This window comes from [Muricauda] lutisoli (nom. illeg.) (assembly GCF_017313105.1).
GTDB classification, from domain to species: Bacteria; Bacteroidota; Bacteroidia; order Flavobacteriales; family Flavobacteriaceae; genus Flagellimonas; species Flagellimonas lutisoli.
Genome location: NZ_JAFLND010000001.1, coordinates 632,193 through 689,863 on the forward strand (window position 1 = coordinate 632,193; position 57,671 = coordinate 689,863).

The window sequence follows — 57,671 nt, forward strand, 5'->3', positions numbered from 1 at the left end:
TGAGTTCTATTCCCGATTTGAAATCTGTTTTTTCTTCGGCGCCTTCAATGTTTTTGATCGGGTTTTCGGATTCGAGTATCTCCAATACACGTTCGGCCGCAGCATTTCCTTTTTTAACTCCATAAGATGCTTTACTGATAGCCTTGGCTGGGGTTAAAATATTGAATGCCAATCCCATATAAGAAATAAAAGAGGCAGCATCAAGGGTTCCTTCCAATAATACCATTCGTCCTCCAAACCATAACAGCACACCAAAAACAACAATTCCAAGGAATTCACTGGTCGGGGATGATAGGTTTTGACGGTTCAGCAAGGAGTTGGAGAACTTAAAAAATCTTGATGTAGAACTTTTGAACGTATTGTAGAATTTGGATTCTGAATTAAACGCTTTGATGACCCGGAGTCCCCCCAACGTTTCTTCCACAATGGATAGAAATTCCCCTTGTTCTTTTTGTACCCTGTCAGATTTTTTCTTTAGGGATTTACCGATTCTAGAAATGATCATTCCGGCAATGGGAATAAAAATGAATACGAATATGGTCAGTTTTACACTGATCAAAAACATCACAATAATCGTAAAGAGTATGGTAAGCGGTTCTCGAACGATCAATTCCAAAATGGAAAGAAAAGAGTGTTGTATTTCCAATACATCCGACGTGATTCGAGCGATTACGTCACCTTTCTTTTTCTCGGAGAAGTAGGAGATGGGCAAATCCATGATTTTCTCGTACATCTTGTTTCGGATATCCTTCAGTACTCCATTCCTTAAAAAAGTAATGAAATACATGGCCAAATAGTTGAAGATATTCTTAAAAAGGAATAAAAACAAGATGAGTCCGACCGCTAATAGAAGCCCTTTCATGGGATCATCACCGGAATATTGGGTCACTTGATAATTCATGTAGTCCATGAAATAATCCTTAAGCTTACCAATACTTTCCAATTTTGGCGGCTCGTTGACCTGCTTGGTCTTATCGAACAGGACATTGAGCATTGGAATAAGTGCAGCATAGGACAATGCACTAAACAATGCATAGAGAATATTGAAAAAAATATTCAGAAAACCGTATTTACGGTATGGAACCGCAAATCGGAGAATCTTTTTAAAGTAGTTCATTCACTATAAATTCAGCTCGGAAAGGATACCTTCAATTTTGGTTTCCAACTGCGAATTTACGGATTTATAATCGGCGGCCTTGTCCAATTTTGTATTTGTACTGATGTAGAACTTTACTTTTGGTTCTGTTCCACTGGGGCGAGCGGCAATTCGGGTGCCATCCTCTGTTTCATAAATCAATACATTGGACTTGGGCAAATGGAGGGTAAACTCTTCATTTGTCTGTACATTTTTAACGATGGATGTGTTGTAATCTTCAATGTACAACAGTTTTGAGCCTTGCACGGTATCTACGGGATTTTCTTTGAAATCCTTTAGCATTTGCTTGATTTCCTCTGCACCGCTCATTCCTTTTTTGGTGATGGAGATCAATTTTTCCTTGTAAAAACCGAACTCCACGTAGGCATCTATCAAATCTTTATAAAAAGAGCTTCCATTGGCCTTGGCATTGGCTGCAATCTCACAGGCCAATAGGGTGGAGGTGACCGCGTCTTTGTCCCTTACAAAATCACCGACCATATATCCAAAGCTCTCTTCACCGCCACCTATGAATTGGGAGCTTGGAAAGTCCTTTATCATTTTACCGATCCATTTAAATCCTGTCAAAGCTGTTTTGAACTCCACACCGTATGATTTGGCCATTTGTTGCATCATTGGGGTGGAAACTATGGTCGTGGCAATAAACTCGTTGCCCTTAAATCCTTTTTTCTTGTATTGGTCCAAAAGGAACTTGGTCATGAGCACCATGGTTTGGTTCCCGTTCAACAGTTCCATTTTGCCCTCGAGGTTGCGAACGGCAATACCCAAACGGTCGCTGTCCGGGTCGGTGCCCACCACCATATCCGCACCTATTTCCTCTGCCTTGGCGATTGCCATGGACAGTGCTTCGGGCTCTTCCGGATTTGGTGATTCCACTGTTGGAAAATCGCCATTGGGCTCGGCCTGTTCCTCGATTATGGTAACGTTTTTATAACCTGCTCGTTTCAATACCTCTGGAATAGCGGTAATTGAGGTTCCGTGCAAGGAAGTGAAAACGATTTTAAAATCATCTTTTCCCTTTGCATCAAAACTACCGTTACTTACGGAAGCTTCAAAAAAGGCCTCGTCAACTTCTTTATCAATCAGGTGAATCAAGCTTTCATTCTTGTCGAACTTGATGTCCTCGAAAGAAAGGGCATTGATTTCGGCAATAATTTCGCCATCCTGAGGAGGTACAATCTGTCCGCCATCGGCCCAATATACTTTGTATCCGTTGTATTCTGGTGGGTTATGGGAGGCCGTAAGCACGATTCCTGCATGGCACCCCAAATACCTTACTGCAAAAGACAGCTCAGGTGTAGTTCTTAAATCTGAAAATAAATGAACCCTAATTCCATTGGCCGAGAATACCTCTGCTACGGTCTTTGCCAAGGATTGTGAGTTATGTCTGCAATCGTAAGCGATTACGACTTTTAGGTCGTCGTCAGTGTACGATTTTTTAAGATAATTACTGAGTCCTTGGGTGTTTTTCCCCAAAGTGTATTTATTGATTCTATTGGTGCCAACACCCATTACACCACGCATTCCTCCCGTACCAAACTCTAAATCCTTATAAAAACGTTCCTTAAGTTCTTCGGTATCGTTGTCTATCAGGTGTTTGACTTCCTTTTTTGTGTCATCATCAAAAAAATCGGTTAACCAAGATTGTGCTGTCTCTGTAATGGGATCCATAGTGTCTGTCGTTTGTTTAGAGATTTAAAAATACAAAGTTTGTAGGGTTTAAGAATGGCCTAGAGGTTAATTTTGTCGGAGATATTGTATCGTGTGTCGTTTTTTCTAGATCGTACCATAATCTCTCCAATAAAGCCTGCCAAAAACAATTGCGTTCCTATAATCATGGCAGTCAGTGCTATATAAAATTGAGGTCGCTGTGTAATCAGTCTCCCGGTTGGGTTTAAAAATAGTTTGTCGATTCCTAAATAAAGCGAAAACCCAAAGCCAACAAAGAACATGAGTACGCCCCACGCTCCAAACAAATGCATGGGCCTGCGTCCAAATTTGGAGACAAACCAAATGGTGATCAAATCCAAGAATCCATTGATAAAGCGTTCTGCGCCGAATTTGGTGGAACCATATTTCCGGGCCTGGTGCTGGACCACTTTTTCTGTAATATCTGAAAACCCGGCATTTTTGGCCAAAACAGGGATATATCGGTGCATTTCCCCAGAAACTTCAATGGTTTTTACCACTTTTTGATTGAAGGCCTTGAGGCCACAGTTAAAGTCGTGGAGTTTTACCCCGGAGGTTTTACGTGCTGCCCAATTGAATAGTTTGGAAGGTATGTTTTTGGTGATGACAGAGTCGTACCGCTTCTTTTTCCAGCCCGATACCACATGATGTCCCTCTTGGGTAATCATCCGGTACATTTCTGGGATTTCTTCGGGATTGTCCTGTAAGTCGGCGTCCATGGTAATGACCACCTCGCCTTCTGCAGCCTTAAAACCTGCATGAAGAGCCTGCGATTTGCCAAAATTCTTAAGGAATCGGATCGCTTTTACGTTTTCATCAGCTTTGGAAAGTTCTGAAATAATCTCCCAAGACCCATCGGTGCTACCATCATCGATAAAGATGACTTCATAAGAAAAATGATTGGATTGCATTACTTGTACAATCCAATCATGTAGTTCTTTTAGAGACTCACGCTCGTTAAGTAAAGGAATTACAATGGAAATCTGCATTGTTCGATTCTGGAATTCCCTTCAAAAGTAGCATTTTTTGTTTTAGTAATCCGCTTTGGACTTTTTCAAGATCAAGCCTGTGATCAGACCTATGATCAGACCCAGCACGGAGTTCATGATCAAGAGAACGGGATACTGGATCCAAGCAAAGCTTTTCTGCATTTCAACGCCTTGTTCCCATTGTTCTTCCGTCATGTTGGGGTTTTGGGCCATTGCTTTTGGTTTGGCAAGTTCCATGGCCTTGTCCATAAAGTCGGGTTCAATAAAATTGGTCAGTATAAACTGATAGATTAAAGAAATTATGGCACCTACCAAGGCAACCCCCACAGCGACTTTTAAAGCTTCGGAAATGGATAAATAACCACCATTGGCTTTTTTAAAGGCCTTGACCGCCAAAAAAATGATTGCCGCCAAGATTACAATAGAAATTACGATTACGGCAGTGCTTGTCTCGTAGTGCATTTTCTGGGTGTAGAGCATAACTCCGAACACTACAGCAATAAGACCTGATAACAGCCCGTAGTTGAGTGCGAATTTTCCAGTTTTTGGTTTTTGTTCTTCCATGATTTTTAAATTAGTGTTGCTTATAGAAGGTTAGTTATTGAATGCTTAAATTTGTTACATATAAATTTAACTTTATTTTTTTAGTAATTTTAAGTTGGAGGTGTCAAAGAAATCATTAAATTTGCACCCTGAAAATTCTGAGATTAAGCATTTAAGACGATGAGAAAAGGTATACACCCAGAAAACTATAGATTGGTTGCTTTTAAAGACATGTCCAACGATGACGTGTTCATTACAAAGTCCACTGCTGAAGCGAAAGAGACCATCACTGTTGATGGTGTTGAATACCCTTTGGTAAAATTGGAAATTTCAAGAACTTCTCACCCCTACTATACTGGTAAGACCAAATTGGTGGATACCGCTGGTAGAATCGACAAGTTCAAGAACAAATACAAGAAATTTAAAAAGGAAGATAAGAAGGAGGCCGAGTAGGTCGTACTTTTTAACGAAATATAGGAACGCTCTCGATACTTTTCGAGGGCGTTTTTTTATTTTTACCGTATGCAAAGCTGAGCTATGAACTATATCCTTTCCGACGGTAACCACCGAGAAGATTTGTTTCCCTTTACTTTCACAAGACCCGTATCCGAGATTCGGGTGGGTATTATGACCATTGGCGAAAAATGGGAAAAATGGTTGAATGCTTCTGTGAGCTATCAAACAGAGGAATACCTTTCCGAAAAATTTCCATTGAAGGTTGCGAACGAAAACACCGTGATCAATGGTAGTTATTTGCCCAATGAAAAGTTGGTGGATGCCATCAATAATTTAAAGATGGGTGAAGCTTTGATAGGGAACGATAGTTATATCGCTTACGTTACAGAAAACCTGGAAACGGGCTTTGAAGAATCAGCATATACCGCTATTCCTTTTGATGATGAGGTTTTGACCATCAAAAACACTTGGGATATCTTCTCCAATAACGCAGCTGCCCTTCAAGCTGATTTTGATGTTCTGACCGAAGGCCGAACAAGCCAGCCCATACCCGATACCAATCAGGTGAAGAATCCCGAAAATATTTTTATCGAGGAAGGTGCCACAGTGGAGTTTTGCATTTTAAATGCTTCTACCGGCCCTATTTATATTGGTAAAAATGCCTTGATGATGGAAGGTTGTATGGTTCGTGGAGGACTTGCTCTTTGCGAAAATGCCATTTTAAAAATGGGCGCTAAAATATATGGTGCGGTAACCGCTGGACCAGGTTGCAAATTGGGTGGTGAGGTCAACAATGCGGTACTTTTTGCCAACTCCAATAAAGGCCATGATGGTTTCCTCGGGAACTCGGTACTTGGGGAATGGTGCAATATCGGTGCGGACACCAACACCTCCAATTTGAAAAACAACTATGCGCCCGTACGCTTGTGGAACTACAAAACCGAAGGTTTTGCCAAAACAGGTCTGCAGTTTTGTGGGCTGATGATGGGCGATCATAGCAAGTGTGGTATCAACGTCATGTTCAACACAGGGACCGTTGTTGGTGTGAGTGCCAATATTTTTGGTAGCGGATTTCCACGAAATTTTATTCCCAGTTTTAGTTGGGGCGGCGCTACGGCAGGTTATACCATATTTAGGACCAACAAGGCTTTTGAAGTGGCCGAAGCCATGATGAAACGCCGTAATATGGATTTCAACGATATGGAAGCCAAAATTTTGGAGCACGTGTTCGAGTTCACACAAAAGTGGCGTAACTACTAACGGTTTTGTAGTTTGGCCCATTTCTGCATCAATACGTATTTTTAAAGTACATCCCCTCTATTTTTTTACGCCCAACTCGGGTTTTGTGCGTTCATGTACTTTCTCTTCCCCATATTGGATGTTTTTCATTGCTTTGTACGAGTTGTTCATACAGGATATGAACATATTATTCATCAATCAAAAAACAACAGCAATGACAAAACAAGTACTATTTTACCTTATACTACCACTGATCTTCAGTAATTGTGCACTAACAAAAACCCAACAACCAACGTTAAATGATTACAGCATTGGAGAAAAATGGATTTGGAAATGGGAACGTGCAGTGGACGGAGAGGTTCGTGCACAAGGTGAAGACATCCAGGAGGTAGTGTACTACAATGGAACTTTAGGGCTTTGGAACGGTGTTGATACCGTTCAAATTTCGAAAACCAGAAATCAAAACCAGAGCAGCACCCCGTTTCGTAATTGGCCTTTGCAGGTAGGAAAAAAATGGAAATACGAGTCAGAATGGGAAAATAATGAAGGTACCACTGGAAAAACCAGTCAAGATGCTGAAATTGTTTCATTTGAAGATTTAAATGTGGAAGCCGGAACATTCAAGGCGTATAAAATAGAATACAAAGGAATTGTAACCAATTCTAGAGGTTTTAAAGGGGAAATGACGGATATTTGGTGGTATTCCCCGGAGTTAAAGACATATATCAAGCATGTAAACAAAGATGGTTATGGGGTGTATGTAAATGAGTTGACCAATTATTCAAAATCAGAGTAACAACAACCATACACGATAAGAGACCCGAAAAATGAATGGTTCAATGCCCAACAAAAAGACAAATACAGGACTATCTCTCTATTGGAAATGCCAATTTATTGGCTGGGGTGTTGTTTCCCTTTTGTGGCTATATATTGCGCTGGTACGGGATCAATTTACCATTACTCAAGCTTTAATCAATTATATTTTGGATGTTGCCATTTGTATTGGCCTCACCCATGCTTACAGGAGCATAGCTTTAAAAGCTGATTGGAACCAGTTGGGGATAAAGGGATTGATCAAGAAGGTTGTTCCCTCTATTTTGGTGTTGGCCGTATTGTTCATGTTGATAATGAATTTAAAGACGTCCGCATACATTTATTTGGTCAGTGATACCGATACCTTTCTGGAGAATTTGTCGGTTTGGAACCCAGTCCTGATTACGGGCCTGAGGCATATGGCCATTTGGGTGCTTGCTTATCATGCTTACCATTTTTATATGAGGGAAGTAAATACGGCGAAGGCAAATGCCCAACTTTCGGTAGTTGCAAAGCAATCGCAGTTGGACAACCTTTCCGCGCAGTTAAATCCTCACTTTTTGTTCAATTCGCTCAATTCCATTAAATCTTTGGTCATTGAAAGCCCCAAAAGTGCTCGACGGGCCATTGATTTATTGTCCGATCTGCTACGTTCATCTCTTTACGAAAAGGAGCACGTGTCCATTTCCATTGCAGAAGAACTGTCATTGGTGAAAGATTATGTGGAACTGGAACAATTGCGATTTGAGGAACGGTTGTATGTAAATTTTGATATTGACCAGAACCTGGAAAATTTCAAAATCCCCCCATTGAGCATTCAACTTTTGGTAGAGAACGCCATTAAGCATGGAGTGGATAAACAACTTGAAGGGGGCACGGTCGATATTGTAATCAAAAAGCAGGATGATTTTGTGGAAATCACCATTAAAAACCCGGGAACACTCTCCAATAATGGTCAAAAAGGCTTGGGCCTGAAAAATCTTAAAGAACGCCTTTTGTTGCAATATGAAAGTATGGCAAATTTCAGTATCGAATCACCAATGGCGAATAGTGTGGTGGCAACCTTGAAGATTCCAATAGAAAAATGATGAACATGTATACAACTTTGATCATAGATGATGAGCGTTTGGCCCGTGAAGAGGTTCGGAGAGCCCTTGAAAGTTATCCCGAATTTAAAATTGTGGGTGAAGCGAACAATGCAGCAATAGCTGTTGACCTCATTGAACAAGAACATCCAGACATCATTTTTTTGGATATCCATATGCCGGAGAAATCAGGTTTTGACATGTTGGAGGAGCTGGGAACCGTTCCCGAGGTGGTTTTTACCACAGCCTATGATCAATATGCAGTCCAAGCCTTTGAAGTAAACGCCCTGGATTACTTGGTAAAACCTCTTAGGGAGGAGCGCTTTGCCAAAACCATCGAAAAGGTAAAGCAAGAATTGCAAAAGAAGGAAGCAGAGAAAAAAGCACCCTTGGGAAGCCATCAGAAAATCTTTATCAAGGATGGAGAAAAGGTATATTTCATTCCGTTGGCAGAAATCAGATCAATTGAATCCATGGATAATTATGTACGCTTATATTTTGGGAATGAAAAGGCCATGGTAAAACGTTCCCTGAACCAATTGGAGGAAAAACTGGACCCGAATACTTTTTTTAGGGCCAACAGGAGCCAAATCATCAATACGGAATACATCAAGGAAATTCATCCGTATTTCAATAACAAATTACAGTTGGTATTGACAACGGGAGAAAAGGTGGGTCTCTCGAGCAGGCAATCCGTAAAGTTTAAAAAACGGAACAGTTTGTAAAATCCATACATCGATTAAATCAAAACAACGAATAGTAAAAGTATAAAGCTTAATGGGCGGGTTATGCCCGAAATCAAAGTCAATCAAAATGAAAAATTCAATCACTAAATCACTTTTTATCGCAATCATTATTCTTGGTTTTTTGACCTCGTGTGAGCAGAAAGGGACGGTTCAGGCTCCAAGGTGTGTTGAAGAAAACGGTACCACATATCTAATTCAGGATAGTATTTTGATTTCAACAGCTGACGGCGCAAAAATCCATGCGATCGTAGTTAGAAACGCCGAAACTTCGGAACCTCTTCCCACAGTACTCTTCCACACCATATATGCACGTAAAAATGATTTAAAAAGAGCCAAAATGGCTGTGGACCACGGGTATGTAGGAGTGGTTTCGTACACTCGAGGCAAGGGATTGAGCCCTGATTCCATTATACCCTACAAATATGAGTCGAACGACACCTATGAGGTAATCGATTGGATCAGTAAACAAGATTGGAGCAACAAGAAAGTGGGTATGTACGGAGGCAGTTATGTAGGGTTTACTCAATGGGCCGCTGTAAAACACAAGGTACATCCTGCATTGAAAACAATTGTGCCCTCCGTTTCGGCCGCCCCGGGTATTGCTGAACCTATGGAAAATGGGGTTTACTTTAATTTTCATTACCCTTGGCACCACTATGTCTCCAATAACAAGTATTTGGACACCACTTTATATTTCAACGGAAAACGCTGGCGAGACCTGAATATGGAATGGTATGAAAAAGGAGTGGCCTATAATAGGATGGACAGTTTGGACGGATTGCCGAATCCGCAGTTCCGTGAGCGATTATTGCACCCTACATATGATGCTTATTGGCAAAACATGATGCCCTACAAAGATGAGTTTGTCCATATTGATATTCCCGTGTTGGCAACGACCGGCTATTTTGATGGAGGACAAGTTGGAACGCAGTATTATTTAAAGGAACATACCAAATACAATAAAAACGCTGAGCATTATTTGGTTATCGGGCCATACACCCATTTTGGCGCCCAAGAAAAGCCCGATACTCACATTTTCGGTTACGATATTGACCCTGTGGCACAAATAGATATCACGGAGTTGATCTTTGATTGGTTTGATTATGTATTGAAAGGAAGGGCTAAACCAGCATTATTAAAGAACAAGGTCAATTACCAAGTGATGGGAGCTAACAAATGGGAGCACGCCTCATCATTGGGGGAAATGGCGAATGACACACTCATATATTATTTGAGCAACAAGCGTTCTGGAGTGGCTTTTGCCTCTTTGTTTAGTACGGGAAACAATGGAGAGGATATTCATTATACCCTTACCGAACAGTCCGTAGATTCCAATAGTTATTTGGAGCAGACCATCGATTTTTTGGACCGAAGCAACCTCGCGTGGAATTCAAGTGGTTGGAGAAACATTATTGCTGATAGCCTCATGGTTGGACAAGGTTTTTCCTTTGTAACTGAACCTTTTGATTCCGAATTTGAATTGAATGGTTCATTTGGTGGAGAAATCTCGGTATCCATCAATAAAAAGGATTTTGATTATAAAGTAATGTTGTTTGAGCAGACACTTGATGGCCAATTTTTTGCTTTGACACTGCCTTATGTGGGCAGGGCAAGTTATGTGCGGGACAGTGAGCACCGACAATTGTTAACACCCAATGAAAAGGTCAAAATTCCATTTGGCATTGTTCGGATGACCAGTAAAAAGATAAATAAAGGAAGTCGACTGGTAATAGTGATCAATGGAATTAAAGACCCATTTTCTGAAGTTAATCATGGTACAGGTAAAAATGTCAGTGAGGAAACCATCAAAGATGCCCAAGAGCCCTTGGTTATTAAATGGTTTGGGGACAGCTATTTGAAGATTCCAGTAAAACGAAATTAAAATTTTGATAGGCATTTTAGTGTTACCCTAAACCTTTTCCGCAGTAAGGGTGATATCCGGTTCTGTGAGGGTCAAAGATTTTACACGTCCTTTTTGTATGTTGAATGAGATGGTCACCGAAGGTGTGCCATTATAAGTGAAAAGATTATCCCCAATTTTGTACAAAGCACCTCCAAATCCACCAATAGGACCTAGTGACAACAGTTTTCTCATATTTACATCTATGGTGAATCCTTCTTTGTCCCCGTTCCCATATTTGTAGTCCCCTAGGTACTTTTTCTGTTCTTCTGGGCTTACATCTATATAATCTGTGCCACTGGCGTTGCCCAAACCGGATAAGTAATCGACGGTCTGCTCCAGAGATTCAATTTCCTGCTTGGTCATGTTGTCCTTTGTACGCTCGCCGGCATAGGCATGGTCCAACAAACTAATTCCATGGGGTCCTGTGGTTTCCTGTATTCCGGGTGTTGCTTCAATGACTGATTTTACCGCATTAAAATGGCCCAACATCGCAAAAGTGAAAAGGGTAGGGCGAGCGCCTTTGCTCATCAAATACAGGGCGATATCTCTTCTACCTACATGGGATGCAGCTCCAATGGCCGATTCAAAATCACCAAAACGCCACTCCCATACCGACCTTGACAGTTCAGGTCTTTTATCGACCAAGGATTTTACCCCATCCAGATCAAAATGGGATTTCCCTACGACATCCTCAATGATTTCAGGAGGTATATTGGGGAAGTGTTTGGGCACATTAACGGTATCAGGGTCATTGGTATTACCCGCGGCCCATGTTACAGTCGGAATTGACAATCCCAGCATGGTCAATGCAGATTTTTTCAAAACTGTTCTCCGATTGACTCTATTTGTTATGGTACCCATTTCCTTAAAAGTACCAAAAAAGAAAAAGGGACGATGTTTCCATCGCCCCTTTTAACAACAAAACCTGGTTTTTTACAACGTAATGCTCAAAAAACCATCTTTTTGAAGGTTAAAATTATACAGAATGCCATTGTCCACTACCCCCATTTCCTTGGGTAGTTTTGTAGCATCCACTCCAAATTTTTTAAGGGAAAAACCACACCCCAACAGTTTTATCTTTTCACTTTTTGCCATATCCAAAAACGGTTGCATTTGTTCTATGTCCGTAAGACCTTTTACGGTCTCTCCGCAGATGACTACGTGAAACTCCCCGAACTTGGCACCATCACTGGCGGCTAGTTCATCAGCGGCTGATAAAATCGCCTTTAATTGCGGGATTTTTCGTGTAAGCACAATATAGTTGTTCTGTTCTTTGTTGTATGTTGTTTGTGCACTGACTGCCGTAAGCCCTCCAAACAGGATGATGGCCATTACGGCCAGAGTGATTAATTGTTTCATTTTATTGCTTTTTAAGTTTTGGATTCAGTACAAAAAATAGGAGTCCGCCCAAAATGGCGATGTTCTTGAACAAGGGTCCTACAGTGGACATTTGTCCCACTTGAATGGTCAAGGTGATGGGAATCAGCATAATGATCAATAAAATGGCCGCCCATTTGGTGCGAAAGCCTACAGCCAAGGCAATACCGGCTAACAGCATCACCACTCCAGAGACAATTACTGAGATTTGCGGTGAACCCAACAAGTTTCCAAGAACGCCAAACTTGGCATTTTCGATTCTAGCCACTGCTTTATCTGTATTGATCAAATGGTTTAAACTGGCTACAATGAAAATCAAACTTACCAAAACCCGTAGCACCGAAATTGAGCTGCGACTGACTTCAATAGTATTGTTTTGCATGACCCTGTTTTAATGGAATTGATAATCGGTTCCCGGTAATTGGGACAATACATTTGGACCTAAATCCAACGCTTTGGCCCTTCCATCCAAACTTGGTGCAATGGTGCCTTTTTCTTTGAGGTATTCCTCAATGACATCATGGATCGTATAGTCCATCACCTCGGTTTCAACTGTATTGGGCATACGGCAGAGCGTAGGTAAGGGTTCACCTTCTCTACGACATGCGGACATGGTGTACAGTTTATCGTCCTGAATGGGCTCTCCTCCAATTTTTATGGAGGCTACGCGCTCTCCTTTGGGCTTATTGGCATAAAAGGTAAGTTCCATGCCCGAAAAACGTACCAACCAGCCACCAAAGCGTTCTGTGGGGTTTTGAGCGAATACATTGTGCAGTTCTTTTTCCAACCAATCTTTGATTTGTTGACCGCTGGCCTTTCCGATTTTCACTTTTTCATTTACGGGGAGCATGCTCCATAGGTCTGCCTTGGTAATGGGAGATTTCCCGCCTTCTTCAACCGAAATTGGCGTACTGAACCGGAATCCGTTGGAAATGGAAACATCTACGCCTGTTTTCCATCGGGCAGCATCTGTGATAAAATTGTCCATGGGATTTTCCACCACAAAATAGCGGTAGAGCGGAACACTCGTATATCCTAAAACCTCATTGGCTTCCTCTTGGTACGGAGCGGTGGCTGTTTCAATGATTTGGGCCACTTTTTCGTCTGCAGCGTATTTTTTGGGGTCCACTTCCAAAAGATCATAAGCTTCACTGACTACTTCACCATCTTTTACCGTTAAGGTAAGCTTGCCCACAAAAGAGGCAAAAGCCCCTGGCTCGGTAACCTTGGTGTATTTGGCCTGTAAAGGTTTACGAATGCGTTCATGGGTGTCGTTCCCGAGCAGGTAGTCTACCCGCTCCAAAGCGGGGTTGTTGGCCAAATCGTATTGTTTACTGATGCCGATATGTGTCACCAAAAACAACACATCCACATTTTGATTATCCTTGAGTTCGGTAATCAGGGCTTCCAAATTTGCATCGATAGGGTCAAAACGGATGCCTTCGCTGAAGGATGGGTTCTGACGCACCGGAATTTCGGGGTCGTTATAAGAAATAAACCCGAGTTTTACACCTTTCAGTTCTTTTACAAAATACTGGGGAAATAAGGATTCTCCCGTGGTCTCGTGGTACATATTGGCGGAAATCACAGGGGTGTCGTACTGAGTAAGCACGTCCATCATGGTTTGTTTGCCATAGACCACCTCCCAGTTACCGGGAATTAGAAAGTCGTAACCCATTTGTTGAATAATGGGGGAAAAGACTTTCCCTTCTGATAGGGCGGCATACGCGCTTCCTTGGATGAGGTCGCCACCATCCAAAATTAGAGTGCCTTCGGGATTTTTACTACGCTCGTCCTCAAAAAGGGTTTTTACATGGGCCAATCCGCCCAATTTCCTAAAGGTGATCTGTTCGTCTTCCCAAAACAGTTCGTCGTGGGGGAACAGTTGACCGTGAATATCAGCGGTCTGTAATATGGTTATAGTTTGTTCGGAGTCTTGTACAGGAGTTTTACCATCCTTGCAAGCGGATAGGGTTCCAATGAGCAGGGCGATAAGGCCCCAATGTTTTACTGATTGCATGTGTTGTTTTTTATAATTCTACTTAAGATGAGGGGGTAGGCAATGCCTAATGCGAAAAAATTACTATTTATGAATAGACCTTGAACTGCCTATATAAAATATAAAGGGGAACTACCGAAGCTACTTTATGCTGTTGGGTAGCAAAAAAGTTGTTTTCGCTGTTTAATGTAGTATCAAATGGATCTATGGATACGCCACGTAAAAGTACTGTGACCAGGCCTTGTGCATCTGTAGGTGAGCCCTCGGTGAGTTGAATGGCCTCGTAGGAAGCACAGGACTCGACCGACACGGTGGTTTTGAGTTTGTTGGATACCTCTGATTTTTCCAAACCTAGCGAGCGTTCCAAGGAATTACGAACTTTGCAGGGCGCCACCAATAACAGACCTGCCAACAAAGCGATGGACAGGATGCGAATCTCAAATGTGGTGTTGTGGACGGGCTGCATACTTCAAAATAAACATTAATCAAGCAAAAAAGGTGTAACTAAAGTTACATAAACAGTAAATGGGTTGTATAGTTGGCCCTGTGCTATCGCCACTATTTTGTTTGAATCACTTAATTTAAGTTGTCTATTTCCAATTTTAATTCTTTTGATAATCGGTTAACACGCTCCATAAAATAGACAAAGCCTCTCCAATGAATTGTCATTCTCGAAAACGTATTTATAAAAACGTTGTCCTCACACAAATCGCTAAATTGATAGTTAAAGGTGATGTCTAAAGTTTCAGGGTTTGTATGTGCTCTAATTTTGGTATTGTATACTCCAAATTGGCTTTCAATATCTTGACTTAATTTATCATAGATAGACTCAACTTGTCTAAGGTAATTGTAATATTCGGCCAATTTGTTTCTTACTTCAATATCATCAATAAGATATAGATCCCCACTTGCTTTCATTTCTTCGTAAGTGAGCATCGTTGGAAGTTGATACGTTGTTCTTGGAAACCATAAAAAAGCATAATCCACTGTTTCTTTTTCCTCTGCACTCAATTCAGTTCCTCGTTCTAAGAGTTTTTGAGTATCTGTTACGGATTTCAAAATGGATTTATTGAGCTTAACTAGATTCTCGCTTGTTTTTACGGACCTTTCTAAATCTTCAGAAATCCTATCAATATAGTTAGAGGCTCTAACGACATCTTTTCTTTTTTCATTCCAATTGTTTATCTGTAATGCTATAAGAATGCCAATAACCACTAGAATAATCTCCCCAATGGCATAAAGCAGGTATTTATTGAATTTGTTTTCAGAAAGTAAACGTTGCCTAATGGTGCGGAAGAATTTTAACACGGGTGGTTGGTTTCCCTAAAGATATGATTTTAATGTATTTAGATGTGGTAAATTGTATAAATGGTTCTTTAATTTATTCGGAATGCCAGTGGATTATTTTAAAATATTTCTTATCGCTCCCCAGGTTACCAGTTGAATTTGCTGTTTTTCAAGGATTTCCATCGTTTTTTCACTGGTAAAAAAATCAAAGTCCTGCTGCCGCCATGCGGCCCCAAAATTGGGATGGTTGATGGTTACGCCCTGCATTTCGTGCTCATCAAAAGCGGGATGGATCAAAATGAGGTTTGCACCAGGGGTCAAGTTTTCCAAGATGGATTGATAGTAGGTCGCCAAGCCCTCCTTTTCAAAATAAGGGAACTCGCCAACGTAGGTACGGTCGATTACAAAATCCCCTTCTTTGATGTGGGCTTTTGGGTCCAGACCAACCATTTGCATCAATTGCTCGTTCACCAAAATGGGAAGTTGGTATTGCTTGCCCAATTTTTGATAAATTTTAAAGAACTCGGGGTGCGACCCTACGCTGTACATGTGCGAGTCCATGTGGGTAGGGGCAAGGCCATAACCAAGGGCTTTTTCTATTTGTGCCCGGAGTTCCTTTTCCACATCTTCGGGAGTTGCATTTTTGCACAGTTGCTCCCTTTTTTTAAAGAAATGTCCATGTTCATCCACCAAACTGGGTACTTCGGAAATGGGCAAAACGGGTCCAAAACGGTAATTTTCCCATTCGCAGGTCAGGGTCAAATGAATCCCAAGATCGTATTGTGGATTGTTTTTAGCGATCACCGCCATTTCGTGAAACCACGGACAGGGCAACATAATGCTGTAGGAATTCACGATGCCTTTTTCCAGTGCCTGAATTGTGGCCATATTCTCGGAGTGGGAAAGTCCTGCATCGTCCGCATGGATGATCAATAATTTGGTGTTTTTGTCAAATCCCAATCGTTGCGCTGTGTTCATTCGCTATCCTGTTTTAGGGTTGAATCGTGGTTACGGTGATGGAAAATACCGAATTCTTTCGGAATCGGCCATAAAAAAGCCAGTAACCCAATGTTACTGGCTTTTCAAGTTTATCTGATGAACTTGTTTATTCTATCACTTCCGGTTTGTCCGTAAAAGGGGTTATGCCAAAGGCTGGATATACTTCGGTCGGGAAGTAAAAAGTTCCCCCGCGCGATACCATTCCAATGGTCTTAATGGCCTTGATATCCTCCACTGGATTGCCGGGTACCAAGAAGAAATCGGCCAGTTTTCCAGTTTCAATACTTCCCAAGCTCTCGTGACCTAAATATTCCGCCATGTCGTAGCTGGCCAATTTCAAGACTTCGGCAGGGGTGTAGCCCAATTGTTCAGTATAAAGTTCTAGTTCACGGTGCAGGTTAAAGGCGCCGCCCAAATCTGTTCCGGCCACAATTAAAATGCCTTTGTCCTTCATGAGTTTCAGGGTCTCCACAATTTTATCGTAGGCTTCGCGGTAGGCTTTGTCCTCTTCTTCATCCGCAATCTGTGCCAAGGCCACTTTAAGGCTACGTTGTTCGTTAGGGGGCATGTGGTCTACATAATCCATGGCACCTGGGGTAACTTCCCCGTTGCGGGAAAGCATTAAGCGCTCGTGTATGGCCAATGTGGGGTCCATCGCGGTCTCGTTGGCAACGAACATGTCAAGTGTTTCCTGTACCCTATCGCTGTTCAAATCTAGTCCTGGAAAGCGTTTCATAGCGGTCAAGCGCAATAGGGTGCGGGTGTCCTCATCGGGTTCCAATACCCAGCCCAACATGGTCTGGTTGATATGAGTCATCTCATCAAAACCAGCACGCAACATCGCATTGGCATTGGAGAAAGCGGGTACGTGACCTGCCACGAACAAACCTTGATCGTGTGCTTTTTTTACGATGGCAGGGGCCCAATCGCCGTTCATGCTGTTGTATAATTTCACTCCGTAGAACCCAAGGCTATCGTAAGTGTCCACTGCAGCCAATGCTTCTTCTTGGCTTTCCACCAAAATACCGTTGTTACTGCTGTACGGGCTTTTTCCTTCAATAAAGCCAAGTCGGGTAACTCGTGGTCCGGCCAACACCCCAGAGTTGATTTTTTGGATCAAGTTGCTGAGTACTTCGGTGTTGTTTCCCATATCGCGGAAAGAGGTCACACCTGCCAAAATGTTCAGCAGGGCCCCGTTATCGCCGGTGTGGGCGTGCATTTCGTACAAACCGGGAACCAAGGTCCCACCATTGCCCTCTATAGTTATTTCGTTATCACCGGAGGCATCGGCGGCTTCGATGGCCGTAATTTTTTCTCCTTCCACTACCACGGAAACGGGGTCTGTCAAGGATAGGGTCTTAGGGTCAAAAATCTTCACATTTTTGATGCGTACCTTTCTATCGTAATTGTGGGCATATTCTTTTTGTAGTTTTTCGAATCGCTCCGCAGAATAGTTTTCGGCCAATTCTCGCAAGCCTTTTTCTTCGGCTTCGTATCCATCCCGAATCACTATATATCTTGGGGATATTGCCGCAAAGAACTCCTCGTTTTCATCCATGATAAAGTAGGAGGGATTCATCTCTGCACCGGAAAGCGCATAGGTCGTCAGGGCCAGTTCGCCCTCACCTGATGCTTTTGGAACCGTCAAATCCTCCATTTTCGTCAGGGTCAGGTTTCCTGCAGGTAGAACGGGCAAGGTGTTTTCGGGGGCATCCAAAAGTAAACGTGCAGCCAAAACCGCGGTATATGGACTACCAAATTGGTTGACGTAGATTTTTGGAGTATCTACAGAGGCGCTTCCCGAACCAGTGGCATCGGTCCAAGAAGCCTCGGTGCCCTCGAGGGAAAATTGCTCATCCACCGCATTACCGAAAGTAGTGTTACCCGTGACTTCCCATGTTACGGGATAGCCCCCGGCGTTTAGCACAATGGTCTCTTTCATGGTAGGGCCACGACCGTTGTTTTTGTAGTCGTAATCAATGTTGATAGTGTCTCCAGAAGTATTGGCTTTAAGAAAGCCTACCTTGGTTTCACTAACGATTACGGAATAGGTTTCCTCCCCTTGGTGGTTGGCCAAGGAAGAAGTAGGTTCGGTTTTGCAGGAATAACCGGCAAGGAGTACCAAGCCGATAAGGAATAATCGAAGTTTCATACAAGTTAGTTTATTTAAGAGCTTCAAGGTAGGGAATTTTAGTGGTTTAAAATCATATGGGTTGACTGCTGAAAACAAAAAACCCCAGCACCACTGGTACGTTGGTAACTGGGGTTCCCATCATCAATCAAAGTAAAGAGGCAATATACTTTTTAGGAGTTTCCGTATATGTTGGATTCTCCTCCGTCTATGGCGATGGTTTGGCCACTTACATAGCCATTTTCTTCACTCAATAAGAACGAAACTACAGTGGCTACCTCTTTGGGCACCCCGAGTCTTCTAGTGGGGTTACGTTTGGCGTATTCTGTTTCCGCCGCTTTTGGGTCGTCGGGATTTACTTGCTTAAAGGCTTCTTCCACCATTGGGGTTAGAATGGCCCCTGGAGCAATGGCGTTGGTTAAAATGCCATCCTGTCCATATTCCAGGCCTGCGTTTTTCGTCATACCGGAAACCGCATGTTTGGATGCTACGTAGGCCGTTTGGTTCTGTACCCCTCGAATTCCTCCTACGGATGCTACGTTTACAATTTTTCCGTATTGCTGTTTTTGCATCACGGGAATTACATAACGCATTCCATAATAAACACCCATCAAATTGATATCTATTACTTTTTTGAATACCGCTAAATCGTACTCGGTCATGGGAGCCTGTTTTCCTTCGATACCGGCGTTGTTGTAGAATCCATCGATACGACCAAAGGTCTCCACGGTTTTTTCTACGTAGTTTTTTACGGCTTCTTCGTTGGATACATCTGCTTCAATGGTCAATAGTTCCACATCGGCATTGATGTCTTTCAGTTTTTTGACAGCATCTTGCAAAGCTTCACCATTGTAGTCCACTAGTGATAATTTGGCGCCTTTGGCGGCGAGGTATTCGGCTGTGGCAAGACCCAGTCCCATGGCTGCTCCCGTTATTATGATGACTTTATTTTTCATTGTGTAAAATTTATATGTGTTTCCCATTTGGGTTAATCTATCTTAAGTGACAACATGCCTATGGAACCGCCAACCATTTTATCGTTGAACAGTGCTACGGATTCGTTTTTCTCCTTGAGCCCCAAAACATAAAGAAGGGGCAAATAATGTTCGGGAGTTGGTATGGACAGGGCAAAACTGCTACCCTGTTTCCCATAGTCGACCAAGGCTTGGTAATTGCCGTCCAAAATGAAGGATTTCATTTTTTCATTGGCCTCTTCGGCCCAATCCCAAGCATAGGTTTCGTTCAATTTGTTCCATTTTACCTTTCGTAGATTGTGCACCACATTCCCGCTGCCCACGATCAACACACCCTTGTGTCGTAGCTTTTCCAGTTCTTGCCCCAGTTCAAAGTGGTATTTTGGTGATTTCGTATAATCCAAGCTCAATTGAATCACAGGAACATCGGCATCTGGGTAAATGTGCTTTATCACACTCCAGGCTCCATGGTCCAGTCCCCAGTGATGGTCCAATGCTACATCGGTCTTTGTGATGAGTTCCTTGGTCACTTGAGCCAGCTCGGGACTTCCAGGTGCGGGATATTGCACATCGAACAATGCTTGCGGGAAACCACCGAAATCGTGAATGGTGGTGGGATGCTGCATGGCAGTTACCTTGGTTCCTTTGGTTTCCCAGTGCGCGGATATGCAAAGAATTACCTTTGGCCTTGCCACTTCCTTGCCCAAACGTCTAAAATTGGAAACAAATTCATTTTCCTCAATGGCATTCATAGGACTCCCGTGCCCCAGAAATAATACAGGCATTTTCTGTGTAAAAGGAAGGCTCTCGTTGAGCGAGCGTAATGTTTTTAAATCTGACATAGGATAAATTACATCGTCTTGATTGATGATTTAATTGTGTTTTCAAAGGTTGAAAGAATTGAAAGGCGAGCGGTAATACCTTTGGGAATAAGTGTTGTACTTTTAAGAAATGAGCTGTTTCATTTCCTTTCTAAAAGCAGTAGGGGTATGCCCTGTTTTGCGCTTGAATACCTTAGAGAAGTAAGCTTTTTCATTATACCCCAACTCAAAACCAATTTCTGCAATGGTCTTATTGCTGTTAATGAGCAGATTTTTGGCTTCCGTAAGTTTGCGGGTCTCAATGATCTCGCCCGCACTTTGCTGCATTACCTCGTGGCAAACGATGTTAAGATTTCTTTCGCTCATGAAAAGCTTTTCAGCGTAGAATGAAATTTTAACGTTCCGCCTAAAGTTTTCCTCCAAAATATGCAAGAAATGTGTGTAGGTCTCCGAGGCTGAATTGGCGGAGTCCGATTGGATATTGGTCGGTCTTTCGTGGTTGATGATGGTGAGCAGCGTCATAAACAATTGCTTGATCACAACTAGGCCAGGGGAAGGGCGCTGGGTTTCGTCGTACATCATCTGGCAAAGTGTGGTAAGCCTAGCGAAGATTTCGTCCGTGGGAAGGGTAACGTTGGCCCTATTATGAAAATAGCCGTACATTTTAAAAATAACTTCGGACATGAATTCGCTACGAAAACGAATCACCCACAGGTCGCATTCATCGTCATGGGTCTGTGGCCTTAACAAATGTGGTTTTCCGCGGGTTACAAAACTTACAAAGGGAGCATATACGGTTTCATCTTCAAAATCGATAAAGTGTGAAATTTTACCCTTGGAACCAATGATCAATTCTTCAAAATCATGCACATGGGGTTCAATGCTTTTGCCTTCCAAGGCTTTGGCATCTTCTGTTGTGAACCGAAATATGTTGAAGAGTTGCTCCAAGGTTGCATCAATTTGTCTTTGATCAAGAAAATAGCATTCCGCAAAGTTACGCCAAAAGCTAAAAAGTTGATTCCTATACTGAAGAAGAACCCTCTATTTAATGGTGATGATTACCCGTTGGTACCGAGTTAAACTTGGTGAACCTGAATCCGTTGCCTCTAGAACAATATGGATGGTCTGTCCGTGGTTCACATCTTCCGGAATTACAATTTCGGCATTCGTGGTTTCCGAATTTTTGATTTCTACCTTGTTGGGATATGTGCCCACTTGAAACTGCCACCATTTTACGGTCACCCTATCACCATCGGGGTCTATTATTTCTCCGAACAAAGGCACTTTTTGACCCGCGGAAGCCAAAACATGCAAAGGCCCTTGAATGGTTACTTTGGGCTCATGGTTGGCCTTATTGTACTTTTTGGTCACGGACCATTGTAAACGTGCAGCAAAATCGCGCTGCGCCTGTGGAAAGAAATTCGGATATTCTGGAGTTCCGCCATCGTTCTGAGAACTCAACATTTCCGCTATTTCTTCTGCACCGCCTTCCGTGGAAAAATTAAAAATGCTGCTATCTCCTTCATTGGAGCGTCCTCCCCAACCACCATAGGTCCCATGTTCATAAGCTCGGAGTCCATTGCCTAGCATGTTCATAAAGGTATGGTTGTCGCCTTCGCCCAACCAAGAGCCTTTTTCCTGAACGAGCAACCAAACCATATACCCCATTTCCCGCAATTCCTCATTGGTGTAGCCACTGAACCCGAAATAGTCCACTTTATCCCCTTCCACCATTTGCTTGCCATCCCCCCATACACGATATAGTTCTCCAAATGGTCCTTGGTCGGATACGTTCTTCTTCATCCAGTCAGAAGTTAAGTAAGGCGCATTTTCTGGACTTGCATTTATTTGTGCACCATAGGCATAATGTGGTCCATTTTCAAATTGGCGGTATTCAATATCGGGCCAGTTGGGTTTAATGTATTTGGCATAGGTGTCATCTTGATCTCCGGAAGGTAGCAGTACCACCTTGTCCGATATCTTTTTTTGAACGGCTTCCCATTCCAGGGTGTTTTCATATTCTTCCTCAATGGATTTTAACGCCCTGGCAATGGTGCTTTGTCCGCCCCATGCGGTTATGAACAGAGGGCCGGGTTCATTATCCATAATTACGGATTTAATGCGTTCCGAACCTGGTGTATCCTTGGAGAAGTCACCATCGAACTCCACATTGCCCATTCGTATTTTTGATTTTAGATAGTCGGGAGAAGGGTAGTCGGGGTTGTGCACCGTTAGGTTGGAGTACACTTTAGCGTAAGCTTCCACCACATCGTGTATAAAGCGTTCGTCCTCGTTCCAGCGCCAAGATTCACAGGGGCAAATATCCATGTTAAAACGGTCGTACTCCCTTCCTGGTACAAACCATTTGGTGCCTTTGCCATCTCCTTTCCAATGGTAGCCACTACTGGCATAGACCAATCCTTCAATTTCCATATCCGTACTGTAGAGCAAAAAGCGTATCAAGGAATTGTTGTCGTCCAATTCTGGATCCGCGGTAACAATTATTCTTGGTTTCACTGGGTCGTTAGGGGATTGCGCTACGGCAAATGAAGTGAAGACGAGGCTAAAAAGAGCAAAAAGGAACAGTATTTTACTGCCTTTCACAAATGTTTGGTCGGTGGTCATTTGTTAGTTTTTTAAGTGCTAAATGCTATGGTGATTTCTTGTGCTACCAGATTTCTAATATACTAAATCAATACACATCGGAAAGGTTACTATACTCCGTTTATTGGTATCAACCCGATTATGGCATCTACTTTCTTCCTTAAACAAAATAATTTTTATTTAATAATGACCTCCAAAACAAAATCAGCTGTGTCGTAATCGCGATTTTTCGGAAGTTCCACCAGCGTACCGTAGGAATTGGTACTGTGCTTCAACTTTTTGTTTGACTGGAAATCAACAACGTTTTTTATAGACTTTTTAATGGTCGGGAAAAAGAAGTTGTCGGTTTTCCAATCCATGATATGGATATAGATTCTATCCTCTTTTTGGGTGGATACGCCCCAGCTTTGTGGTGGAATGGGGCCACCTCTTGTTCCATAAATGGTTTGGCCATAGGTACTGGTCCAATCCCCAATGACTTTTAGTGTTTCAACAAATTCTGGTTGAATCTTTCCGTTGGGCATTGGGCCCACATTAAGGAGGAAATTGGAATTGTAGCCTGCTGCTTTTACCAAATATTGAATCAGCTCCTTAGAGGATTTATAAGCTTTGTCCTGCAACGAAAAACCCCAACGCTGCGCCATGGTTTCGGCAGTTTCAAGAGGTAGACTGCCTACCTCGGAGTCGCCACTAAAGCCACCTTTGTTCTCTCCGGGCAGGTCTTTTTCGAACATTTGAAAATCCTCACCCTCATTCGGGGCTTGGTGATGATTACTGCCTATCATGGCTTGGGGCTGTAGCTCGTGGATGAGGTCGTAGGTTTTTCTGAGTTGCCAATCGGCTTCTTTTTTGTCCCACCAGCCATCAAACCAAATACCTCCGATTTCTCCATAATTGGTCAATAGTTCCGTAAGCTGTCCGTTCATAAAATCGAGATAGTTTTCCCAATTGCCGTTATCGGGCCTTTCGGCTTTTTTTCCTGTATCTCCTCGCGGATAATAATCGTTATGGTACCAATCCAATTGTGAGTAATACAGGTAAAGTTTCAGGCCATGTTTTTTACAGGCTTCCGCCATTTGTTTGATGACATCTTTTTTGTAGACCGTTCTATCCATAATGTCCCAATCCGTCAATTTACTGTCGAACATAGCAAAGCCATCGTGGTGTTTCGTGGTGATGGTGATGTATTTCATACCTGCCGATTTGGCCAATAGCACCCATTCTTCGGCGTCAAATTCGGTCGGATTGAAAAATGCGGGGATTTTTTCATAGGTTTTTTTGTCGATGGATTGGGTTTCCATAACCCATTCATGTACTCCCAAAACGGAATACACACCCCAGTGAATGAACATTCCAAATTTAGCATCTTGGAACCATTCCCGGTTTTCGAGGTTCTCTTGAGCGGGCTTGTATTCTTGCGCTATTGATGGGGTGCCGACTATCAGAACAATAAAGATCAGGAAAGAGAACTTTTTCATAAAGTTGTAATATGGTTGGTATGTGCGAACAAGTTACTCAAAAGTTGCCGGAAAGGAAATTGGCCAATGGTTTAAATTTTGGATTTCTCGACTGTGCTCCAAATGACATTTTGATTGAACCACTAACCCTGAATCCTTTGCGATAACTCCCAACAAATCACTATCTTTGCGCCCCTAAAACGCACGGCAGGTATATGAGCAAGAAAGTCGCATTTTACACCTTGGGTTGTAAACTCAATTTCTCCGAAACTTCTACGATTGCGAGAGGTTTTGAAAAGGAGGAGTTTGAGCGTGTGGACTTTTCCGAAGAAGCTGATGTGTATGTGATCAACACTTGCTCGGTGACGGAAAATGCCGATAAGCGTTTTAAAACTATCGTAAAACAAGCTCAAAAGTCTAATCCAGATGCCTTTGTGGCCGCAGTGGGATGCTATGCACAGCTAAAGCCTGAAGAATTGGCAGAGGTTGATGGCGTAGATTTGGTGCTCGGTGCTACGGAGAAGTTCAAAATTACGGATTACTTGAACGATCTAACCAAAAACGATAGGGGTGAGGTACATTCCTGTGAAATCGAGGACGCTGATTTTTATGTGGGCAGTTATGCCATTGGCGACCGCACCCGCGCTTTTTTAAAGGTTCAAGATGGTTGCGATTACAAATGCACGTATTGTACCATTCCCTTGGCTCGCGGTATTTCAAGGAGCGATACGCTGGACAATGTGTTGAACAACGCCAGGGAAATTGCATCTCAGGATATTAAAGAGATTGTACTGACAGGTGTTAATATCGGTGATTACGGAAAAGGAGAGTTTGGGAACAAAAAGCACGAACATACGTTTTTGGATTTGGTAAAAGCTTTGGATACTATTGATGGTATTCATCGTCTCCGCATCTCTTCCATTGAGCCCAACCTTCTCAAGAACGAGACCATCGATTTTGTGGCCCAGAGCAATTCCTTTGTGCCCCATTTTCACGTACCCTTACAAAGTGGTAGCGATGAGATTTTGAAAAAGATGCGTCGCCGTTATTTGTCCAATCTCTATGTTGATCGGGTAAAGCGCATCAAGGAAGCTATGCCAAACGCCTGTATCGGGGTCGATGTAATCGTGGGCTTTCCGGGAGAGACCGACGAGCATTTCTTGGAGACCTATCATTTCTTGAACGAATTGGATATTTCCTATCTGCACGTATTTACATATTCCGAAAGGGATAACACGGTGGCTGCTGAGATGGATGAGGTAGTACCCAAAAAAGTACGTAGCAAACGAAGCAAAATGCTTCGTGGATTGTCTGCTAAAAAGCGAAGGGCATTTTACGAGAGTCAATTGGGCTCTGTTCGAACAGTTTTGTTCGAAGGGGAGAACAAAAAAGGCTATATCCATGGATTCACCGAAAACTATGTTAAGGTAAAGGCGCCATGGGACCCATCTTTGGTGAACACCTTGCACCAAGTGGAACTAAAGGACATTGATGCTGATGGTCTGGTACGGTTCGAATTTGTTTCCAGCAAAATCATGGCATAAAAAAACCTCCTGGTCTAGGAGGCTTACATGCTTTTACCGATAATCGATTAGATCAGATACGGATACCAACTGGTAACATTTCCTTGTATTGCCTATTTTTTCTCAAAAAACCTGCAATTTGTGGACTTGTCGGTACAACTCTAAGGTTGTTCTCTTGGATTTCATTTAAAACAGCTTTAATAAAATCCTCTTTAAAGCCCTCTTCTGTGATTTCTTCCGGAATAACCAGTTTGGTCAAAAATACTTTACGCTCTTGTGAAGAGTACTCAATTTTGGCTAAATGCCCATTGACCTTAGTTTCAAATTGACGTAAGAAACTATTGTCAGTGATTTCAATTGTTGTCATACAGTACTTGTTTTTTTAATGACTCGCAGAAACACCTTGAAAAAAGGCATATCTAAATCCCCTATTTATAAAAAATGTATCCATTAGGCGGGGTTGGCTGCAAAAGGGATACAAAATTAGTCAAAATATTGCTAATTTCCTAGTCCTTATCGATATTTGGTACAATATGACCGATAATAAAACCCATGTGTACCTGATGCCAGGAATGGCTGCCAACTCTTCAATTTTTGAAGGGATTAAACTTCCATCTAGTCAGTTTGTTGCTCACACCTTGGACTGGTTTGTGCCAGAAAAAGGAATGAGTATTTCCGATTATGCCGAGAAAATGTGCGAAAAGATTGAAGAACCCAATCCTGTTTTGTTGGGCGTTTCTTTTGGAGGCATGTTGGTGCAAGAGATGGCCAAAATTATACCTACCCGCAAGGTCATTGTGGTATCATCTGTAAAAAGCAAGCATGAGCTGCCCAAAAGAATGATTTTTGCCAAGTATACCAAAGTCCATAAATTATTGCCCACAGGCTTGGTGAACAATGTGGAACTGTTGGCCAAATACGCCTTTGGCGAAACGGTTACCAAGCGCTTGCACTTGTATGAAAAATATTTATCCATTCGTGATAAATATTATATTGATTGGTCCATAGACCAGATTGTGAATTGGGACCAGGAAGTTCCAGAAGAGCATATCGTGCACATTCAAGGAGAACGTGACGCTGTTTTCCCGATAGCTAACATTAAAGATTGCATCCCTGTAAAAAATGGGACCCATACCATGATCATTCATCGCGCCCGATGGTTCAATGAGCACCTGCCCACAATTATTTTGAAATAATTTCGTCTATATAATAGTATCTTTACATTAGAATATTAATTGGGAAGACATGAAACACTTAAAAAACATATTGGCTTTCATTGGATTGATAGCCGTAGTGAGCACGTTAATTTTTGCCGTGCAGTCGAATGAAGAGGAACAACCTACTGTAAATGGGTCTGAATCTGAAACAACGGACAAGAATGTAGCGGATACCTATCAGATTAGTGCTATAGAGATACCAGAGGACCTGAATTTTGCTGAGGAAGCTGTTCCGCAAGAAGACCCAGAGATCATGGAGCGTGTAGACCGTGAGTTTTTGGTGAACACCTATTGGCAGTCCAATGCCCTTTTGTTAATGAAGAGGGCCAACAAATACTTCCCGATCATTGAACCCATTCTTAAAAAGAACGGTATTCCGGATGATTTTAAATACTTGGCCGTTGCAGAGAGTGGTCTTCAAAATGTGGTGTCGCCAGCTGGTGCCACTGGTTTTTGGCAGATTATGCGAGGAACAGGAAGGGAATATGGCCTTGAAGTGAACGACAACGTGGATGAACGTTACCACGTGGAAAAAGCCACCCAAGTAGCCTGCGATTACCTGAACAAGTGGAAAGAACGTTTTGGTAGCTGGACATTGACCGCTGCCGCTTACAATGCAGGTCCGGCGGGAATTCAAAAATACATGGACATTCAGCAAGTGGATGATTATTACGATTTGCTTTTGGGGCAGGAGACAGGGCGCTATGTGTTCCGTATTCTGGCGATAAAAGAAATTCTATCCAACCGCGACAAATATGGTTTCCAGTTGGAAGAGGATGACATGTACAAAAAAGTGCCCACCTTTACCGTTGAAGTGGATACCGCCGTTACCAATTGGGCCGATTTTGCAGCGCTCTATGAAATCAACTACAAAGTTTTGAAGCGCCATAACCCTTGGTTGCGCGAACCACATTTGAACAATGCTTCCCGTAAAAAATACACCATCGAAATCCCGAACAAAGGATATTATCGGGTAGGTAGTACGGGGAAGTAGGTAGGTTTCTGTAAATTGGGGAGGTAACATATCTGCTTCAATGTGGTGTTGCCTCGATATTGGAAGCTTCTTCCTGTTGAAGCCAGCTCAGCTACACTGTTTTAACCTTGAAGATTTGTATTATAAACAATGGGTCGTGTAAGGTATGGTCTATTTTTACATCGTTTTATCTAGTTTTGGCATTAGCCATAATTTTTTCTACATAATCTCTGTTGACACCTAGTTTTCCCCTCCATGCAGAAATCGGAAATTCCACTTCTGCTCTTGACGGAGAGTTTTTGTGAATATCCAACTCCCATTCCAACTTTTGTTCATAATGGATAAATGGATTCATAATACTATAATTGGCATCGTATCGATTTTTGAGTATGCCTAATTCGGCGAGGCATTTCACAATCCAAACACGGGAAGTATTGTTGCTTCCCGGCAGACATTTTTCTTTAGCTAAACGCTTTATCAATTTGGAAGGTGTTTCATCATTCGGAGCGTTTTCAATAATTTCAATAACTTTTAAAAAAACACTTTTTTCGTTATCGGTAGCTGTAATATTTTTAAAAGTCAATACTTCTTTCAGGTCTAAAAGCATCTCGGCATAACCACCAAACCTACAATATCCGATATATAGATCATATAGATTTTCACTGTCATTATGCCACATCTTTTTATTTATACCACAGATCTTGCAGGTATTTTCGGTTCGATATCCTTTTCTGGTCAATAGATCAAAATCATGAAGAGGCATGTTTTGGGCAAAATAATAACTGAAAATAGATTGTATGCCCCTGTTAAAACCTGACCCTATAGCTTTGATGAACATATTGGAAACAATATATTCCAGATGGGCATTCTCTACAATGCCTTTTAGTTCTTTTATAACGTTATCATGATTATGCTCTCTTACTCGGTTGAGTTCAAAATTACTGGCTTTCAGGAGTTCTTTTTGTTCATTTGATAGGCTGTCGGGGATTTGATATACGTCAACTTTTTTATCAAAATCATACTCGGAATTCTCATACCTGTAGACCTTGGATAGAACTTTCACTAAATTTCTGTTTAGCATGATTGAATTAAATTTGGATAACAGTGAAGCTAATGGGTTTGGCCATAGAGCGGCATAATGAATTGACGAATGACCTATATCAATTGACGGAATTATACTTTGTATGAATTTATACCACTAAATGGTTGCGCCCCAGTTATCAAAACATAGGGTGTTATCCGATAGGGCCAGTACGGGGAAATAGGATCTTAGGTAACCTTCTTTTAGTATTTGAACAGAAAGTAAGGCGAAGGAAAATATGTTTCCACCTTTGGCAGTAATGCCGGAGAAATGTATCCCCAGTCGACATAACCTTCATCAATAGCTTGTTGGGTGAGAATTTGTAAATGCACGTGACAAAACCAACCACCGCTATCACTTTCTTGTCCGATGTGCGCAAACTTTTGGCCAGCCTTGATCTTGTCACCGGAATTTACCTGAAGGGGCGTTTTCAGGTGTCCGTATAAAGAAAAGAAGACCACTCCGTTGACACTATGTTTTAGGATAATGTATCCGCCGTAATTGCCGACCATAGTTTCTTTGCCCGTTTTATAGACTTCGGCGTCCAAAGGTGAAAACATGGGAGTATCGTACGGTACTATAATATCCAGGCCGAGGTGATAATACCGTTGTTCTTCAATAATGTTGGGGTAGGCCCTTAGGAGGCTTTTGCGTTCTTCCAAGTATCTGCCAATGCCCCATTGATGGGATGAGTCATCCAACTCATCAAAAACCATATCGTTGAACTCTGCAAAATCGAAAAGGTTGTATTCCAGTGTTTTTGGGTTATTGGATGAAAAGTCAAAGATATAAGGTGCTCCTTTTAGGAAATTACCAAATAGGGGGTGGATGTTGACGCCATTAAGGCATAGCGGATAGTACATAAATATGTTGCATAAGATATAATAGTCCACAAATGTAGTTATACAACGATAAGCTAAACATGAATTCAATGATTTTTAGTGAATGAGACAGAGCAATGGTTATTGCCCTATTAAGAATTCAGGGGAATAGACGTAAAAAATTTATCATAATCGCATAAAAGTTCTTTGAGTTAAAACTGCCGTGAGTGATTTTATGATTTTTTTAAGAAAATTAGTATACTTAGGCACTTGAAATTTTAGGGAACAAAAATTATGAAGAAAAGAATTATTGCCATTTGTCTTGTTGCAGGGCTGCTTTTGGTTGGTTTTCAGGTAGTAAATAACCAGTTGCACTTGCTACAATCCCCCGGAGTGGTGATTTCGGATTATGTAGAACCGGATTATGAACTAGGTCCAAGTCATGTTGATTCACTATTGCCATTTCCTGATGTAAAAAAAGGAGAGCGTACCCCATTTGATCTTTGGCGGTACGGAGGAAAGGGAAAAACATCGTTCACAACTCCTGATTTGCGCATGTCGTGGGAAGAATGGTTGGCCTTTAACAAAAAGCAGAAGCCGGAACTTATGGCAGATGTGAGGGAATACATGGACTCACGTTACGATTTCAACGGTAAGGTACATGAAGGTAAATTCATGTCGGGTGGAAGAAATCCGATCATGAAAGGGCCAATTACCAGATTACCTAAGGGAGTCAAGTCCTTTGAAGAATTGTCCGAACTTACGGCATATGAGATCAGGGAGAGGGATTTGTTCCCTTTTAAACCTTTGGCTCATCCATTGGCATCAACCGCCCACATGGTGTTTCCGGACAATTGGAACGAGGCGCATCCAGAGCATGTAAGAATCGATATGGATCATGACTTCCCAGTGGAATACCTTCCTGAGTTTCCGCCCCCTATGTTTTTGACAACACACCGGGAGTTGGGCGATGTTACCAAAGGCAGGGAGATAACCATAGCCAATTATTATGAGATTTTCAATGGTCTTCTCACTCCAGAACAAATGGAGGGATTAAAGGAATTGTTGCGTCCATCTCCAACCACATGGTTCAACCATACAACACATAGGGTAACTGAGGCTCCCAGTGCCGGAGTATCCTGTTTCTCGTGTCACGTGAACGGACATACCAATGGTGCTTTCGAACTAGGTCCGGACAGTCGTCCGAACTTGGCAAGGTTACGAGTGGGGACCCCGACCATGCGCGGAAATTACAATTTAATGCAGTTGTCGTCTAAACGATCTATTCGCAGTATGGATCACTTTGCAGAGGTTGAGGAATATTTTGATGGTGATCCAGGTATGCAACAGCATATTGGTCCACGCAGTCAAAAGCGAGAAGTTACCAATCGTATGGGGGATTTTAATTCTATCCTCGATTTTCCGCCAGCTCCTAAACTAGATGGTATGGGGAACTTGATTCCTGAAAAATCCACCAAACAGGAACTATTGGGGCAAGAATTGTTCCGTGGAAAGGCTAAATGTGTCCAATGCCATTATGGTCCCGCTTTTGTTGATGATTATATGCATGATTTGAAGGTTGAGCGTTTTTATAAAGGTCGGCCAGAAGGACCGATTAAAACTTTTCCTTTGAGAGGTATTAAAGATTCGCCACCTTATCTTCATGACGATAGATTGCCAACTTTGGACGATGCCACCGAGTTTTTCAACATCGTCCTCGAGTTGGGTTTGACCAAAGAGGAAAAAGATGCCATTACGGCTTATATGATGTGTTTATAGGACCTATTGGGGGTATATAATATTCTTAATGAAAAAATAAAGAAGCTTTTTTGTTTTTCACAAGCTATTTGGGATAATCAAAGTGTCAATCGCATTGACTATTTTTCTAATTCTTCATGTAACGCTGTCTTAAGAGCTTGTATATCTTGAATCAGTTCTTTGTTTCGGTCCATACCGTTTTTAAGGAGCTGTGATTGCTCATAGAGCAATGCTTCCAATTCAAGTAAACTTTTGAGCGCAATCTTGTCATCACTAAAATATGCGACGATTTTAGGCTGATTACCAATACGAGTAGGCATGTCGGAGCCTCCGTAAAGTTTTTGGGTAATCATGCTAGCATTCGAAATGATAATGTTCTGTGATTTGGTATAATCAATTAATCCAGACTGCTTGTATTTAAAATCAAGGATTTTATTTCTTATTTCTGTTGGAATTAATTTTATGTCACCTGTATTTATCAAAGTCGTAATGGTGTTGGTGTTGGTCTCAAAATTCCAACCATGTGCATTTTCCGTGGAAAACACCTTGCCGATTTCTGTTGCTGCGTCCCAAAAGGAAAGTTGATTTTCCCTAAAGTTTTTCTGATAAGCTGCCAAGCGGACAAAAAATGAATCGATCAAAACATTTCCTTGGTTCATTAAAATCTCGTCTTTCTCAAGATCTTGTAATATTTGAACATAATAGGATTTTTTAATCTCTTCGTTTTTTCTCTCAGTATTCCAATTGTTGATTTGCAGTGCAATCAAAATTCCAATCACCACAAGGATTATTTCACCTACGGCATATAGCAAATATTTCCTGATTTTGTTTTCAGAAAGTAATTGACGCCTGATTTTTCGAAAGAATTTTATCATGACACTTAGATTGGTCATAGTGTAACATAACTTTTTGGAATAGAATGCTCTTATAGTCAATGATCTATAAGTGAAGTTCGATAAATATTTTGGTAAAATCAAGCACAAAATGGAGCAGACCAATATTGTTCCAACCCGTGGCAACAATCATTTTGCCCAATTACTTAATGTAAGAATGGTTTAAAGTGGAAGCAGGTTCCTAAATCTTCTTCATCTGCTGCTGCATCATCTTGATCTGATCGGTAAGCATGTTGTTTTTGTCCAGCTTCTTGGCCTCCTTCAACAATTGGGTCGCCTCACGTTTTCTGCGCTTTTGCATGGCGATGCCCGCTAAACTCAATTTGGCCATGGCCACATCATAATCCATGGTCAAACCAAATTTCAAGGCCTTTTTAAAGTATTTTTCCGCCTGGGTGAGGTTTTTTTGTGAGTAGATGATACCGTGTAAGTAGTTGTAGTATCCCACTTGTTTTTTGATCAAAGCGGACTCAGGGTTCTTTATTTTATCAAGCCAAGCCTGCACCCCTTCCAAATCCTGCTTTCTCATTTTAAGAAAGGCCAAAAGGATAAACTCATTCCTAAAGTAAAGAAAAATGAAAACAAGGGAGAGCAAGATCAATGCGATCCCGTTACCAATGTTGCCTTCCACAAATTGGTACACAGCATAAGCAATGATAAGAACGGCAATGACGAGCTTGATATTTTTATTGAACATATTGTTTAGTGATTTTTACCTTATGTTAAGCGCTGGCAAAAGTACTAAAAAGTTAATTAAATATTTTAAGTTTGGGCTTGCCAAAGTAAAAAGTCTTCGTATATTTGCGCCCAGAATTTTTTAGGGAAGATTAATTTCCCATCAACAAAATCCATAAAACAGTTCGGAAATGAAAAGAACGTATCAACCATCCAAAAGGAAGAGAAGAAACAAGCATGGTTTTAGGGAGCGCATGGCGACTGCCAATGGTAGAAAAGTTCTTGCGAGAAGAAGAGCCAAAGGAAGAAAAAGATTAACTGTTTCCTCTGAGCCAAGACATAAAAAATAATGATAGTATTTATTATTTAAATTAAAGGTGTTACTTTTCCAGTAACACCTTTTTTTTGACATATAAGGAGATAACCGAGAAACCCCTATAGAAAATGCCCAAAAGAAAAGATTTAAATTCCATTTTGATTATTGGTTCTGGTCCGATCATCATCGGTCAGGCATGTGAGTTCGATTATTCTGGTTCCCAAGCGCTTCGCTCCCTCCGGGAAGATGGTATCGAAACCGTTTTGATAAACAGTAACCCCGCTACTATTATGACGGACCCTGCCATGGCAGACCATGTTTATCTAAAACCTTTGACAACTAAGTCGATCATCGAAATACTACAAAAACACCCAAATATTGATGCAGTATTGCCAACCATGGGCGGACAAACAGCATTGAACCTTTGTATCGAAGCCGATGACAAGGGTATCTGGGAAGATTTTGGAGTGGAGATCATAGGGGTGGACATCGATGCCATCAACATTACCGAAGACCGTGAGAAGTTCAGGGAATTGATGCTCAAAATCGGAATAGGAATGCCGCCACAGGCTTCTGCGACATCTTTCTTAAAAGGAAAGGAAATTGCCCAGGAGTTTGGGTTTCCATTGGTGATCAGGGCTTCCTTTACACTCGGTGGGGCAGGAGCGGCCATTGTACATGACCCTTCAGAGTTCGATGATATGTTGAGCCACGGTTTGGAGGTTTCTCCCATCCACGAGGTAATGATCGACAAGGCCTTGATGGGCTGGAAGGAGTATGAGCTGGAGCTGCTACGTGACAAGAACGATAATGTGGTGATTATTTGTACCATAGAGAATATGGATCCAATGGGAATCCACACAGGGGATTCCATCACCGTTGCACCGGCAATGACCTTGTCCGACAGGACGTTCCAAAGAATGAGGGATATGGCCATCCATATGATGCGCAGTATAGGGGACTTCGCAGGAGGATGTAATGTACAGTTTGCCGTAAGTCCGGACGAAAAAGAGGATATTATCGCTATCGAGATCAACCCAAGGGTTTCCCGATCCTCTGCTTTGGCTTCCAAAGCTACTGGATATCCGATTGCAAAAATAGCGGCCAAATTGGCGATTGGTTATACCTTGGACGAGTTGGACAACCAGATTACCAAGTCCACATCAGCCTTGTTTGAGCCTACTTTGGATTACGTCATCGTAAAAATACCACGTTGGAACTTTGATAAATTCGAAGGTTCCGACAGAACCCTTGGTCTTCAAATGAAGTCCGTTGGAGAAGTAATGGGTATCGGAAGATCGTTCCAAGAGGCCTTGCACAAAGCCACACAATCCCTCGAGATCAAACGAAATGGACTGGGTGCCGATGGTAAGGGGTACAAGGAATATGAGACCATTATAGAGAAATTAAAAGTACCAAGTTGGGATCGGGTATTCGTCATCTACGATGCCATTCAGCTTGGAATTCCATTAAAACGTATCCACGAAATCACCAAGATAGATATGTGGTTCCTAAAACAATACGAGGAATTGCACTTCTTGGAGATGGAAATATCAAAATACACCATAGAAAGTTTGCCAAAAGCATTGTTGTTGGAAGCCAAACAAAAAGGTTTTGCCGACAGACAGATCGCCCACATGTTGGATTGTTGGGAGAGCGAGGTACATAGCAAGCGTATGGATTTGAACATCAACCGAGTGTACAAGTTGGTTGATACGTGTGCCGCCGAATTTAAAGCGGTGACTCCCTACTACTATTCCACTTTTGAAGAAGAAATAGAGACGCCAGATGGTGAACGCTATGTCGCCAACGATAGTGTGGTTACGGATAAGAAAAAAGTTGTGGTATTGGGCTCTGGTCCTAACAGAATAGGGCAGGGAATCGAGTTTGATTACTGCTGTGTACACGGAGTTTTGGCTGCGGCCGAGTGCGGTTACGAAACCATTATGATCAACTGTAACCCGGAAACCGTTTCCACGGATTTTGATACAGCGGACAAACTTTATTTTGAGCCCGTATTCTGGGAGCATATTTACGACATTATCCTTCACGAAAAACCAGAGGGAGTTATAGTCCAGTTGGGAGGACAGACTGCATTAAAGTTGGCCGAAAAACTGGATAAATACGGAATAAATATTATTGGAACTAGCTTTCAATCACTTGATTTGGCCGAGGATAGGGGTAGTTTCTCCACTTTGTTGAAAGACAATAATATACCTTATCCAAAATTTGGAGTGGCAGAAACTGCTGATGAAGCTTTGGATTTGGCGGAAGAACTGAAATTTCCATTGTTGGTAAGACCATCTTATGTATTGGGTGGACAAGGAATGAAAATTGTGATCAACAAAGAAGAGTTGGAAGCCCATGTCGTGGATTTGCTCCGTAAGATTCCGAACAACAAGTTGCTTTTGGATCACTACTTGGATGGAGCCATTGAAGCTGAGGCGGATGCCATTTGCGATGGTGAGGATGTGTACATTATCGGGATCATGGAGCATATCGAGCCTTGTGGAATCCACTCCGGTGACTCCAATGCGACCCTGCCACCATTTAACTTAGGTGAATTTGTATTGCAGCAGATAAAGGATCACACCAAAAAGATTGCCTTGGCACTAAATACCGTAGGTTTGATCAACATTCAGTTTGCGGTCAAGGATGACATCGTTTACATTATCGAGGCCAATCCTAGGGCGTCTCGTACGGTTCCATTTATTGCTAAAGCATACAAAGAACCTTATGTAAACTACGCCACCAAAGTAATGTTGGGCGATAAAAAAATCAAGGATTTTGATTTTAATCCACATTTGGATGGATACGCCATCAAACAGCCAGTGTTCTCTTTCAACAAGTTCCCTAACGTAAACAAAAACCTGGGACCAGAAATGAAGAGTACTGGCGAGAGCATTCTGTTCATTGATAGCTTAAAAGATGATGAGTTCTACAACTTGTACGCCAGAAGAAAGATGTACTTGAGCAAGTAGGCTGCATCAATAGCATACAGACCTTTAAAGCGATTTTCTAATCAATCAATTGAAAAGATTCGGCAATCGTTTTAAAGGTTTTTTTATGTTCTGTTTTTTTGTTTTTCAAGGTCCAGCCCATCACCATATATACCCTGTCACCCCCTTCTATAAAGGTCAGAAAATAAGAGATTTCGTTGGGTACGCCATCAATATAGGCATCCAATTCCATGGTTTCAGCATCCAAACCGTTTATTGTTAAAGTTTCTGGTTGGGATTTAGTATTGATTGTGGCACCACGGGATAGTAATTGTAGTCTTGCGACCCTGTAGTTCTGAATTATGGACAGTTCATCATCATACTGTCCCAAGTCGCGATATACTTCTTCAAAACCAGCTTTGGGCTCATCAATTACCAAGAGGTAGGCTTCTTTGATCAGACTTTGGAACTGTAAAGAGGCTTCTTCGTTCAAACCTGTAGTCCCTGTCATGAATCTTGGTACATCAATCATGTAATACCCGTCAATGGACACGGTTTGGAAGGTATTCATTCCCAAGGCGGTATCTTCCTTTTTATTCTCTTTACATCCTGTTATGGAAACAAGGCATGCCAAAAAAATAATGAAAAAACGAATTTTCATAGCGAAATTATTGTTTTTCAGGTATCACGAAGATAAAATTTAAACGGGTTCAGGTGTATCTGACGATTCAATTTTCTATTTGATGTTACTTTTCCAAGGTAAAATCCATCATTTCATGATTTTTCAATTTATGGTAAATCAAATTTTTCGTCGTGTTTACAAAATTTTCGTCAAGAAAAATAGCCGATAAATAAAATTTAACCATAATTAACAACTTCGATTTGTTGGAGAAATTTGGGTGATATAGTTTTGTTCCCCGAAATGAAGAAGGCTTTTTCAAAATATCTGTTTCCTTTCCTGATCTTATTGTTGGGAGGATTCATCAATTTGTATGCAGATTCGCAAGAAACTTCTGTTGCGAACGATGCCTGCTATCTTCAAAATTTAGATGATCAACATTCTTCAGCGATTTTCAACACGCTCCAATCGGGATTGGAGAAAAGGCACTGTGCCGAAATTGATGTTGAAGAGCAGGAAGAACGTGAGGAAGAATTGGCTTCACACAGTTTTTCAATAGAACATGGCTGCACTTTTACCGCCGGTTTATGTACTGCCTCTTGGAGGCAACTCTTTTTGGAATCTAACTCAAATTTTGGGCTTTCCCATCCAAAATTGTCTTCTCCCATAAAGAAGCATGTTAGGTTTCAGGTATTCCGAATTTAGAATTTTCCTTTTTGCGAAGAGGCAATAGTCCCTTTGCAACTATCTGCAACCCTTTGGGTAAAAATCAATAACCAAGGGCAGGTCCCTTTATGTGGATTCGGACTTCCCTTGATCAATTCAAACCATTTTTAAAAAGTAAAACTATGAGGAGATTTTCCATCTTCATCGGCTTGCTTGTAGTATTATGCTATGCAAGTTGCGAATCCAAGGAACACGAAAACAAGGAAGAAACCAAATACCTCGTGTCAAGTCCAATTCAAAAGGATACTTCAATTACCAAGGACTATGTATGTCAAATCCATTCCATTAGACACATTGAGCTAAGAGCCCTGGAAAAAGGGTACTTGCAACATATTTATGTGGATGAGGGGCAACATGTAAACAAGGGGCAGCAGATGTTCCATATTATGCCCAATGTTTACCAGGCCGACCTTCAAAAAGCAAAAGCGGAAGCCGAAGTGGCCGAAATAGAATATAAAAACACAAAACTGTTGGCTGATGGCAATGTAGTGTCTGCCAATGAACTTGCCATGGCCAAAGCTGAGTACGATAGGGCCAAAGCGGAAGTTAGTTTGGCAGAGACCCATTTAGGGTTTACGGATATCCGTGCTCCATTTGATGGGATAATGGACCATTTGGAAGCAAGGGAAGGAAGCCTTTTGGATGAAGGAGAACTGTTGACCACACTTTCCGACAACTCCAAAATGTGGGTCTATTTTAATGTGCCGGAGGCCGAATACCTCGATTATATTACCAGCTCCAAAAAGAATGAAAAGCAAGAAGTGGAGCTTTTAATGGCCAATAATAAAAAGTTCGATCAACCCGGTATTGTTGAAACCATTGAAGGTGAATTCAACCACGAAACTGGGAATATAGCCTTTAGGGCGACCTTCTCCAATCCTGATGGCATTTTAAGACATGGGGAAACAGGAAGCATTTTAATGAAAGTTCCGTTGGACAAGGCCATGCTTATACCGCAAAAGGCAACTTTTGAGGTGTTGGACAAAAAATACGTGTTTGTTATTGATGAGAACGATACGGTACAGCAGCGCGAAATTGAAGTAGGTGCTGAATTGCCACATCTGTTTGTGGTAGAAAAAGGACTCTCGTTAAACGACAAGGTGCTTTTGGAGGGTATCCGTATGGTTAAAAACGGTGAAAAAATCCATTACGATTTTGAGAACCCGGAATCTATACTGTCCAATCTTGAGTTGTACACTGAGTAACAACCCCATAATTCTTAGTTATTATGTTTAAAAAATTTATACACAGACCTGTATTGGCCATTGTGATTTCGGTCATAATAGTTTTTACGGGAATGTTGGCCATAAAACAACTGCCCATTTCGCAGTTCCCTCAGATCGCACCTACCACGGTAAATATTTTTATCGCCTACCCAGGGGCAAGTGCCGATGTGTTGGTGAACTCAACTTTAATTCCATTGGAGACCTCCATTAATGGGGTACAGGGGATGCGGTATATAGCTTCCGATGCAACCAGTGCTGGTGAAGGCACTTTACGTGTAATTTTTGAACCGGGTACCGATCCCAACCAGGCCGTGGTACGGGTAAAGACACGGGTGGATCAGGTAATGCCCTTATTGCCCGAGCTGGTGCAGCGGGAAGGGGTTGTCATAACCCCGGTACAGCCCAGTATGTTGATGTATGTAAACCTGTACAGTGATGCCAAGAACAATGACGAAAAGTTCCTGTACAATTACGCATACACCAAAATGATTCCCGAAATTCAGCGGATAAACGGTATCGCCAGTGCCAAAATTCTGGGTAGCCGGAAGTTTGCCATGCGGGTTTGGCTCAAGCCGGACAGAATGCGTGCTTATAACGTTTCTGCTGAAGACGTATTGGAGGCCATGGACGAACAGAGCATCTTGGCCAGGCCCGGGCGTTTGGGAAGAAGCTCCGGTAAAAAGGCACAATCATTGGAATATGTTCTGGTGTATCAGAACAGGTACAACGAACCTCAGCAGTACAAAGACATTATCATTAAAGCCAATGAAGACGGGGAAATCCTGAAACTTGGCGATGTGGCCGATGTGGAACTCGGAAGTGAATTTTTTGATATCTATTCCAATTTGGATGGAAAACCATCGGCATCCATAGTATTAAAACAGACCTTTGGTAGTAACGGGAGTGATGTCATCAAATCGGTAAAAGAAAAATTGACCGAACTGGAAGCAGAAATGCCTCCTGGAATAGATTACAAGATCAGTTATGATGTATCCAACTTCTTGGATGCATCAATAGACCAAGTACTGCATACCCTGCGAGATGCTTTTATCTTGGTGGCCATTGTGGTATTCCTTTTCTTGGGGGATTGGCGATCGACCTTAATCCCCATCATTGCGGTTCCCGTTTCGCTGATCGGTGCATTCTTTGTAATGCAACTTTTCGGACTCTCCATCAATTTGATTACACTTTTTGCCTTGGTATTGGCCATTGGTATTGTGGTGGACAACGCTATTGTAGTGGTAGAGGCGGTCCACGTAAAAATGGAAGAGGAAAACCTTACCCCTTATAAGGCATCTTATGAAGTATTGGGTGAAATAGGTGGGGCAATTATTGCGATTACGTTGGTGATGACCTCAGTGTTCATACCTATTTCGTTCATGACCGGACCTGTTGGGGTATTTTACCGACAGTTTTCCATAACCATGGCCGGGTCCATCGTTATTTCCGCTATAGTGGCTCTTACTTTGACCCCGGTGCTATGCGCCATGATGTTGAAGAACACACATGGAAAACCACGAAGAAAGTCACCGGTAAATCGATTTATCGATTGGTTTAACGGTAGGTTCGAGAAACTTACCGGAAGATATGTAGGTGTATTGAACAAGATCGTTAACCGAAGAGTGGTAACATTTGGATTATTGTTGGCATTTTGTGCAGGTATTTTCTTTACCAACCAAGTGCTGCCGGCAGGATTTATTCCCAATGAGGACCAAGGGATGATTTATGCCATCATCCAGACGCCTCCAGGAGCAACTTTGGAACGAACTAACGAGGTGGCCAGAAAACTTCAGGCCATTTGTGAGGAGACCGAAGGTGTGGAGTCCGTTTCTTCTTTGGCTGGATACGAGATCATGACCGAAGGCCGTGGTTCCAACGCAGGTACCTGTCTCATCAACTTAAAACCCTGGTCGCAACGGGAACATTCCGTTCATGAGATTATGGAAGAACTGGAAGAGGAGACCAAGGACCTAGGAGCCATCATCGAGTACTTCGAACCGCCAGCGGTTCCCGGTTTTGGTTCATCGGGTGGTTTTGCCATGCGCTTATTGGATAAGACCAATAGTACGGATTACCATGAATTTGAAAGAATCAATAACGATTTCATGGATGCCTTGCGTGAACGTAAGGAGTTGGCCGGCCTATTTACCTTTTACGCCGCAAATTACCCTCAGTACGAGTTGAAAATCAATAATAAAGCGGCCATGCAGAAAGGTGTTTCCATAGGAAAAGCCATGGAAAACCTCAATATTTTAATAGGTAGTACGTACGAACAGGGTTTTATCCGTTTTGGACGATTCTTTAAAGTATATACCCAAGCTGCACCGGAGTATCGTGGTATGCCATCCGACCTGGAAAAACTCTTTGTGAAAAATGAAGAAGGGGAGATGGTTCCTTATTCTGCGTTCATGTCCATGGAAAAAAGGCTTGGTCCAAACGAGGTCACTCGATACAACCTTTACAACTCTGCGGCCATAAGGGGATTACCTGCCAAAGGATATACCAGTGGTGATGCCATTGACGCCATAAAAGAAGTGGCTGAACAGACGTTGCCCAGAGGGTACGATATTGCTTGGGAAGGCCTTTCTTTTGATGAAGCCCAGCGCGGAAATGAATCTATATACATTTTTATTGTGGTATTGATTTTCGTCTATTTGGTGTTGGCTGCCCAATATGAGAGCTTCTTGCTGCCTTTGGCGGTGATCCTGTCTCTTCCGGTGGGGGTTTTCGGGTCCTTCTTTTTATTAAAGCTCATGGGACTTTCCAATGATGTATATGCTCAAATCGGTATGATCATGTTGGTGGGTCTTTTGGGTAAGAATGCGGTATTGATCGTTGAGTTCGCCGTTCAAAAACACCGACAGGGCTCAACCATTCTCGAAGCTGCCATCGAAGGTTCCAAGCAACGTTTTAGACCTATTTTAATGACTTCGTTTGCCTTTATAGCTGGTCTGATCCCATTGGTTGTGGCCACTGGGGCAGGTGCGATAGGTAACCGTACCATTGGAGGTTCTGCCTTGGGCGGTATGCTTATAGGTACCATATTCGGAGTATTGTTGATACCGGGCCTTTATTATGTGTTCGCCAAAATGGCCGATGGCAAGAGCCTTATCAAGGATGAGCATGATGAACCGATTTCGGAAGAGTTTTTTAGACAAAACGACACCGTGTTCAAGTTGCGCGCCCGTCTTCGTTTGATGAATAAACGTTTGAAAAAAATAACGACCCCAAAAAATGGAAAGAAGAATAAAAAAGGCAACCAAGATGAAGCATAGAAAATCACTATTAATCGGAATGATTGCGATGGTGGCCCTTTATTCCTGTGTGCCCACCCGTGAGATAAGGGACGAGAACGTTTCTGTCCCCGAGAATTATCAAAACCAATCCACCGACACCATTAATACGGGACTTGTGGAATGGAGAGAATTCTTTAAGGATCCTAATTTAATTGCATTGATCGATTCGGCCCTAGTGAAAAACCAGGAGCTCAACATTATGTTGCAGCAAGTGGATATGGCCAAAAATAGAATCCAGGCCAAAAAAGGGGAATATTTGCCCTTTGTTAACCTACAAGCAGGCGCTGAGGTCGAAAAAGTAGGTGAGTATACCCGAAATGGATCCGTGGAAAAAAACCTTGAGGTGAAGGAAGGTGAAGAGTTCCCCGAGCCCCTGACCAATTATATGGTCGGGGCCTTCGCCACTTGGGAGCTCGATGTCTGGAAAAAGTTGCGTAACGAGAAAAAAGCAGCTGTTTATGAATATTTGTCCAGCGTTGAGGGCAAGAACTTTATGGTGACCAATCTTGTAGCGGAAATCGCTGATTCATATTACGAACTGATGGCCTTGGATAACCAAATGGCCATTATTGATCAAAACCTGGAGATTCAGCAGAACGCCTTACGGATGGTAAAACTCCAAAAGCAAGCTGCTCGTGCCACGGAGTTGGCCGTTAAACGTTTTCAGGCAGAGGTAATGAAAAACCAGAGCCATAAATATGAGATCCAACAGCAAATTGTAGAGATGGAAAACCGATTGAATTTTTTGATCGGTCGCTCACCGCAGCATATCCAAAGGGCATCCGATAATTTTATCGACAGGTCCATTGATGCGATATATGCAGGAATACCTTCGCAGTTGTTGCAAAACCGCCCCGATGTGCGTAGTGCGGAGTTTGAATTGGCAGCGGCAAAATTGGACACTAAGGCAGCTAAGGCCAGTTTTTATCCGCAGTTTACCATTAAAGCAGGTTTGGGGCTTGAAGCATTCGATACCAAATACCTTACCACTACACCGGAATCCGTTTTGTATTCGGCCATTGGTGATATGGTAGCTCCCTTGATTAACAGAAATGCTATCAAGGCTCAGTACAAGAATGCTACCGACAGACAATTGCAAGCGGTTTATGAATATGAAAAGGCTATTTTGAATGCATATATCGAGGTGGCCAACCAGTTGTCCAACATCGATAACCTGAAAAAGAGCTATGAATTGAAAGATGGTCAGGTCCAGGCCTTAACGGAATCCATAGACCTGTCCACCCGTTTGTTCCAATCCGCAAGGGTGGAATATATTGAGGTGCTTTTGGCGCAGCGAGAGGCATTGGAATCCCGAATGGAATTGGTAGAGACCAAAAAAGACCAGCTGTTGGCCCAAGTAAATATGTACCGCGCCTTGGGTGGTGGCTGGAATTAAGTCCCAGATCAATAGTTTTACCTACTGTCTTGGCTATTGATTTACCCAAAATGAAAGCCCATTTTACAACTGTAAAATGGGTTTTCTGATTTTTAATGCAGATACTCCTAAATTATTTCAAATGGCAGAGAAAAAAGAATGCTTAGCTCTAAACCATCTTTTCCTATGAAAAAAGTAGTTTCAGATTTTGGCACATATCATCTAAAAATTCAATTATTTCCTCAATGAACTCATTATCTTTCTCTGTACGATTGATGGTCAAATGAACGACAATGGATTCAGGGTCGGGGGGATATCCCGTGGTAATGGTCCAACATAGTGCATTGGGGCATTCCAGTAGGGCAAAACGGCACCCTCCTTTTATTTTGTTGCGAATCAAAGTGAATTCTCCCCAAATCCCGCCAATTTGCGCCTCATTTTCATGTGGGTCCTCCAAGTTGAAGATTTCAGAACTGAATTTATCCAAGTTGCTCAAGGTTAAATACTCATGTATTTTTTGTTCTGTTGTTGATATGTCAATAGTTCTAAAATATTCCATCGGAGGTTTTTGTTTGTATCCCCATAATTTTATTCCACCCTTGTTGAATCAGGAGTTTGCGCTGGTAATGGTAGCTCTGTGACAGGTGCGTCCCAGACAATTTTCCAGTCCCCATCCAGTTTTTCCCAGAGCACCAAATAGTTTCCTTTATCTTCCATCGGGGGGATTGGAGAGCTCTCGTTTGGCGTAAATGTCATGGTGTATTTTCCGTATTCAGTAGCCAAATCTCCACTGGCCTTCACTTCCTGGGTGTTGAGGTCGAACTGCCATTTACCAAACAGGATGTTTTGTTTCCACGCAGCTTTATAGTTCTCAATTCCAACAACGGCCGGTTGGTTGGGCATAAACTGAATGCAATCATCAGCAAAATGCACGGCAGCGGAGTCGATCATGCCCGAAGCATAAAATCCTTGGATTTTTTCGTTTTTCTCTTCAATGATCTTTTGTATTTGTGCGGAATACTCTTCTCCCGACATTGGCTCGGGGTCGGATTGCTCACAACTTGCCGCAAATACAATGGTCAGTAATGCTGAAATACTGGTCACGAATTGATGTTTCATAATGATATAGTTAATGGGTTGTTTACATGTACTTATTTGTGCGGGGGAACTATATCTGATTTACTCAACAACCAAGGACGATGCAAGTTCCCTGTGTAACTTCCATTCGCCATCTTCGGTTTTTTTCATGATTACCAAAAAGGTGTCCTCCATTTCGTGGACCGTTCCGTTCTCATCGGTATAGTACATGGAGCTAACACCAAAATCATAGGCCATGGTATCGGATAATATGACGGTTTCCTTGGGATTCATTTTAATACTGTCGTATCGAAATTTGTTTCCGTGTTGTTCTCTCAACTTTCTATAGGCAATCCAGTCTTCGCTTCCCGGACCTATCGAAATCATATCCTCGGTTGTGAATTTGCCCAAGTCACCATAACGTTTTTCCTTGACCGTTTGCTCAAAGGATTTTCGAACCTGTTCAATTTTGGCCAGCTCGGCTTCCATATTAATTTCATGGATCTGGACAGGCTCCACAACGACCTTATCCTGTTTCTCCATACAGGAAAAAAAGGTCAATAGTATTATCAGACATATAGTATTTTTCATCTCGGTCTGATTTATTTGTCTCCTTTATACTTATCAAACCATGCCAACACACTTGCAATTTTGGCAATTAAATTGCTGGGTTTATTGGCAATGCCATGCGAAGCTCCTGGAATCCTGACCATGGCTGTTTCCACATTTTCCAATTTTAGCGCAGCGTAAAACTGTTCAGATTCCGCAATAGGGGTACGGTAATCTTCTTCCCCTGTCAAAAGCATGGTTGGAGTGGTCACATTCCCCACATAGGTGAGGGGAGAGCGTCTCCTGTAATTTTCTGGATCCTCCCAAGGCTTTTTACCGAACCAGTATTTGGAGAAAAATTGCACGCCATCGGCATAGAGCACAAAACTGGTCCAGTTGATGACGGGCTTGGCGACCACTGCGGCCTTAAAACGGTCTGTTTTGCCCACAATCCAAGCGGTGAGCACGCCACCACCCGAACCTCCGGTAACAAACAAGTTCTCTTTATCCACATAGCCTTTTTCCAAAAGGGCATCCACACCGGACATCAAATCTTCATAATCATGGTTGGGATAGTCGTGGTGGATAAGGTTTCCAAATTCCTCACCATAGCTAGTACTTCCACGAGGATTGGTGTAGAGCACCACATAACCCTCGGCGGCATAGGCCTGGATTTCGGCGGAATATACTTCACCATAACTGGTAAACGGTCCTCCGTGAATCTCTAGAATCATTGGATATTTTTTGGATGGGTCAAAATCGGGAGGGGTTACGACCCATCCTTGTATTTTTCGTTGATCATAGGAAGACTCCCACCACATTTCTTCGACTTTGCCCAATTTTTTGAAGGAGAACAGGTCATCGTTCACGGCGGTCAAACGTTTGCTACTTCTCGTATCTGCTGCACCTAAATCGGATGGATGACTCGTATCTCCCTGAGTGTAGGCAAATTTGTTGTTGTTTGAGGCTGAAAAACTAGCTGCGTTGTAGGGTCTGCCCAAAGATAATCCACCCAATCCGTCAGTGATATCGTCAACTTTACCCGATAAGCTCATGGAAGCTAATTTTCCCACTCCTTTGTCGGTATAGCTAAAATAGAACCCATTGCCTTTGCTGTTCCAGACCATATCCTCCACATCGCGATCAAAATCATCAGAAATTAATTCTGAACCGGAACCATCGGTGTTCATCACATACAATTGTGTGAGCTGATAGCCTTGTAAACGGTCGTCGTAGCCCAAGTAGGCAATTTTAGAACCATCTGGAGACAAAACAGGGTGGGTATCGGGCCCATAGCGGTCGGTCAATGGGGTGATTTCACCATCATTGACATTGATGGCGTAGATTTCGCTGTCGGCGGGCTCCATTTCCTCATCTTTATGAAAATTGGCGCTAAAATATAGATGCTTGTTGTCTTTGGCCCAAACGGGACCCCCATGATCAAACTCGGAAAAAGTCAACTGTTTAGGTGTTCCTCCAGTGATAGGTAGGGTGAACAATTGTGAGTTACCTCCTTTGTAATATCCTGCACCATCGCCACGGTAGTTCATTTTGTCAATGTATTTGGGTGGTTTGTTCCATTTTGCTCCTTCGGGCTTGCCTGGCATTTTTATGATGGATTTATTGGCTTCGGGCACAAACATGTTAAAGGCCACATATCTGTCATCATAAGACCACGAAACAGCACCTGGCGATTGTGGTGTGTTGGTCAGGGCCATGGTTTCCTTGGTGTCCAACCACATCAGATATAGCTTCATCTTATCATCTGCCATATTGGATTTAAAAACGATTTTTGTGCCATCGTGTGACCATTTTGGAGCAAAATCGTTATGGTTTCCCGTGGTCAATGGACGGTTGTTGGAACCATCAAAATTGATGATCCATAGATTGGAAAGATTTCTGTCCGTCATTACATCTTTAAAATTTCGAACATAAATAATCTTGGAACCATCAGGTGAAATCTGAGGGTCCGAAACATATTCCATGTTAAATATGTCCAACAACTCCAGATTGGACTGTACTTGGCCAAATAGTAAAGGACTTGTTGCTACAAATAGTAGCATGGTGGCGAGTATTTTTTTCATAAGGTTGGTATTTAAGGTTATGTTTTTAAAAGAGGTTGTCTTTTTCTATATCATTTTGATTTATCTGTATTTCTTGTCTCATCGATATGGACCGTGGGTATATTGACAATTTCAAAAGTGGCCGAGGCCAAAATGACCTTATCGTTCGTTTCTTGGATTCTCTTGCCAATTTCTTCATTAAGAAGATGTTTGGTAACCCTTCTTTTTTTATAATCTACAATATACCTTAAATTAAACTGAACCCAATTGTCGGTCATTGTGATGGCAAGTGTTGGGTTGACTTGGGCATCTTCGATATAATATTTGTTCACTACATCTTTCCACTCTGCTATGGAGCTTTGCACATATTCAGATAACATTTCCTGTGCAACCGAAATGACGATTTTTTTGGCCAATTCCAAATCGGAACCATACCTGATGGGCAAATTGAATTCATCCCAAACAAAAGGGAAATCCGAGGAATAATTATAAACCGGTCCTTTAAAAACAAAGGAATTGCTTAGCTTAACGATACGCCCGCTGTAATTGTCGCTGGAAACCCATTCCCCTATTTCCATCATGGTAGTATACATGCTATCAATATCGATAACATCACCTTTAATGCCGTTCAATTCTATTCGGTCGCCAGGTTTGTAGACTCGCACAAAAAAGATATAGAAGGAGCCTGCAATACTTAGAATCAACTCTTGGAGGGTAATTGTAATTCCTGCGGTGAGCAGTCCCATGGCAAGTCCAAAATCCCTAATGCTGCCCGTAAAATACGAGATGGTGATTAAAACAATGAACAGGTAGCCTACTACTTGAATTGCTTTTTGCGCTTTGTATTTAACGGAATTGTCATGAAGATTTTTCTTCATCCACCGTCGTGTGAATGCAATAAGTATGAATATCAGAACAACCCAAGCCAGGTATTTAAGTATGCTCGAGGTGAGGCTTTCATCAGAAAACCAATCCTTTAAATTTTCAAATAGTTCCATTTGGACACATTACGCTTGAAACTCCAAAAAAAAACTGACCTATTGAAGGGGGTGTTCGGCCGTGTTTTGCTTGAAACACTTAAAAATAATGAATTTATATTCTTCCCAATTGATTTTCAGATAATCTAGAGTGAAAAATACTAAAGGAGTGAAAAAGATAGGTTAATAGGTGGTGGTCATGTTTTGATCTACACAGATGATAAAATCGGCCATGTTACGATTTTCTTCTTCCAGTTCATGTACATTTTCTTGTGTAACCGTGGATATGGTGCCGTATTCTAAATCGGGTCGTTCCATTTGAAGGTACCAAAGAATGCCTTCATAATCATTGGAATGGTAGGCTCCGTTGTAATGCAAAAACAATGAGCCCTCCTTATAATTTTGAAGTATAAAATGGGCCATGGTCGCATCTTTGATGGCTTGTGCCATCACCAAAGTGGGGCTACCGTGGTCCCCCATCATTTTTAGAATATTCTGATAACCTGGCAATTCCGGGTCAAAAGCGATCGGTAGGGGAGCAATCCATTCCTTTTCTTGGACGGGTAGGGAGTCCAAGGCCTCAAACCCGCCTTTGTACACCATACTGGCATACCGTCTGGGTACATTGGAGGCCACAAAAACCAGATTGCTGTCCTTCGCAAAGTCCACCAAGGGGGCATAATCGGTTTTGTGATTGTTCCAGAGACGTGCCGTGGAATCCAATGCCTTGTAGTCTATCTTACCCGATAAATAATCATTGAGTTCATCTTGATTATCGGTTTCTATCATTTCGGCACCGAGGATAAGTTGTCTTTTGGCATACAAATCTGCCGTGAGCTCGTATTGCAGCCAGTGGGCGATAGGGTTGTTGTGCAGCTCCCCGAAAAGTACCATATCCTTTTTCTCAAGGATCTTGAGCATTTTTTTGTACGATACCTTTTTCCCTTTGGCGTTGTAAATGACATAGGCCTGTTTTTGTCCCGATGCAGTTAAAAGAGTGAGGGCGAAAGCAAACAGTAATAAGACTTTTTTCATTCGGACTGATTTTACCTTTCCCACTCTGTGTGGAAAATACCTTCGCGATCCAAACGCTCATAGGTGTGCGAACCAAAGTAATCGCGTTGTGCCTGAATCAAGTTCAAGGGTAAACGGCTACTGGTATAGGCATCAAAATATGTTAGTGCGTTGGACAATCCTGGCAATGGAATGCCGTTGGATGCTCCATAACTTACCAATTCCCTTGCTGCATCGACCGTACTCTGGACTTTTTCCACAAAAGAGGGCGAGAGCAGAAGGTTCTGTAAATCCTTATCCGTTTGATAGGCTTTGGTGATATCGGCCAACAACGCGGCGCGGATAATACATCCTGCGCGCCATATTTTGGCAATTTCTCCCAATTCCAGTTCATAACCGTATTCTTTGGAAGCATCGGCCAATTGGTGCATGCCCTGTGCATACGTAACAATGAAGGCAAAATACAGTGCTTGCTCGGCTTTCACCGTAAAATCATCTTTGTCCACCGCTTTTGGGGTAGGGCGGTCGTACAACTCGTCGGCTTTGATGCGTTCTGCTTTTAGGGCAGATATTTCTCGCATACTCACCGCAATATCGATGGTGGGTACTGGAATGCCCAAGTCCATGGCGTTTTGCGAAGTCCATTTTCCAGTCCCCTTTTGTTTCGCCTTGTCCAGAATCATATCAACAAGGTCATTGTCCGTCAAATCATCTTTTTGATCAAATATTTCGGAAGTGATTTCCACTAAAAAGGATTGTAAACGCCCTTCATTCCACTCCGAATATGTTTTATGGAGCTCATCGTTGGTAAGTCCCCCCGCTTTTTTTAGGAGGTCATATATCTCGGAGGTCAACTGCATTAAACCGTATTCGATACCATTATGCACCATTTTCACGTAGTTTCCCGCTGATTTTGGTCCCAGATAGGCTACGCAGGGCTCACCTTTGTATTTGGCAGAAACAGCCTCAAAAATGGGCTTTACATGTTGGTAGGCTTCCTTGGAACCTCCAGGCATAATACTGGGCCCCTTTCTGGCACCTTCGGCCCCACCGGAAACACCGGCACCAAAAAAATTGATGCCTTTTTCTTTTAAATAGGCCTCGCGACGGTCGGTATCGGTGTAAAAGGAGTTACCCCCATCAATAATAATATCGCCCTCGTCCAAATGGGGCAGCAACCCGTCGATTACGCTGTCCACGATTTTCCCGGCAGGTACCAACAACATGATTTTTCGGGGAGTTGTCAACGATTCCACAAAGGTTTTTACATCAGAAGTGGCGTTCACTTTATCGGGATCACCACCTTCTTTGATCAATGCACTTACCTTTTCTTCATCCAAATCATTTCCGAATGCGGTAAATCCGTTGTCGGCCACATTCAAAATAAAATTACGTCCCATTACCCCAAGGCCCACAAGGCCAAAATCATACGTATCCGCCATTATATATTTTTCTTCTTCTTTTGTTGTTAAGACAACCCTAAGGTTGTGATTTATTGAAATACGAACCTAAAATAAACCTTATATTCGTCATGCTCAAAAATATTGACATCATATTGGAATGAATCTGTCAATATGTGTATAACTCGCCAGAAACCTGAAATACTATGAAAAAGACTGAGAATCAGATGCTCGTTATTTTTGGAGCATCGGGTGATTTGACAGCAAGAAAGCTGATACCATCCTTGTTTAACTTATACTTGGCCAAACAATTGCCCGAAAACTTTGTAGTACTTGGTGTGAGTAGGAGCGACCTTTCCGATCAGGCGTTTCGTGACCGCGTCGTGTATAAAAGTGATTATTTGAAAGAAAAGACCAAGGATCTTAAGGAAGGTGAAATCAAGAATTTTGCGGACAAATTATTCTATGAGGATTTAGGGGACAGTTACGATACTGATTACGGGGTTTTAAGAAAGCGTGTGGAACAACTTAAAGAAAAACACAACACCTCTGGAAATATTATTTATTACCTGTCCACGCCACCCACTTTGTACGAAACTATAGCCCATAATCTATCCGATGCCGGGATGAATACCCAAAATAATGGATGGAAACGGTTGGTGGTGGAGAAGCCCTTTGGATATAGTTTGGAGACCGCTAAAAAGTTGAACAAGGGGGTTCATCAATACTTTAAAGAACGTCAGATATATAGAATCGACCATTATTTGGGGAAAGAGACCGTCCAAAACTTACTGGTGACCCGTTTTTCCAACAGTATTTTTGAACCATTATGGAACCGTAACTATATTCAGCATGTAGAGATTACCAATGCAGAAAGTGTAGGTGTGGAAAAGCGCGGCGGCTATTACGACAAGTCCGGTGCGCTACGGGATATGTTTCAGAACCACCTGTTACAGATTGTTTCGTTGGTGGTAATGGAACCGCCCATAGGTTCGGATGCTGAAGAAATCAGGAACGAAAAAGTAAAGGCGCTGAAGTCTTTACGGATAATGACCGACGAGAAAGAGCTTTTTGAAAACACCATACGTGGACAATATGTTTCATCCAAGGTGGGAGGTGAAAAAGTGAAAGGCTATCGAGAAGAAGATGGGGTAGACCCTAATTCCACTACCGAAACCTACGCCGCAATTAAATTTTATGTTGACAATTGGCGTTGGCACGGAGTTCCTTTTTATGTTAGGACAGCTAAACGAATGCCAACAAAAGTGACAGAAATCGTAATCCACTTTAAAAAACCTCACCACCAAATATTTAGGGGGTCCGGCATGCAAGAAATGGACAATAAATTGATAGTCCGGATTCAACCGGATGAAGGTATTCTGATCAAATTTGGAGTCAAAGTTCCAGGTCAAGGGTTTAAAGTGGAACGTGCAAATCTGGACTTTTACTACTCCAGTTTGGCCGAAACCTATGTAATGGAAGCCTACGAACGTTTGTTGTTGGACGCCATGCAAGGCGATGCGACCTTATATGCCAGGGCTGATGAGGTAGAAGCGGCCTGGGAATTCGTAGATCCGATTTTAAACTACTGGAAAAGCGGTAAGGATGTTCGTATGTACGGTTATGCAGCAGGAGCTTGGGGTCCTGAAAATGCAGATAGTTTGATCGAAGATGACGGGTATTGGCGAAACCCTAGTGAAAACTTGGCGGAAGACCCTGGCTATTGTGTGATTTGTTGATTTTTCCGATGTCCGATGTATCAGTTAGAGCGTAGCAGATAATCAAAAATTAATTCAGGATGGATTTAAAAATATTTAAAGATAAACAAGAGGTCGCAGAACAGTTTTCCAGCTACTTTGTAGATCAACTAAAAGATAAAGACGCTTTTCACGTGGCATTGTCGGGAGGAAGCACGCCAAAGATAGTTTTTGATGTGTTGGCCGATAATTTTGCGGATAAAGTGGATTGGAGCAGTGTGCATTTTTATTGGGGTGACGAACGTTGTGTTCCTCCTTCTGATGATGAAAGCAACTACAAAATGACGGTGGAACACTTGTTTTCTAAAATCGAAGTGCCCAAGGAGAACATCAATCGGATTTTGGGTGAAAAAGACCCCGTTAACGAAGCGATGCGCTATGCCAATCTTTTGGAAATAGATTTGGATAGAGTGGAGGGGACGCCACAATTTGATTTGGTGATATTGGGTATGGGCGATGATGGTCATACCGCCTCCATTTTCCCTCATGAGATTGAGTTGTGGGACTCCGAGGACCATTGCGTGGTAGCAACCCATCCGGATTCTGGCCAAAAAAGAGTTTCCATTAACGGCAAGGTCATCAATACAGCCAAAGAAGTGGCCTTTTTGGTCACGGGAGCATCAAAAGCAGAAAAGGTGAAAGCCGTTGTTGAAAAAACCGAAGGTTCCGATGTATACCCAGCATCTTTGGTCAATCCATCAGCGGGAAATTTAGTTTGGTTTTTGGATAAGGAAGCCGCAGCAAAGCTTAATCAAAATCCATCTTAACGTTTTCTCCCTTTAGAAATTCCAAGTATTCGTTTACTTTAAAGTTATTCGATTCGTATTTGCTGTCCCGTTTAAAGGCGGATTGTTTACGCTCCTTACTGCGTGCAAAACGGCGTATATCTTGCTTTGTCTTTAATATAAGACCGGGAACCGTTTTGTTTTTGCCGTCCTTGCCTTTGGCTACCATGGTAAAGTAAGAGGAGTTGCAATGCTTGACTTCTCCCGTGGTTACATTTTCGGATTCTACACGTACGCCCACGACCATCGAGGTTTTTCCAGTGTAGTTGATAGAGGCCTTTAAGGTAGCTAGCTCTCCAACTTCAATGGGGTTCAGGAAATCCACTCGATTTACCGAAGCGGTAACACAATAGCTTTGTGAATGTTTGGAAGCACAGGCAAAGGCTATTTGGTCCATCAGGTTGAGAATGTGTCCACCGTGTACCTTGCCGCCAAAATTGGAGTGGGAGGGAAGCATCAGTTCGGTGATGGCAACCCTACTTTCCCTGGATGATTTGAACTTCTTCATATTAATTCCTAAAGATCGGTGATTTTTCAGATGTTACTTCGGTAATAAAATATTTGGTATCGCCCAACCAGAAAAATGTGGCATAACGCTCTTTATAGGTAACTTTGATGTACTGGCCTTGGTACGCTTTCATTTTTTCAATGATTTCCTTTTCATCATCTTCCACGGAGAACGAAAACACATTGGTGCCGGACAACCCTTGGCTGATCTGACCTTCCCATGTTTTCACCAAAACCCCTTTTCTACTGAACTTGATGAGTTCGCCGGAACGATAGCCCTCACTATAGGGTACATAATAGACGAAAGCAAAATATCCCGCAACGCCAACGATAATGGCAACAACAAAAATGGTCAGGAATTTTTTCATGGTCAGTGTTATTGGTTTAGTTCTTCAAAATCGTCCTCGTGGGCTCGTTTTAAAATGGGCTCGGGAAGCGATTTTTTGGCTTTTGCCCCCATTTTCTTCAATTTTTCGATGGTGGTGACAATGTTACCACGTCCTTCGACCAATTTGTTCATGGCTCCACGGTATTCACTTTTGGCCTCATCCATCTTTTTGCCCACTTTGGTCAGGTCGGTGACAAAACCTTCAAATTTATCGTAAAGTGCACCTGCTTGTCTAGCGATTTCAATAGCGTTACGTTGCTGCTTCTCGTTGCTCCACATCGAATCAATGGTCCTGAGTGTGGCCAATAGTGTAGATGGCGTAACGATTACAATATTTTGTTCAAACGCTTTATTGTACAGGGAGTTGTCCTCATTTATGGCAATGGCAAAGGCAGGTTCTATAGGTACGAACATCAACACAAAATCAGGACTCTCCATCTCGTAAAGGTCTTCGTACTTTTTGGAAGACAGTTGTTCCACATGTCTTCGTAAGGAGTTGATGTGGTCCTTCAGGAATTTGGGTCTGTCCTCTTCTTCTGCATTGGTGTAGCGCTCATAATCTGTTAACGAAACCTTGGAATCCACGACCATTTTTTTGCCATCGGGCAGGTGGATGATCACATCGGGCATTACCCGACTGCCATCTTCGCGCTTAAAACTTTGTTGCACGCTATATTCCCTATCCTTTTCCAGACCAGACTTTTCCAGAACACGTTCCAGAACCAGTTCGCCCCAGTTTCCTTGCATTTTGCTATCGCCTTTCAAAGCCTTGGTCAAGTTTTCAGCTTCTTGGGTAATTTTAAGGTTTTGGGTCTGTAAGTTGAGCAATTGTTCCTTTAATGCGGAGTGGATACTAATGTTTTCCTTTTGTGATTTTTCCACCTTTTCCTCGAACTCTTTTATTTTTTTATTGAGTGGGGTCAGGATATTTTCAATGTTCTCCTTGTTGCTTTTGGTGAATTTCTCACTTTTTTCTTCCAAGATTTTGTTGGCGAGGTTTTCAAATTCCTTGGTAAACTTTTCTTGAAGTTTTTCTACTTCTTCTTTTTGTTCCCTGTTCTTTAGTTGAAGATTTTCCAAATCGGCTTGGTATCGAACAATCTGATTGCTCTGCTGCTCTTTTTCCCTTTGTAATTGTTTTTGCTCCTCATCATGGAGCAACAATTTATCGTTCAAGGATTTGATGGTTGCATTTAGTTGCTGCTCCCTTTCTCCCCAAACACTCTCCGTGGACTTGGTTTTAAGTTTTTGAATATATATGCCCACAAATAGCCCAATGGCCAGTGTGACAATGCCTATTATGATGTAGATGATCTCTGTGCTCATGAAAATGTTTCTGCAGGATAAAGATAACGGATTCCGTTTGATGCCGAAATGGAAAGTGTACTTACTTATTCACTTTAAAAGAACCCGTTTTACCATCAAACTGTACCATTTCCGAAGGAAACAATTGGTCAAAGTGCTTTTGTTCGATGAGTTGACAAGGGTCACCGAAAGGATGATCTTTTCCATCCAAAATGAGTATTCGATCGCATAATTGGATGGCCAATTCGATTTCGTGGGTGGTGAACAGAATGGTTTTTTGTTTGCTGTGCGCCAATTCCTGAAGCATTTTAAAAATCTGCACTTTATGATAGAGGTCCAAATGCGTGGTAGGTTCATCCAAGAGGATCAAGGACGTGTCCTGTGCCATGGCCCGTGCCACCAGTACGCGTTGTAATTGGCCATCACTAAGTTCGTGGCATTTGCTATGTCGAAGTTCGTCCAACAAAAAGGCATCCAAGCTAGCTTCGATCTGTTGCTTGTCCTTCTTCGTCAATGTGCCCAACCAGTTGGTATAGGGCTGCCTTCCCAAAGCAATCAATTCCTGAACCGTGAGATTTTTAGAAGCAGGTTGCTCTGTCAATACCACACTAAGTTCTTTGGATAGTGCGGACGAGGTGTATTTTTCCAGCGGTTTTTCATTCAAAAGTATATTACCGGAAAGTTTAGGTTGAAATCCACCCAAAGTACGTAACAAAGTGGATTTCCCGATTCCATTAACACCTACAACGCCGCAAAGCATACCGGCCTCCAAATCAAAATTGATGTTGTTGGCCACGGTTTTGGAACCGTACCCGATGGACAACCGGTCAATGGACAATATGTTTTTATCAGTTTTTCCCATCAGAACATCATTTTACGTTTGCGCACCAAGAGCCATATCACCACAGGAGCCCCCACTAGTGATGTTATGGCATTTATGGGCAATACACTGGCGGAATTGGGCAATTGTGCCAAAGTATCGCACAGAAGCATTAAAATGGCCCCGTACAGCATTACAGCGGGAATCAACACTTTGTGTTCCATGGTATCAAAAATCTGTCTGGTCAAATGGGGTACGGCCAGGCCAACAAAAGCAATGGGTCCTGCAAATGCTGTAATACCACCGGCCAAAAGTCCTGTTGCAATGATTATCGTCAATCGTGATTTTTTTAGGGAGACACCCAAGCTTTGCGCATAGTTTTCCCCCAAAAGAAAGGCATTCAACGATTTTATGGAGACGATGCTCAGTAAAACACCCACGGCAACAATACTTCCCATTAAAAATATTTGGCTTGCGGATAGGTTGCCCACACTGCCAAAGGACCAAAATATAAAACGCTGAAGGTTTTCGGCACTCGAAAAATAGGCCAACACGCTAACTATGGCAGAAGTGATACTGCCGAACATCAACCCAATAATCAACAAGGCCATGGTATCCTTTACCCTTTGCGCAACGATCAATACGATCAACAGCACCAAAAAACTTCCAATACTGGCGGCAATGGCCAGAGAAATATCACCTAAAAAGGAGAAGGATGTATAGCCTGTAAACAACGAAACGCCCATTAACAATAAAGCGGCACCCAAACTGCCCCCTGAGCTTATTCCAAGTACAAAAGGACCTGCCAGGGGATTTCTGAATAAGGTTTGCATTAAAAGTCCGCTCAACGAAAGCCCTGCGCCCACCAAAATAGAGGTGAAGGCCTTGGGTACCCGATAATCCCATATAATGTATTCCCAAGATGCTTTCTCGGGAGATGCACCGAACAGCGTGGAAATCATATCTATGAAAGGTATGCTTACAGAACCTGAACTAATGTTCAAAAGCCATGAACATAGCAATGCCAGTGCCAAAAGGACAAAGGAAACACGATATGTCCTTGAGCCTTTCATTTACTGTAATGGTTTAATGAATTTAAGTTGGTGTTCCGGCAATAACTCTGGATGCAATATTTTGATGAAATCTTTTAGGACGATGTCGGGACGGTGTTGTGCCAATTCGTAGAAAATAAGTCCACCTTTACCTCCTTTGTCCATCGCATTGGAATATACCTTTTTGTTGGTGAAAGCGGTGAATTCTTTATGGTGCGGGTTTGCTTCAGCCAATTCTGAATAAGTGGTGTGGGCGGATGGATTAAACCAG

The 57,671-nt window shown here is 42.3% G+C and carries 54 protein-coding genes (2 of these 54 cut by a window edge); 18 read left to right on the forward strand and 36 right to left on the reverse strand.

Going from position 1 to position 57,671, the window contains the following annotated elements; genetic code table 11:
• The 4 genes in view from J0X13_RS02990 to J0X13_RS03005 are tightly spaced (at most 59 nt apart) and all read right to left on the reverse strand, a layout consistent with a single transcriptional unit that may run on beyond the window.
• Positions 1-1,117, reverse strand: partial view of an ABC transporter ATP-binding protein gene (locus tag J0X13_RS02990; RefSeq protein WP_207069977.1) — the 5' portion only. It extends 707 nt beyond the left edge of the window; the window shows 1,117 of its 1,824 coding nt (coding positions 1-1,117); it begins with the start codon at positions 1,115-1,117; its stop codon lies off the left edge, out of view.
• Between the two features lie 3 nt (positions 1,118-1,120).
• Positions 1,121-2,827, reverse strand: a complete 1,707-nt coding sequence (locus tag J0X13_RS02995) for a phospho-sugar mutase (RefSeq protein WP_207069978.1) — start codon at positions 2,825-2,827, stop codon at positions 1,121-1,123.
• 59 nt (positions 2,828-2,886) lie between these two features.
• Positions 2,887-3,834: a glycosyltransferase family 2 protein gene (locus tag J0X13_RS03000; protein WP_207069979.1), complete on the reverse strand. Its 948-nt coding sequence runs from the start codon at positions 3,832-3,834 to the stop codon at positions 2,887-2,889.
• A 42-nt stretch (positions 3,835-3,876) separates the two neighbouring features.
• Positions 3,877-4,398: a DUF4199 domain-containing protein gene (locus tag J0X13_RS03005; RefSeq protein WP_207069980.1), complete on the reverse strand. Its 522-nt coding sequence runs from the start codon at positions 4,396-4,398 to the stop codon at positions 3,877-3,879.
• A 159-nt stretch (positions 4,399-4,557) separates the two neighbouring features.
• On the opposite strand from J0X13_RS03005, the gene J0X13_RS03010 reads away from it, so the two are divergent.
• The 6 genes from J0X13_RS03010 to J0X13_RS03035 all read left to right on the forward strand — a co-directional run bounded on the left by J0X13_RS03010 (position 4,558) and on the right by J0X13_RS03035 (position 10,598).
• Positions 4,558-4,830: a type B 50S ribosomal protein L31 gene (locus J0X13_RS03010; RefSeq protein WP_127137783.1), complete on the forward strand. Its 273-nt coding sequence runs from the start codon at positions 4,558-4,560 to the stop codon at positions 4,828-4,830.
• An 84-nt stretch (positions 4,831-4,914) separates the two neighbouring features.
• Positions 4,915-6,093, forward strand: a complete 1,179-nt coding sequence (locus J0X13_RS03015; protein WP_207069981.1) for a GlmU family protein — start codon at positions 4,915-4,917, stop codon at positions 6,091-6,093.
• Positions 6,094-6,286: 193 nt separating this feature from the next.
• Complete coding sequence (locus tag J0X13_RS03020; protein ID WP_207069982.1) at positions 6,287-6,868, forward strand: hypothetical protein; 582 nt, start codon at positions 6,287-6,289, stop codon at positions 6,866-6,868.
• A gap of 43 nt (positions 6,869-6,911) precedes the next feature.
• A complete protein-coding gene (locus J0X13_RS03025) occupies positions 6,912-7,973 on the forward strand; it encodes a sensor histidine kinase (RefSeq protein ID WP_207069983.1) in 1,062 nt (353 codons plus the stop codon).
• Positions 7,974-7,978: 5 nt separating this feature from the next.
• The gene (locus J0X13_RS03030; protein WP_242535603.1) at positions 7,979-8,695 is read left to right on the forward strand and encodes a LytR/AlgR family response regulator transcription factor; all 717 of its coding nucleotides are present in this window, start codon (positions 7,979-7,981) and stop codon (positions 8,693-8,695) included.
• Positions 8,696-8,783: 88 nt separating this feature from the next.
• On the forward strand, positions 8,784-10,598 hold the full coding sequence (locus J0X13_RS03035; protein WP_207069985.1) for a CocE/NonD family hydrolase: 1,815 nt from the start codon (positions 8,784-8,786) through the stop codon (positions 10,596-10,598).
• Between the two features lie 27 nt (positions 10,599-10,625).
• Here the strand turns inward: J0X13_RS03035 and J0X13_RS03040 are convergent, their stop codons facing one another.
• The 13 genes from J0X13_RS03040 to J0X13_RS03100 all read right to left on the reverse strand — a co-directional run bounded on the left by J0X13_RS03040 (position 10,626) and on the right by J0X13_RS03100 (position 24,289).
• Complete coding sequence (locus J0X13_RS03040) at positions 10,626-11,441, reverse strand: hypothetical protein (protein WP_207069986.1); 816 nt, start codon at positions 11,439-11,441, stop codon at positions 10,626-10,628.
• Positions 11,442-11,552: 111 nt separating this feature from the next.
• On the reverse strand, positions 11,553-11,978 hold the full coding sequence (locus J0X13_RS03045; RefSeq protein ID WP_207069987.1) for a sulfur reduction protein DsrE: 426 nt from the start codon (positions 11,976-11,978) through the stop codon (positions 11,553-11,555).
• Between the two features lies 1 nt (position 11,979).
• Complete coding sequence (locus tag J0X13_RS03050) at positions 11,980-12,378, reverse strand: DoxX family protein (RefSeq protein WP_207069988.1); 399 nt, start codon at positions 12,376-12,378, stop codon at positions 11,980-11,982.
• Between the two features lie 9 nt (positions 12,379-12,387).
• Positions 12,388-14,016 carry a bifunctional metallophosphatase/5'-nucleotidase gene (locus J0X13_RS03055; RefSeq protein ID WP_207069989.1) on the reverse strand — a complete coding sequence of 543 codons (1,629 nt, stop codon included), beginning with the start codon at positions 14,014-14,016 and terminating at the stop codon, positions 12,388-12,390.
• Positions 14,017-14,083: 67 nt separating this feature from the next.
• Positions 14,084-14,461: a hypothetical protein gene (locus J0X13_RS03060; RefSeq protein ID WP_207069990.1), complete on the reverse strand. Its 378-nt coding sequence runs from the start codon at positions 14,459-14,461 to the stop codon at positions 14,084-14,086.
• A gap of 110 nt (positions 14,462-14,571) precedes the next feature.
• On the reverse strand, positions 14,572-15,303 hold the full coding sequence (locus tag J0X13_RS03065) for a DUF6090 family protein (protein ID WP_207069991.1): 732 nt from the start codon (positions 15,301-15,303) through the stop codon (positions 14,572-14,574).
• A gap of 93 nt (positions 15,304-15,396) precedes the next feature.
• Positions 15,397-16,260 (reverse strand): polysaccharide deacetylase family protein, encoded by an 864-nt coding sequence (locus J0X13_RS03070; protein ID WP_207069992.1) that lies wholly within the window; start codon positions 16,258-16,260, stop codon positions 15,397-15,399.
• Positions 16,261-16,387: 127 nt separating this feature from the next.
• Positions 16,388-18,433: an amidohydrolase family protein gene (locus J0X13_RS03075; protein ID WP_207069993.1), complete on the reverse strand. Its 2,046-nt coding sequence runs from the start codon at positions 18,431-18,433 to the stop codon at positions 16,388-16,390.
• Between the two features lie 152 nt (positions 18,434-18,585).
• Positions 18,586-19,368: a glucose 1-dehydrogenase gene (locus J0X13_RS03080; RefSeq protein ID WP_207069994.1), complete on the reverse strand. Its 783-nt coding sequence runs from the start codon at positions 19,366-19,368 to the stop codon at positions 18,586-18,588.
• 32 nt (positions 19,369-19,400) lie between these two features.
• Positions 19,401-20,228, reverse strand: coding sequence for a 4,5-DOPA-extradiol-dioxygenase (gene ygiD / locus J0X13_RS03085; RefSeq protein WP_207069995.1), 828 nt, complete (start codon positions 20,226-20,228; stop codon positions 19,401-19,403).
• Positions 20,229-20,330: 102 nt separating this feature from the next.
• Positions 20,331-21,155: an AraC family transcriptional regulator gene (locus tag J0X13_RS03090; protein WP_207069996.1), complete on the reverse strand. Its 825-nt coding sequence runs from the start codon at positions 21,153-21,155 to the stop codon at positions 20,331-20,333.
• Between the two features lie 93 nt (positions 21,156-21,248).
• Positions 21,249-22,832, reverse strand: a complete 1,584-nt coding sequence (locus J0X13_RS03095; RefSeq protein WP_207069997.1) for a DUF1593 domain-containing protein — start codon at positions 22,830-22,832, stop codon at positions 21,249-21,251.
• A gap of 155 nt (positions 22,833-22,987) precedes the next feature.
• Complete coding sequence (locus J0X13_RS03100) at positions 22,988-24,289, reverse strand: alpha-L-fucosidase (RefSeq protein ID WP_207069998.1); 1,302 nt, start codon at positions 24,287-24,289, stop codon at positions 22,988-22,990.
• A gap of 194 nt (positions 24,290-24,483) precedes the next feature.
• Here J0X13_RS03100 and mtaB point away from each other — a divergent pair, with 194 nt between their 5' ends.
• Positions 24,484-25,812 (forward strand): tRNA (N(6)-L-threonylcarbamoyladenosine(37)-C(2))-methylthiotransferase MtaB, encoded by a 1,329-nt coding sequence (gene mtaB, locus J0X13_RS03105; protein ID WP_207069999.1) that lies wholly within the window; start codon positions 24,484-24,486, stop codon positions 25,810-25,812.
• A 52-nt stretch (positions 25,813-25,864) separates the two neighbouring features.
• On the opposite strand, the gene J0X13_RS03110 is transcribed toward mtaB, so the two are convergent.
• Positions 25,865-26,158, reverse strand: coding sequence for a GNAT family N-acetyltransferase (locus J0X13_RS03110; RefSeq protein WP_207070000.1), 294 nt, complete (start codon positions 26,156-26,158; stop codon positions 25,865-25,867).
• A 166-nt stretch (positions 26,159-26,324) separates the two neighbouring features.
• On the opposite strand from J0X13_RS03110, the gene J0X13_RS03115 reads away from it, so the two are divergent.
• Entirely contained in the window at positions 26,325-26,987 is a 663-nt protein-coding gene (locus tag J0X13_RS03115) for an alpha/beta fold hydrolase (protein WP_207070001.1), read from the forward strand.
• 49 nt (positions 26,988-27,036) lie between these two features.
• Complete coding sequence (locus J0X13_RS03120; RefSeq protein ID WP_207070002.1) at positions 27,037-28,002, forward strand: lytic transglycosylase domain-containing protein; 966 nt, start codon at positions 27,037-27,039, stop codon at positions 28,000-28,002.
• 166 nt (positions 28,003-28,168) lie between these two features.
• Here J0X13_RS03120 and J0X13_RS03125 read toward each other — a convergent pair whose 3' ends face one another.
• On the reverse strand, positions 28,169-29,062 hold the full coding sequence (locus J0X13_RS03125; protein WP_207070003.1) for a hypothetical protein: 894 nt from the start codon (positions 29,060-29,062) through the stop codon (positions 28,169-28,171).
• Positions 29,063-29,265: 203 nt separating this feature from the next.
• Positions 29,266-29,955 carry a peptidoglycan DD-metalloendopeptidase family protein gene (locus J0X13_RS15600; protein WP_207070004.1) on the reverse strand — a complete coding sequence of 230 codons (690 nt, stop codon included), beginning with the start codon at positions 29,953-29,955 and terminating at the stop codon, positions 29,266-29,268.
• Between the two features lie 222 nt (positions 29,956-30,177).
• On the opposite strand from J0X13_RS15600, the gene J0X13_RS03135 reads away from it, so the two are divergent.
• Positions 30,178-31,662, forward strand: a complete 1,485-nt coding sequence (locus J0X13_RS03135; protein WP_207070005.1) for a cytochrome C — start codon at positions 30,178-30,180, stop codon at positions 31,660-31,662.
• A 98-nt stretch (positions 31,663-31,760) separates the two neighbouring features.
• On the opposite strand, the gene J0X13_RS03140 is transcribed toward J0X13_RS03135, so the two are convergent.
• Both J0X13_RS03140 and J0X13_RS03145 read right to left on the reverse strand, forming a co-directional pair.
• Positions 31,761-32,516 (reverse strand): DUF6090 family protein, encoded by a 756-nt coding sequence (locus tag J0X13_RS03140; protein WP_207070834.1) that lies wholly within the window; start codon positions 32,514-32,516, stop codon positions 31,761-31,763.
• A 199-nt stretch (positions 32,517-32,715) separates the two neighbouring features.
• Positions 32,716-33,231, reverse strand: coding sequence for a DUF2892 domain-containing protein (locus tag J0X13_RS03145; protein ID WP_207070006.1), 516 nt, complete (start codon positions 33,229-33,231; stop codon positions 32,716-32,718).
• Between the two features lie 169 nt (positions 33,232-33,400).
• On the opposite strand from J0X13_RS03145, the gene rpmH reads away from it, so the two are divergent.
• Together rpmH and carB are read left to right on the forward strand one after the other, a co-directional pair.
• Positions 33,401-33,559 carry a 50S ribosomal protein L34 gene (rpmH, locus tag J0X13_RS03150; protein WP_072882462.1) on the forward strand — a complete coding sequence of 53 codons (159 nt, stop codon included), beginning with the start codon at positions 33,401-33,403 and terminating at the stop codon, positions 33,557-33,559.
• Positions 33,560-33,653: 94 nt separating this feature from the next.
• Positions 33,654-36,506 carry a carbamoyl-phosphate synthase large subunit gene (gene carB / locus J0X13_RS03155; protein ID WP_207070007.1) on the forward strand — a complete coding sequence of 951 codons (2,853 nt, stop codon included), beginning with the start codon at positions 33,654-33,656 and terminating at the stop codon, positions 36,504-36,506.
• A gap of 37 nt (positions 36,507-36,543) precedes the next feature.
• Here carB and J0X13_RS03160 read toward each other — a convergent pair whose 3' ends face one another.
• Complete coding sequence (locus J0X13_RS03160; RefSeq protein ID WP_207070008.1) at positions 36,544-37,125, reverse strand: hypothetical protein; 582 nt, start codon at positions 37,123-37,125, stop codon at positions 36,544-36,546.
• A 261-nt stretch (positions 37,126-37,386) separates the two neighbouring features.
• Between J0X13_RS03160 and J0X13_RS03165 the strand changes: the two genes are divergently transcribed.
• The 4 genes from J0X13_RS03165 (at position 37,387) to J0X13_RS03180 (ending at position 43,727) form a co-directional block, all read left to right on the forward strand.
• Entirely contained in the window at positions 37,387-37,788 is a 402-nt protein-coding gene (locus J0X13_RS03165; protein WP_207070009.1) for a hypothetical protein, read from the forward strand.
• Between the two features lie 143 nt (positions 37,789-37,931).
• Positions 37,932-39,014 (forward strand): efflux RND transporter periplasmic adaptor subunit, encoded by a 1,083-nt coding sequence (locus J0X13_RS03170; RefSeq protein WP_207070010.1) that lies wholly within the window; start codon positions 37,932-37,934, stop codon positions 39,012-39,014.
• Positions 39,015-39,037: 23 nt separating this feature from the next.
• Positions 39,038-42,310: an efflux RND transporter permease subunit gene (locus tag J0X13_RS03175; protein ID WP_207070011.1), complete on the forward strand. Its 3,273-nt coding sequence runs from the start codon at positions 39,038-39,040 to the stop codon at positions 42,308-42,310.
• The gene (locus J0X13_RS03180) at positions 42,270-43,727 is read left to right on the forward strand and encodes a TolC family protein (RefSeq protein WP_207070012.1); all 1,458 of its coding nucleotides are present in this window, start codon (positions 42,270-42,272) and stop codon (positions 43,725-43,727) included. Before J0X13_RS03175 ends, J0X13_RS03180 begins: the two co-directional genes overlap by 41 nt.
• 163 nt (positions 43,728-43,890) lie before the next feature.
• Here the strand turns inward: J0X13_RS03180 and J0X13_RS03185 are convergent, their stop codons facing one another.
• The 7 genes from J0X13_RS03185 to gnd all read right to left on the reverse strand — a co-directional run bounded on the left by J0X13_RS03185 (position 43,891) and on the right by gnd (position 50,828).
• Complete coding sequence (locus tag J0X13_RS03185; protein ID WP_207070013.1) at positions 43,891-44,265, reverse strand: hypothetical protein; 375 nt, start codon at positions 44,263-44,265, stop codon at positions 43,891-43,893.
• 29 nt (positions 44,266-44,294) lie between these two features.
• Positions 44,295-44,825: a YybH family protein gene (locus J0X13_RS03190; protein WP_207070014.1), complete on the reverse strand. Its 531-nt coding sequence runs from the start codon at positions 44,823-44,825 to the stop codon at positions 44,295-44,297.
• Positions 44,826-44,885: 60 nt separating this feature from the next.
• Positions 44,886-45,374 carry a YybH family protein gene (locus J0X13_RS03195; protein WP_207070015.1) on the reverse strand — a complete coding sequence of 163 codons (489 nt, stop codon included), beginning with the start codon at positions 45,372-45,374 and terminating at the stop codon, positions 44,886-44,888.
• A gap of 11 nt (positions 45,375-45,385) precedes the next feature.
• A complete protein-coding gene (locus tag J0X13_RS03200; RefSeq protein ID WP_207070016.1) occupies positions 45,386-47,416 on the reverse strand; it encodes a S9 family peptidase in 2,031 nt (676 codons plus the stop codon).
• A 50-nt stretch (positions 47,417-47,466) separates the two neighbouring features.
• Positions 47,467-48,273 carry a mechanosensitive ion channel family protein gene (locus tag J0X13_RS03205; RefSeq protein ID WP_313786290.1) on the reverse strand — a complete coding sequence of 269 codons (807 nt, stop codon included), beginning with the start codon at positions 48,271-48,273 and terminating at the stop codon, positions 47,467-47,469.
• Between the two features lie 282 nt (positions 48,274-48,555).
• Positions 48,556-49,407: a ChaN family lipoprotein gene (locus J0X13_RS03210; protein WP_207070018.1), complete on the reverse strand. Its 852-nt coding sequence runs from the start codon at positions 49,405-49,407 to the stop codon at positions 48,556-48,558.
• A gap of 11 nt (positions 49,408-49,418) precedes the next feature.
• Complete coding sequence (gnd, locus tag J0X13_RS03215) at positions 49,419-50,828, reverse strand: NADP-dependent phosphogluconate dehydrogenase (RefSeq protein WP_207070019.1); 1,410 nt, start codon at positions 50,826-50,828, stop codon at positions 49,419-49,421.
• 164 nt (positions 50,829-50,992) lie between these two features.
• Here gnd and zwf point away from each other — a divergent pair, with 164 nt between their 5' ends.
• Together zwf and pgl are read left to right on the forward strand one after the other, a co-directional pair.
• Positions 50,993-52,525 (forward strand): glucose-6-phosphate dehydrogenase, encoded by a 1,533-nt coding sequence (zwf, locus tag J0X13_RS03220; RefSeq protein WP_207070020.1) that lies wholly within the window; start codon positions 50,993-50,995, stop codon positions 52,523-52,525.
• A gap of 59 nt (positions 52,526-52,584) precedes the next feature.
• Positions 52,585-53,310: a 6-phosphogluconolactonase gene (gene pgl / locus J0X13_RS03225; RefSeq protein WP_207070021.1), complete on the forward strand. Its 726-nt coding sequence runs from the start codon at positions 52,585-52,587 to the stop codon at positions 53,308-53,310.
• On the opposite strand, the gene J0X13_RS03230 is transcribed toward pgl, so the two are convergent.
• The 6 genes from J0X13_RS03230 to J0X13_RS03255 form a co-directional block, all read right to left on the reverse strand.
• Positions 53,291-53,836, reverse strand: coding sequence for an acyl-CoA thioesterase (locus J0X13_RS03230; protein ID WP_207070022.1), 546 nt, complete (start codon positions 53,834-53,836; stop codon positions 53,291-53,293). The genes pgl and J0X13_RS03230 overlap by 20 nt on opposite strands.
• A gap of 1 nt (position 53,837) precedes the next feature.
• Entirely contained in the window at positions 53,838-54,203 is a 366-nt protein-coding gene (locus tag J0X13_RS03235; RefSeq protein WP_207070023.1) for a DUF8785 domain-containing protein, read from the reverse strand.
• A gap of 8 nt (positions 54,204-54,211) precedes the next feature.
• A complete protein-coding gene (locus J0X13_RS03240) occupies positions 54,212-55,549 on the reverse strand; it encodes a DNA recombination protein RmuC (RefSeq protein WP_207070024.1) in 1,338 nt (445 codons plus the stop codon).
• Positions 55,550-55,610: 61 nt separating this feature from the next.
• Positions 55,611-56,390: an ABC transporter ATP-binding protein gene (locus J0X13_RS03245; protein ID WP_207070025.1), complete on the reverse strand. Its 780-nt coding sequence runs from the start codon at positions 56,388-56,390 to the stop codon at positions 55,611-55,613.
• Positions 56,390-57,421, reverse strand: a complete 1,032-nt coding sequence (locus J0X13_RS03250; protein ID WP_207070026.1) for a FecCD family ABC transporter permease — start codon at positions 57,419-57,421, stop codon at positions 56,390-56,392. The genes J0X13_RS03245 and J0X13_RS03250 overlap by 1 nt, the downstream gene beginning before the upstream one ends.
• On the reverse strand, positions 57,422-57,671 hold the end of the coding sequence (locus J0X13_RS03255) for an ABC transporter substrate-binding protein (protein WP_207070027.1). Its footprint extends 902 nt past the window's final position; 250 of the gene's 1,152 nt are visible here — the last part of the coding sequence; the start codon falls outside the window, past its right edge; it ends in the stop codon at positions 57,422-57,424.

What these genes read in the sequence shown, in the direction of transcription:
- J0X13_RS03010 (WP_127137783.1), top strand. Translation starts at nt 4,558, where the DNA reads ATGAGAAAAGGTATACACCCAGAAAACTATAGATTGGTTGCTTTTAAA.
- J0X13_RS03135 (WP_207070005.1), top strand. Translation starts at nt 30,178, where the DNA reads ATGAAGAAAAGAATTATTGCCATTTGTCTTGTTGCAGGGCTGCTTTTG.
- J0X13_RS03030 (WP_242535603.1), top strand. Translation starts at nt 7,979, where the DNA reads ATGTATACAACTTTGATCATAGATGATGAGCGTTTGGCCCGTGAAGAG.
- J0X13_RS03200 (WP_207070016.1), bottom strand. Translation starts at nt 47,416, where the DNA reads ATGAAAAAAATACTCGCCACCATGCTACTATTTGTAGCAACAAGTCCT.
- J0X13_RS03070 (WP_207069992.1), bottom strand. Translation starts at nt 16,260, where the DNA reads ATGAACACAGCGCAACGATTGGGATTTGACAAAAACACCAAATTATTG.
- J0X13_RS03120 (WP_207070002.1), top strand. Translation starts at nt 27,037, where the DNA reads ATGAAACACTTAAAAAACATATTGGCTTTCATTGGATTGATAGCCGTA.
- gnd (WP_207070019.1), bottom strand. Translation starts at nt 50,828, where the DNA reads ATGGCGGATACGTATGATTTTGGCCTTGTGGGCCTTGGGGTAATGGGA.
- J0X13_RS03025 (WP_207069983.1), top strand. Translation starts at nt 6,912, where the DNA reads ATGCCCAACAAAAAGACAAATACAGGACTATCTCTCTATTGGAAATGC.
- J0X13_RS03140 (WP_207070834.1), bottom strand. Translation starts at nt 32,516, where the DNA reads ATGATAAAATTCTTTCGAAAAATCAGGCGTCAATTACTTTCTGAAAAC.
- J0X13_RS03045 (WP_207069987.1), bottom strand. Translation starts at nt 11,978, where the DNA reads ATGAAACAATTAATCACTCTGGCCGTAATGGCCATCATCCTGTTTGGA.
- J0X13_RS03190 (WP_207070014.1), bottom strand. Translation starts at nt 44,825, where the DNA reads ATGAAACATCAATTCGTGACCAGTATTTCAGCATTACTGACCATTGTA.
- J0X13_RS03080 (WP_207069994.1), bottom strand. Translation starts at nt 19,368, where the DNA reads ATGAAAAATAAAGTCATCATAATAACGGGAGCAGCCATGGGACTGGGT.
- J0X13_RS03050 (WP_207069988.1), bottom strand. Translation starts at nt 12,378, where the DNA reads ATGCAAAACAATACTATTGAAGTCAGTCGCAGCTCAATTTCGGTGCTA.
- J0X13_RS03100 (WP_207069998.1), bottom strand. Translation starts at nt 24,289, where the DNA reads ATGAAAAAGTTCTCTTTCCTGATCTTTATTGTTCTGATAGTCGGCACC.
- J0X13_RS03230 (WP_207070022.1), bottom strand. Translation starts at nt 53,836, where the DNA reads ATGAAGAAGTTCAAATCATCCAGGGAAAGTAGGGTTGCCATCACCGAA.
- J0X13_RS03210 (WP_207070018.1), bottom strand. Translation starts at nt 49,407, where the DNA reads ATGAAAAAAGTCTTATTACTGTTTGCTTTCGCCCTCACTCTTTTAACT.
- J0X13_RS03235 (WP_207070023.1), bottom strand. Translation starts at nt 54,203, where the DNA reads ATGAAAAAATTCCTGACCATTTTTGTTGTTGCCATTATCGTTGGCGTT.
- J0X13_RS03240 (WP_207070024.1), bottom strand. Translation starts at nt 55,549, where the DNA reads ATGAGCACAGAGATCATCTACATCATAATAGGCATTGTCACACTGGCC.
- ygiD (WP_207069995.1), bottom strand. Translation starts at nt 20,228, where the DNA reads ATGTCAGATTTAAAAACATTACGCTCGCTCAACGAGAGCCTTCCTTTT.
- J0X13_RS03000 (WP_207069979.1), bottom strand. Translation starts at nt 3,834, where the DNA reads ATGCAGATTTCCATTGTAATTCCTTTACTTAACGAGCGTGAGTCTCTA.
- J0X13_RS03110 (WP_207070000.1), bottom strand. Translation starts at nt 26,158, where the DNA reads ATGACAACAATTGAAATCACTGACAATAGTTTCTTACGTCAATTTGAA.
- J0X13_RS03180 (WP_207070012.1), top strand. Translation starts at nt 42,270, where the DNA reads ATGGAAAGAAGAATAAAAAAGGCAACCAAGATGAAGCATAGAAAATCA.
- J0X13_RS03035 (WP_207069985.1), top strand. Translation starts at nt 8,784, where the DNA reads ATGAAAAATTCAATCACTAAATCACTTTTTATCGCAATCATTATTCTT.
- J0X13_RS03055 (WP_207069989.1), bottom strand. Translation starts at nt 14,016, where the DNA reads ATGCAATCAGTAAAACATTGGGGCCTTATCGCCCTGCTCATTGGAACC.
- pgl (WP_207070021.1), top strand. Translation starts at nt 52,585, where the DNA reads ATGGATTTAAAAATATTTAAAGATAAACAAGAGGTCGCAGAACAGTTT.
- J0X13_RS03250 (WP_207070026.1), bottom strand. Translation starts at nt 57,421, where the DNA reads ATGAAAGGCTCAAGGACATATCGTGTTTCCTTTGTCCTTTTGGCACTG.
- mtaB (WP_207069999.1), top strand. Translation starts at nt 24,484, where the DNA reads ATGAGCAAGAAAGTCGCATTTTACACCTTGGGTTGTAAACTCAATTTC.
- J0X13_RS03060 (WP_207069990.1), bottom strand. Translation starts at nt 14,461, where the DNA reads ATGCAGCCCGTCCACAACACCACATTTGAGATTCGCATCCTGTCCATC.
- J0X13_RS03125 (WP_207070003.1), bottom strand. Translation starts at nt 29,062, where the DNA reads ATGCTAAACAGAAATTTAGTGAAAGTTCTATCCAAGGTCTACAGGTAT.
- J0X13_RS02995 (WP_207069978.1), bottom strand. Translation starts at nt 2,827, where the DNA reads ATGGATCCCATTACAGAGACAGCACAATCTTGGTTAACCGATTTTTTT.
- J0X13_RS03245 (WP_207070025.1), bottom strand. Translation starts at nt 56,390, where the DNA reads ATGGGAAAAACTGATAAAAACATATTGTCCATTGACCGGTTGTCCATC.
- J0X13_RS03145 (WP_207070006.1), bottom strand. Translation starts at nt 33,231, where the DNA reads ATGTTCAATAAAAATATCAAGCTCGTCATTGCCGTTCTTATCATTGCT.
- J0X13_RS03020 (WP_207069982.1), top strand. Translation starts at nt 6,287, where the DNA reads ATGACAAAACAAGTACTATTTTACCTTATACTACCACTGATCTTCAGT.
- zwf (WP_207070020.1), top strand. Translation starts at nt 50,993, where the DNA reads ATGAAAAAGACTGAGAATCAGATGCTCGTTATTTTTGGAGCATCGGGT.
- rpmH (WP_072882462.1), top strand. Translation starts at nt 33,401, where the DNA reads ATGAAAAGAACGTATCAACCATCCAAAAGGAAGAGAAGAAACAAGCAT.
- J0X13_RS03170 (WP_207070010.1), top strand. Translation starts at nt 37,932, where the DNA reads ATGAGGAGATTTTCCATCTTCATCGGCTTGCTTGTAGTATTATGCTAT.
- J0X13_RS03160 (WP_207070008.1), bottom strand. Translation starts at nt 37,125, where the DNA reads ATGAAAATTCGTTTTTTCATTATTTTTTTGGCATGCCTTGTTTCCATA.
- J0X13_RS03005 (WP_207069980.1), bottom strand. Translation starts at nt 4,398, where the DNA reads ATGGAAGAACAAAAACCAAAAACTGGAAAATTCGCACTCAACTACGGG.
- J0X13_RS03205 (WP_313786290.1), bottom strand. Translation starts at nt 48,273, where the DNA reads ATGAAGAAAAATCTTCATGACAATTCCGTTAAATACAAAGCGCAAAAA.
- J0X13_RS03095 (WP_207069997.1), bottom strand. Translation starts at nt 22,832, where the DNA reads ATGACCACCGACCAAACATTTGTGAAAGGCAGTAAAATACTGTTCCTT.
- J0X13_RS03165 (WP_207070009.1), top strand. Translation starts at nt 37,387, where the DNA reads ATGAAGAAGGCTTTTTCAAAATATCTGTTTCCTTTCCTGATCTTATTG.
- carB (WP_207070007.1), top strand. Translation starts at nt 33,654, where the DNA reads ATGCCCAAAAGAAAAGATTTAAATTCCATTTTGATTATTGGTTCTGGT.
- J0X13_RS03075 (WP_207069993.1), bottom strand. Translation starts at nt 18,433, where the DNA reads ATGAAACTTCGATTATTCCTTATCGGCTTGGTACTCCTTGCCGGTTAT.
- J0X13_RS03015 (WP_207069981.1), top strand. Translation starts at nt 4,915, where the DNA reads ATGAACTATATCCTTTCCGACGGTAACCACCGAGAAGATTTGTTTCCC.
- J0X13_RS03185 (WP_207070013.1), bottom strand. Translation starts at nt 44,265, where the DNA reads ATGGAATATTTTAGAACTATTGACATATCAACAACAGAACAAAAAATA.
- J0X13_RS03175 (WP_207070011.1), top strand. Translation starts at nt 39,038, where the DNA reads ATGTTTAAAAAATTTATACACAGACCTGTATTGGCCATTGTGATTTCG.
- J0X13_RS03115 (WP_207070001.1), top strand. Translation starts at nt 26,325, where the DNA reads ATGACCGATAATAAAACCCATGTGTACCTGATGCCAGGAATGGCTGCC.
- J0X13_RS03195 (WP_207070015.1), bottom strand. Translation starts at nt 45,374, where the DNA reads ATGAAAAATACTATATGTCTGATAATACTATTGACCTTTTTTTCCTGT.